This window comes from Pseudorhizobium marinum, assembly GCF_000705355.1.
Lineage (GTDB): Bacteria > Pseudomonadota > Alphaproteobacteria > Rhizobiales > Rhizobiaceae > Neorhizobium > Neorhizobium pelagicum.
Genome location: NZ_JMQK01000027.1, coordinates 1 through 53,827, shown reverse-complemented (window position 1 = coordinate 53,827; position 53,827 = coordinate 1). Strand labels below are relative to the sequence as shown.

The window sequence follows — 53,827 nt, the reverse complement described above, 5'->3', positions numbered from 1 at the left end:
GCACCTGATCCTTGAGCCTGCCGTGGCGGAGGGCCTACGATCTCTCCGCCGAATACCCATGCCTTACGCACCTGCAGTCGATCGGGGGCTAGGCTTCAAGATAGCGGGTCAGTTATTGCGCCCCACCGTCGGGTGAGAGCTCGGCCCGCAATCTGCCTTCGCGCAAAATCAAGCAAGGACACCATATGGGCACGTTCAGCGCCTGGCACTGGTTGATTGTGCTGGCCATTCTCCTGCTGCTCTTCGGGCGCGGAAAGATTCCGCAACTGATGGCGGATCTCGGCCGGGGCATCCGTGAGTTCAAGCAGGGCATGCAAGACACCGGAGATGACAATAACACCGATACCACGGGGAGCGGCGTCAGCTAAAGTCTCCTCAATCGGAGAGAGACCCTGTCAGGTCGACGATCTGGCGGGGTTGACCGCTTGAACCTGCGCAAGGCTGCGGCTTGCTCCGATTACGCTTGACACCACCCGGCAACGACCGTGCGACCGAGGCGATCAAGGATATCGCCGGTCGCACGCTGGTAGAACCTGCGGTCAATGGAGTAGCGCATGACCCCCAAACGAACCAGACTGATGATCATTGCCGGCGGCAGCGGGTTCATTTTCGTTGCGGTACTTCTTGTCGCATTCGCCTTCAGCCAGTCGATCACCTATTTCTTTATGCCGTCTGATCTCGCAACGATCCGAATCGCCTCGGGGACCCGAATCCGCCTCGGCGGTCTGGTGGCGGAGGGTTCGGTCCGGCGAAGCCAAGGATCGCGGGTCGCATTTTCCGTCACTGACGGATCAGGAACGGTCCCGGTCAGCTATACTGGGATCCTGCCGGATCTTTTCCGTGAAGGCCAGGGCGTTGTGACCGAAGGCGCATTCGATGCTGTTTCTCACGCCTTCGTTGCCGATACCGTCCTTGCCAAGCATGACGAGAACTACATGCCCAAAGACGTTGCCGATCGCCTCAAGGAGGAGGGCGTGTGGGAGTATGATGTGGTCGGCAAGGACGCGATCGGAGAATGATCACGAATTGACCGATGAACGTTGTGCCCGACAGGCCTACCCCGGCATAACCGCTTGCCGGGACACAGCCCTCTGGAGGTGCCGGGGCTGCGGCATCCCTCACCCCTGTAGGCCACGCATCAGGTGCTTAACTCAACGGCTTGTCAGCCGCCGGCATCAAGAACCACCGGTCGCGCGGAGCGAGATTTGCCCCGGTGACGGGGCATTCGCCCGCCGGCCAATCCAATCCTAGGGTTGCGCCGCGATAAGATCACGCGGGGACCACCGATCATGCCTGAAGCGCTTCTCCTCTGTCGGCGGCCGCACCTTCCGGAAAACCGAGACCAGCCTTCATCATGTGCTCTCCCCTCTCCGGCTGACGTGCGGCTTCGCCACCACTAGTTGAGGAAGGACTTCTAAGCTCTGCATGTGGATTGAGGAGACTGTTTGCCGCGCCATGGGAAGCGATCACTGGCGACCAAGGCGACACGTCACGGCAGTCGGGCTATCGCTTGCGTCGCCGGCAGCCCGCCTGCGGGAACTTCCTGCTGGCGCGGCATTCGTTTCGGCACAGGACTACGAGGGGATCTGTCGCAGCGACACTCTCCGATGCGCTCGCCAGCGTCCCCCGGGCTTGTTGTGCAGGATTTCTTTGGCGGCAATGGAGGTGGTTGGCGTTGACGGTGACAACCATCAGTTGGCATGGAACTCAGGCGACTGGTTCGAGTTCCCCCTGCATGCGAACAGGGAGAGGTTCAATGCGCGCCGGATTTCGATTGCCCATATCGATGCTAGGGCTTGTGCCTGCCGCCGCTCTGGCACAAGATTTCACAAGCTCTTCGAACGACCTGACTGAGGCAGCCGTTGCGGAGGCTTTAGATGCGCCTTACCTCGTTCGCGTTGCGGCTCCCGGCGCTTGGCGAGCAGGAGACCTTATCGGCAAGCCGCTGTATGATCTCCAGGGTGACAACTTAGGTAAGGTCTCCGATATTCTCATTACAGCAGACCGGTCAGTCACCGCACTGATCGTATCGCTCCGGGATGATCAGGGGGTCGGCATGAAAACCGTAGCCTTGAGGATGAGCGCGTTGACGCTGGCACCTGGGGACCCCCAGGAGCAGGCAGACGAGGTGTCAGAGGCTCATCCCGATGTCGCGCCGGCGCCCGGTGCCGTTGTGTCGGAAGCCTTTGCTGGCGCCGGAGCATCAGAGGAGACGGACTCCCACGGCAATGACGGCGCAATCAAGCTCGAGCCCGATGGATTGCCAGAACGCCTTGTCGCCGATGTGACCCGAGAGCAGATAATGGCAGCCCCGGCCTTGAGTTGGCGGTAGCCGGGCTGCGTGGCCACTGGCCTCTTTTGCCGCTATAGATCTGCGTGGGCCGCTTTCATCGCCTCGCGAAGTTCGTCGATTGCAGAGGCGCTAGGCAGAACCTCCCCTTCCAGCTCCTTCGGCAGCTGCCAGCCTGGCTGAACACCCTGCATGTTTGGGAGTTCGTGAGCGATTCCCTTGTGGCAATCGATGCAGGTGGCGCGGCCGTTGAGCAGATAGCGGCTGTGAATTTCCGCGGCACGCTCCGTCTGCTTCGACAGATCCATCGCAACAGACGAATGACAGTTGCGACACTCCAGGCTGTCATTGGATTTCAGGCGCGCCCACTCGTGCTGAGCAAGGCGCAAGCGTTCATCGAGAAATTTCTCCCGTGTGCTGATCGTCCCAAAGATCTTACCCCAAACCTCCTTGGAGGCCTGCATCTTGCGGGCGATCTTGTCTGTCCATTCATGCGGAACATGGCAGTCGGGACATGATGCGCGCACACCGGAGCGGTTGCTGAAATGCACCGTCCTCGTCAGCTCCTCATAGACGTTTGTTTCCATCTCGTGGCAGCTGATGCAGAAGGTTTCGGTGTTAGTTAGCTCCAGCGCGGTGTTGAAGGCGCCCCAGAAGATCACACCGCCGACAAACCCGCCCAGGGTCAGGAAAGCAAGGCTTAAAGTGGCAGCGGGAGTGCTGAGAACCTTCCAGATCCAGCTCCAGAAGCTCTTGATCTTGTTCATCGTCTAGTGCTCCTGCTCCCCGATGTGCTCAACACCCATTTCGCTCATGTCGCGGAAGGTGTTTTCCACCAGTGGGTTCACGTCCGCCTGCGGCACATGGCAGGCAGTGCAGAAGTAGCGGCGAGGGGAGACGTCTGCGAGCATCTGTCCTTCTCGCGTCATGTAATGGGTGACGCTGATCATGGGCGCGCCTGAGCTTTCGGTGAATTCTCGCTTGTGGCAAGACAGACAGCGGTTGGTATTGACCGATAGCTGGTAGCCCTCGATCGAATGAGGGATCACGGGCGGCTGATCGGGGTATGCCCGCATCTTGCGCACGTCATCGACGATCCATTTCGGCATCGGTTTTGCCGGAACGCTTTCCATTTTCTCGGTTGGCCCGGACAGTTGCGGAACGGTCTGGGCCACCACGATGGTTGTGATGAACAGGGTTGCACAAACTGCAGCGAGCCCGATCGGGCCGCGGCCTAAGCGGCGGGAACGATTTTGACTGCGCATTTTTTGTAATCCGTCTGTTTGGAGATGGGATCTGTAGCGTCAAGCGTCACCTTGTTGATCAGCTGGCTTGCGTCGAACCAAGGTACGAAGATCACCCCGGGCGGCATGCGATTTCGGCCGCGGGTTTCAACCCGGCTGCGAATCTCGCCGCGGCGGGAGATGATCCTTACTTCAGCGCCCTGATTGATGCCGCGCTTGCGTGCATCATCGGCATTCATGAAGCAGCGCGCGCCGGGGAATGCCTTGTAGAGCTCAGGCACTCGCATGGTCATAGAGCCGGAGTGCCAGTGTTCCAGGACCCGTCCCGTGACCAGCCAGACATCATATTCGTCGTCGGGAGATTCAGCAGGCGGCTCGTATGGTACGGCCAGGATGACCGCTCGGCCGTCGGGCCGCCCATAGAAGCGAACGCCCTCTCCCTCCTTCACATAGGGATCATGGCCTTCGCGATACCGCCATTTGGTTTCCTTACCGTCCACCACCGGCCAACGCAGGCCGCGCTCCTGATGATAGACATCATAGGGGGCAAGGTCGTGCCCATGCCCCCGCCCGAACTCGGCATATTCTTCAAACAGACCTTTCTGGATGTAGAAGCCGAACTCTTGCGCTTCTCGATTGGCATACTCCTCGTTCAGCTCCTCCACGGGGAAGCGATTGACCTTGCCGTTCTTGAACAGCACGTCGAACAATGTCTTTCCGCGGTAGGCCGGGTTTTGATCGAGCAACTCGGCCGGCCAGACCTCTTCGGTTGTGAACCGCTTCGAAAACTCCACAAGCTGCCATAGATCCGACTTCGCCTCGCCCGGCGCATCGACCAACTGGTGCCAGACATGCGTACGCCTCTCGGCGTTTCCGTAGGCGCCTTCCTTCTCCACCCACATGGCGGCGGGAAGAATAAGATCGGCCGACATCGCCGTGATGGTCGGATAGGCATCGGAGACAACAATGAAATTGTCGGGATTGCGGTAGCCGAGAAAAGTCTCGTTGGCAGTGTTGGGTGCGGCTTGAACGTTGTTGTTGACCTGCACCCAGTAGAAATTGAGCTTGCTGTCTTTGAGCATCCGGTCCTGCTGAACGGCATGGTAACCGACCTTGTCAGGTAGCAGTCCTGCCGGCAACCGCCAGATCTCTTCTGCATGGTGACGGTGCTCGGGATTGGTCACCACCATATCCGCCGGCAATCGGTGGGCGAAGGTGCCGACTTCGCGCGCAGTGCCACAGGCGGATGGCTGACCGGTAAGCGAGAACGGGCCGTTACCGGGCTCGGAGATCTTTCCCGTCAGCAGATGGATATTGTAGACCATGTGGTTGGCCCAGACACCGCGCGTGTGCTGGTTGAACCCCATGGTCCAAAGAGACATGACCTTCCGGTCCGGGTCTGCATACAGCTCGGCCAGCTGCTCAAGGAAGCCTGGATCCGCCCCGGTTAGCTCTGCGGTCTTCTCCAGCGTGTAATCGGAGACGAACTCCTTGAACGCATCAAAACTGATGGGCTCCATCTTGGTCGGATCGCCGGCATTGGTGGCCTTCAACTCCAGAGGATCCTCCGGCCGCAACCCGTAGCCGATATTGTCCACGCCCTTCATGAACGTCGTGTGGTTTCGAACGAACTCCTCGTTGACACGCCCGGTGGAGATGATGTGGTTGGCGATGTAGTTGAGGATCGCCAGGTCGGTGCTTGGCTTGAAGATGATCGGAACATCGGCCAGATCCATGCTGCGATGCGTGAAGGTGGAAAGGACCGCGACCTTCACGTGCTCGTGCCCGAGCCGGCGATCGGCGAGGCGCGTCCACAGGATCGGATGCATCTCCGCCATGTTGGAACCCCACAGCACGAATGCATCGGCGTGCTCGAAGTCGTCATAGCAGCCCATCGGCTCGTCCATGCCGAAGGTGCGCATGAATGCGTAAGCAGCCGAGGCCATGCAGTGGCGCGCGTTCGGATCAAGATTGTTGGAGCGGAATCCGGCGCGCATCAGCTTGGTGGCAGCATAACCTTCGAAGATCGTCCACTGACCGGAGCCAAACATGCCGACCGCGGTCGGGCCCTTCTCCCGCAGGACCCGCTTGCACTGCTCAGCCATGACGTCGAAGGCTTCATCCCAGCTTACCGGCTCGAATTCGCCCTCCTTGTCATAGTGGCCGTTGCGCTTGCGAAGGAGCGGCTCTGTCAGCCTGTCCTCGCCATACATGATCTTGGACAGGAAGTAGCCCTTGATACAGTTAAGGCCCCGGTTGACCTCTGCCTGCATGTCGCCGTGAGTGGCAACAACCTGGCCTTCCTTCACGCCGACCATCACCCCGCAGCCGGTGCCGCAGAAACGACACGGTGCTTTCGACCACTTGATCTGCAACGAGTCCACGCCGCCGGGGACCGGTTGGGCCGATACAGGAAGGGCGACCCCTGCAGTGGCAGCGGCTATTGCGGCCGCATGCGCTTTCAGCAAGTTACGCCGTGTCAGTTCGGTGGTCATCCGCGTAAGCCTCCTCGTCTTCGGAATGTTCAAAAACCATGTTTGCTGCAACGACGCCGGATATACCCGATATCTCCGCGAGGGTTGTCCCCAGTTCTCCGCTGGTGCGGCCCTCGATGACGAGCACCATCTTGCTGTCCTGGACAGCAAACACTTCTACATTCTGCATCGCCTCGAGTATCTGGCGGACGGCATCGGTGGCGGCGGGCTTTGCCACTATCACAGCGCTCGAGATATAATGGCGGTGTTTTCTCTCAAGCATCCACAAGCTCCTGGCGGGCAGTGACGGAAACGGCACCCACTGGACACACGGCAATGCAGGCGCCGCAGCCATTGCAGGCATCGACGTCGATCTCCGGCTGGAAGGGCCCACCCATGCGCGGCCTGAATCGGATTGCGGTCGTGGGACAGTGGTCCCGACAGGCCTGACAGTCCACGCCCCGATGCGTCAGACAGCCGGCTTCGATCTGAGCGTGGTGGGGGAAGGCGAAGGCGGCTTCGAAAAGATCTCCCGAGTGTGGGCAGGCGGCACGGCACTCCCCGCACAACGTGCATTCCCCTCGGCTAAAATCCACCGCGGGACCTCCCTGCTCGTCGGCAATGAGTATGGAGGTGGGACAGTGGTCAATGCAGAGCGTGCAATTCGAGCAGGCATCTGGTCGGGGTCCCAGGAAACCGGGCGGCAGCACCCGAGGCGCGCTTTGCGTATGACCACGCAGGAAATCCCGTCTGCTGAGGATGCCCATGGGCATCTCAATGACCTGGAGGGCCCGGAGGACCAGCAATGATCTGATACATCCAAACAAGGAAGCCGTAGCCACCGACAACGGCAACTGCAACGATCGGCCAAATGCCAAAGGCAAGAACCAGAAACGTCAGGATCTCCGATCGGCGGGTCGGCTTGCGTGGCTCCTCCCCACGTTGGTCGGCTGAAAGTTCCGCCATCCCTTCCTCTCCTCGCGGTCCCTCTTACAGACAAGCATGCGGCTTATGCCGCGAATGTCAAACCGTTTTGACCGTTCTTGATAAAGGTCAAGTTTGCAGTCGGCTTACGTCACTGGGACGCGAGGGAACCCGATGGACCTATTAATGAGTTCGGGGAGATGGACCTCTCCGCCTGGGCGGTCCAGCATTCCTGCTCCTCACAAGAAGCGCAAGGAGCCCGCGGGCGGGCGAATGGTACGCCGATTCTGCGCCGTCGCAATATCCTCCAACCGGCTACCACAGTAGGCTCGGTCATGCCGAACATAACCGAGCCTACTCGCTGAAGACCGACCTCTTGCCATTCTAAAGGCCGCTAGATAATGCCAAGTGCATCCATGGCCTGCGCGACCTTGACGAAACCGGCGATATTGGCACCAAGTACATAATCACCAGGAGCGCCATACTCATCAGCAGTCTGCGCGCATGTATCGTGGATGTTGCGCATGATGGTCGCTAGCCGAGCCTCCGTCTGCTCAAATGTCCAGCTGTCTCGCGAGGCATTTTGCTGCATCTCAAGAGCGGACGTCGCGACGCCACCAGCATTTGCAGCTTTGCCGGGCGCAAACAGAATACCAGCCTGCTGAAAGATCCGGACCGCTTCCGGAGTGCAGGGCATATTGGCACCTTCGCCTACGGCGATCACACCATTTGAGATCAGCGTCTTGGCGTCTTTCCCCGTGAGCTCGTTTTGTGTAGCAGACGGCATTGCCACCTCGCATGCCACGTCCCAGATCGATCCGGCCTCGGCATCTACAAAGTAGGCGCCCCTGCCCTCACCCTTGGCATGAACGTAATCGGAGATCCGGGCCCGACGAACCTGTTTGATTTCCTTAAGAAGCTCAAGATCAATGCCGCTCTCGTCAACAACGTAGCCAGAACTATCGGAGACAGCCACGACCTTGCCGCCAAACGACTGCACTTTCTCCACTGTGTAGATGGCGACGTTGCCCGAACCGGACACCACAGCCGTTCGCCCCTCGAACTCCTGCTGCCTGGTCGCCAGCATCGATTGCACAAAATAGGTACTGCCATAGCCTGTTGCTTCGGTCCGCGCCCGCGAGCCGCCGTAGAACAGAGCCTTGCCGGTCAGCACGCCTGCCTCGTAGCGATTTGTAAGCCTCTTGTACTGACCAAACATATAGCCGATCTCGCGGCCACCGACACCGATGTCACCGGCTGGAACGTCAGTATGTTCTCCGATATGCCGGTGAAGCTCGGTCATGAACGATTGGCAAAACCGCATGACCTCCCCGTCGGATCTCCCTCGGGGATTGAAGTCGGAGCCACCTTTTCCGCCGCCTATTGGCATCCCTGTCAGGGCGTTCTTGAAGGTTTGTTCAAAACCAAGAAACTTGATGATCCCGACGTTTACCGAAGGGTGGAAGCGAATCCCGCCCTTGTACGGGCCAAGCGCTGAATTGAACTGCACCCTAAAGCCTCGATTGATCTGGACGCGCCCGTGATCGTCAACCCAGGGCACGCGGAAGATGATCTGGCGCTCCGGTTCACACAGCCTCTCTATGAGCGAGCTCTCCAGATAGCGCGGGTGCTTGGCGATCACCCTTCCCAAGCTTTCCAGCACCTCCCGTATCGCCTGGTGAAACTCGTGCTCGCCCGCGTTTCGCCTTAGGACCTCCTGTAAAATCGGCTCAAGCTTCTCATCTACCGTGACCATTCATCGAACTCCCTTCGTGCACGTCGGTTCGTCGGCAGGTCGCATATGATGACCTGCCTCTCTTTTTCTATTTGCGTTTTAGCAAACATTTGCGTGTCTGGCGCGATACAAGGGAACACCTTCGCCGACCCCAGAGATGGCGGCATTTTGGACCTATAGGTAAGGGCCTGATAACATGAATGGCAACCAGAGAGACCACCGCGGCTTGTTCGGTAATAGGTTGAGTGCGATATCCGGTCGGAATTGGTCGCGAGCCCGATCGACCGGGCAAATCTATCTCCTCGACAAGATCCCGCTTCCCTCGAATGGGTCATCGCGTCTCGTCAGCGGTTGCAGCACTACCTGTGTCACTGATTGGAAATGACGGATCCTGGCACGCTCACGATAATCAAGCCACCGCCCGTATCCATTAGCCACCTCACATGAGGACCGCAACCATGCCCTTCAAAGAACGATTGTCTGCGCAGAATCTGGCGGCCTTGGAATTGAACCACAGGGAGCTGCTTGATCTGTGTCTAGCAATAGAGGAGCTCTCTTCGTCGACGTCAGAAGAAGTTCAATCTGCTACTTGTGACGAAGTTGCAGATCGCCTTCTCCCGCTCCTGGCGCGGACGCAGCAGCTGGAGGAGCTCGCACTCTTCCAACAGTTTGAGACAGCTGCTGACTCGACGTTCGGCGAACGGTTCATCCAGGAATTGAAGGCCGAACACCGTTGCGACTTAGCCGCTGCCGTAGTCGCCTTCTCGGAATTGGGAAGGATCAAGGAAGATACCGCCGCTATCGAGACGGCGCGGCATTTCCTGCGGGGTTTCGCCGAAGCGCTGCGCCGGCATATCAACTCCGAAAAGCTGATCATTGAGGCTTTGATATCGTCTGAGGCCGAAAATCGACCAATATTCTCCTAGCGACCACCAAAAATCTCGGCGGGTATCACGCGCCGAACGAAACAGACCAAGCATGCCGTTTCCATCCGAATGCGCTGCGACGTGCATGACGGTCCCAGTCGAGTTGGTGACGTTACCACAACTGACGACCTTCAAAGCCATTCCTGTATAGGCGCAAAAGCCGCTCGCTCCCAACAGCGCCGCCTGAGCCACCGAGCCCGCCTGCCGTGCTGGTACAATGCACGAGCGCTGCCAAAGGGGTCGCGACGAGGAGCTTTCTGGACTTCCAGTTAGATGCTGAGGATCGCTTTGGGCATAGTCTGCCCCCGTCAGCGGATGGTCGAGCCGCTCTAGTACCGACTGACGACCATAACACCTTCGCAGCCAAAGGTGACGTTTATTCTGCGGTAATGAGCCTCATGAACATGAACCAAATCCGCAAGATCGTTGCAAGCGGCCATGAGATCCCTGTCCAACTCGCAACGACACCCGGCAATCATGCGCAGATCGGGTGACGCCTTCTGGTGGCGACGACGCTATCGTTCCAGTTCCTGCATTTGATCGAGGTCAAGGGTTCTGCCGCTGTAATGGCTAGGCTGCCATTTTCATCGGACGGTCGAAGACGAATGGATGCGAGATAGATATTGCGACAATCCAGATGAATAAGAGCCTGAATGTGAGTGACCGTGACAAGATCCTTCTGGCCCGCAGTCCGCTTTTCATGGCATTGAGCAGCGAAGCGCTCCACAAGATGCTGGATGCCGCCACGATCAGCAGCCTGCCGGCCCGCCACGTGGTCTTTCGGGAAGGAACGCCTGCCGATCACTTCTACTGCGTGCTTGGCGGCTACGTGCGCCTCTACCGTCTGAACCGGGACGGGCGCGAGGCCGATATCCGCGTCTGCGGCCCCGGCAACACCTTTGCGGAATGGCAGATCTTTGGCGACGACACCTACCGCTTCAACGCCCAGACCGCCGAGAACACCACCTTTGCCCGTTTCGACACCCGCACAGTCCGGACCCTTGCCGAGCAGGAGCCGGACATCGCCATGGCCATCATGGCCTGCCTGTCGCAGCACCTGCTGACGACCATGGACTGCGTCGCCAACGACCGGCTGCACACGGCACAGCAGCGGGTCGCCGAATACCTGCTGAACAATTGCCCCGTCAGCGGCGGCCCGGCCTCGCTGCGCCTGCCCTTCCAGAAGAATCTGCTGGCCGGCATGTTGGGTCTGGCGCCCGAGGCCCTGTCGCGAGCTTTTTCATCGCTCCGCGACAGAGGTGTCACCGTCCGCGGCCGCGTCGTGCATATCGATGACGTTAAGGCGCTTCGAGTTCTCTAGAGGCCCGGGGCCTCTTCGTTCTCGCGCGGGCAACGGAGCTCGCCGGGGCGATCCGTGGCGTTCAAACAGCCTTACCGCAACTTCAGAACTCTGAAGGCATGCGCATCAGGCCGGTTCGTCGCTTCGCCTGTAGTTGCGATCCAGATTGCACCGATGCTGGATCGACTTCCCGAGCGATGCTAGCTTCAAGCACTTTGTGGGGATCTTAAGCCCGTTCTTGTTGACGGCTTGGGCCACCTCTGGAGTGGCAGGTTCTGGGGCGCACAGATGCAAGCCTGCGCAAAGCGAGCATCGGCAAGCGGAACTGACGCGAGCGGCGACGACGGTCCCGGCTGCACGTGGAACTATTCGATTGGAGACGTGCTTTCGCCGCCGCCCGCTGAATGGGCGAGCGCGAATCCACCAGGAGTGCGTCAAGGGTCAGACTTCCAGGGCAACGGGCCGATTGTCGCGCTGCATCGTCGTCCGGAACTAAGCCTGGAACCTGGGGAAAGCATCCAGCCCCTCTCATGGACGTAGCTTGCAGCGGGCGCCGGAGGACGTGTCGTGCCATCGGGACCTGGGTGCGCTCGAGGGGAGCGCCGACCTCAGCCGGATGTTTGCTCAACCTGTTTGCGGCGGCGCAAAGAAAGATCCCCGCACCTCTTTAGACGAGAGGTTACGGCTCCACATTGGTTGGTCCGGGTCGTTTAAGTAAGAGCAAGGGGGTTCGACCATGAGCGATATCGATACCAATCAGACAGTAGCTACGTTCGCCGCCGGCCTACCCGGCGCAGCAGGTGTCTTTCGTCGTCACGGCGTCAGCTTTTGTTGCGGCGGTCAGCATTCGCTGGCAGAGGCGGCGGCAGCGGCTGGCATTCCCGTTGAGACTTTAATGCATGACTTGCAGGCGCTTGTCGACAGTGCCGGGCAAGATGCACCCCAAGATACAGGTTTGCTTATATCCCATATCCTGGGCCGCTATCATGAGGCACATCGGGCGGAGCTGAATTCACTCATCCCGCTTGCCGAGAAGGTCGAGCGGGTTCATGGGGAGCATCCGGAAGCACCCTTGGGGCTGGCTGACGTCCTCGTGAGGCTGCAGCGAGATCTTGAAGAGCGCATGCGCGAGGAAGAGCAGGTCCTGTTTCCCATGATGCAAAGCGGTGACAGCGAAATGGTACGAGTGCTGTTGACCGGAATGTGCGAAAAACATCAAGCGGAGGCACGCTACACCGGAGAGATTGAGGATGTCACCCATGGGCTTTCGGTGCCCGCCGGGGCCTGCAACTCTTGGCGAGCACTTTACGCGGGCATGCGGAAGTTGTGTGACGATCTCGTCGCCCATGGACACCTGGAGAATACGAAGCTGTTTCCAAGGTTCAGGCAGTGAAGGTCGGGCGACTTCCCCGCAGAGGGGACACTCTGCGCGTAGCCCAGCCGGTCCGTCGCCCTTCTCGTCGTCGCATCCGGTAATCCCGTCTTGGCTCCGCTCGGATTGACGACAGTATGCTGCCCTACGGATACCCCGATGCACATGACGTGGTCTCCGAGCAGCGCTTCCTCTTGATGAACCTCGCCCGTTGGTGGCGCAACGAAGCCTTCAGAGGAAGGCACGCGATGTGAACCCTTTGTTCGATCCGTGAGTCAATTGTTTAAACAATCGTAGAACGATCTATCGGCCTGCATCGATGAGAACCTCGGCTGACAGGCTGCCATGTGTATTGAAAAGCACCCTTCGATCCTGGGCATCCTACGTCATGGCCAGGCGACGCTCCGTCATCACTGCTTGGTAGTTGGAAAACAGAATTATTCCGCCGCCGAGGAATACCCACAGATCTATGGCTTCGGCATAGGCATAGTAGCCGACGATCGCAGCCATCGGCACGCGCAGGAAGTCAATTGGCATGACGACCGAGGCGTCGAGGCGTTTGAGTGCCTGCGCCTGACAGTAATGGGCGGCAAGTGCACCAAGGCCAGCGAGCAGCATCCAGGGAATATCGGTGAGATGGACGGCCCGCCAGTCCGTGAGCGAGGCCAGGAAGCCGAGCGGCAGCTGGATGAGAATCATCCAGACGACAATAGCGCCTGGCGAGACGTGGCGGGTCAGCTGTTTGACGAAGACCAGCGACAGACCGTAACCGGCAGCGGCGACCAGCACCAGACCGGCGGCCGGATCGACCATTCCTATACCGGGGCGGACGATGACAAGGACACCAATGAAACCGGCGACAGTGGCCATCAGGCGCGCCGTCGTCAGTCTCTCTTTGAGCAACAGAAACGCGAAAAATGCGACCCAGATCGGCATTGTAAATTCGAGCGCAAAGACCGATGCGAGCGGCAGCAGGACAACCCCGATTGTCCACAGATACTGGGCAAAGAAGTGCACAATATTGCGAAGGAAATGCAGCCGGATCAGTTTTCTGTCACGCAGCTCCGGCAGGAGCACGCGGCCGAACATCAAGATAACAAAGAGCCCGATGAGTGCGCGGAAGAACAGCACCTGCTGGATCGACAGCGTAGCCGCCAGTTCGCGTGAGCCAACCGACATGCCGACGAATGCCACCATGCTGAGCCCCATCCAGAAGAGGCCGTGAGCGAACGCGGTACAACGCACATCCGGCGCAGGAACGTTATTTGACATGCCAGATCGTCTTTCTTTTTCTGCCGCAGTTGCGCGTCCAGTGCCAGGCGCGCAACTGCACCTTGTAACCGGGCGACTCAGGCAGCCGAGGGACCCGGATCGTCATGACCATCCAGCGCGGCGGACATCGAAGGCTGCGCCTGTCTGGTCCCGCCGGGCACGATTCGAAGCATGGGCTTGTGCTTCAGGGGGACGGTTGACTGACCCAAGGCTTGGCGTTCGCGCCGGGAAGCCTCTGGCTGATATTCCACCTTGTGGAGCAGGATGCGCTCCTGCACGCCGTCGGCATTGGTCCAGACAATCTCCTGTCCTTCGCCAAGACCGAGGAGCGCCAGACCACGCGCGGTCGTGATGGGCAGCAGCATGCCGACCGGAGCGGTTAGCTGACCGGTTGAAAGTACCCGGGTGTCGCTTTCACCGCCGTTGACGCTGAAAGCGACCCGGCTGTTGATGCTGGCAATCTCACGCGGCAGATCGTCCCGAAACACGACGATGGCCCTGTCGATCTTGCGGCGGATGAGCGGCACAAGCAGGTCGTAATGACCGAACGGATCGTCGCACATTGCCTCGAGAATGGTAAAATCCTTGGTTGAAAGGATGAAATTGTCGTTCGACATATCGCAGTTCTCCTTTGCTCCGTTAGGGGAGCATGCACATGAACATGACCGGGAGATCCCCTGCCCGCGCGTGGCGGTGCAGGGGCAATTATCCTGCGATAAGGCAGCCTCCATAAAGCGAGAGCCGGCAAGGCAGCGGACAAGCCATCATGATGCGGACCGAAATTCCGCACCGACCGCATAGGATGCAAAGCTTGCGGCTGGCGCCTCAACGCTTTTCACGGTGAGACGATGGGCGCGGCCGTCTCGGGCGATCCAGTCGATCGACTGGCCGGCCGCAAGGCCGATCAGCGCTGCGCCAATGGGGGTGAGGATTGAAACCTTGCCGGCGGCAATATCGGCCTCGCCGGGGAAGACGAGGGTCACGGTGCGGTCTTCTCCGAGATCGCTGGTAAAACGGAGGGTGGAGCCCATCTGCACCACGCGAACCGCAATCCTGCCATCTTGAACAATACGGGCTCGGTCGAGCTCTGCCAGAAGTTCTTCAGAGACTGCCGGACTGCGCGCAGCATGCGCCTCGGCAAGCCGCGAGAGTCGATCGTGGTCGGATTGAGTGACCGTGATGGCCGGCTTGCGGTGAGATCTTTCTTCGGGAGCCATTACTGGTTTCCTCGCTGAGCGCAGCTGCGCCATAGGCGGCTACGTCGGTCAATTGTGATGTGAGATGACTGTCGCTTCTGTGCCTGCTTCAACCGCGATGCGTAGAGCAAGCCTGCCCCGCGGCCAAGGCGCGACGCGACCTGGCCGGGGTCACATGCCTGCGATAAGGCATGCCCGCTTGGAATTGTTATGGCGCTTGGTCAACATGAGCTGAACATGGCCTCGATAGACGACGAAGTCAAGCAGGGCAAGCTGCGACCAATCTGGCGTCATGGCGTCAGCCGCCGCGCACGAGCGGATCGTCAAGCGCGGGGTTGTAGAAGAGCGAGAGCATCAGGCTCTTGGCGATGCGCTCAGCGGTTGCCATGAACCAGGTTTTGGCTTCCTGGCTCGGAGCAACGGCGTCGAGGGTCTTGGAAAACAGCGCCAGCCATTGATGAAAGAGCTCCGGCGTCATCTGCGCCACACCAAGGTGCGCCTGGACCGGCTTGCCGCCATAGGCGCCGGTGCGCAAGGTCACAGAAGACCAGAAGGCGACCATCTTCTCCATGTGTTGTGGCCAGCGGCCAGCAAGGCGGGCGTCAAAGACGGGGCCGAGCTCGGGGTGGGCACGCACATTTTGATAAAAGGTCTCGACGAGAGTGATAATCAGGGCTTGGTCCACGCCGATCGCCTGCATCTCAGCAGCCGTCTGCTCCTGCAACGCGGCTGAGCGGGCGGCTCTGGCAGAGAGATCAGGATGCATGACGTCAAGCTCCTCGTTCGTTCTGGCCCGGACAGAGCCAATGATGATACTAAAGATGAGAGCGGCAACTGTCACGATTAAAGGTCATTTGATCCCGATCAGGTGGAGGTTTGCCCGCCTCGAAGGCAAGGGTGAACATGCGCGGCAGACGTCAGCCGATTGGCCCGCGAACAAGGGGAAGGCTTTTGTGATACACCTGCGGTCACGTGAAGTTCGTATGCGCATCCGGGCAAGATCCAATAGCAGCGCGTGCAGCATGCGCTAGAAGCCCTCGTAAATCGGAAAAGACATCTCGGCCACCTGCTCCTCGAGAAGAGACCTGATGGTCCTGTAGTTCCAGCCGCCCTTGAGCCTTTTGCGCCGCCAGACGAATTCGAGCCAGAAGAGGCTGTCACCATCGACCACAACCGGATACCACGCGTACCATGGTTCCCATCTGTGTGGCATGTGGGGAGCATACATCATTTCTGCGGCCTCCTGATCAGCCTTTACCTGTCCAAATATATGCCAGAAGAAACCCTGTCGCTGCTACGGACGACGCTGGCTCGGTCCTGTGGTGGGAATATTGAAGCACTGCCGCCAGAAGGCCAGGAATCGAGATCAGGCTACCAAGAAGCGGGCCGTGTTGCCTGTAGGCCAGCGCGATCGCAGCGAGAGCAACAGAGGTGGCAATGGTGGCAGGGATCAAGTGTCGCACCTCCATTTTGATGCCAGGATCAAAAGTGGCTACGAACTGGTTCCAGCTGAAGGAAATTGCACCGATCAGCAACAGTGGTCGTATCAAAAGGAGACCCGCGCCGTCCATCTCATGCCTCACATTTGTGATGCCCGGAGAGGAGGCTGCGGGGCTCTTCTCTCACCATGCTGCTCTGGTCCGTGACGATCAGGTCCATTGGGATGTCATGTGCTTGAGGATGAATGCTCCCAATTCTTTGAAATTCATAGCCAATGCCGATCACCAGCGGCCTTGAGCTAAACGCCGCGAGGGTACGGTCGAAGTAGCCTCCTCCAAAGCCGAGCCTGTAGCAACCGCTGTCAAAGCCAATCACAGGAGCAATGACAATCTCCGGCAAATGCTCTTCCCCTCGCACGGGAACAGGAATGTTGAAAAAGCCTCGCTCCAAGAGGTCTCCCTGCTGCCAGGGGCGGAACACCAGCGGGCAGTTCTTCTGGATGACGACGGGCAGCAGGCAGGTGGCACCCCGGTCGCGCAGTGACGACATCCACGTTCGAAGATCCGGTTCACCCCTCATGGGCCAAAAAAGGCTGATTGTTTTCCGCAAGTCAGGCGGCAGAACATCGTCGAGTCGGCGACAAAGGGCGCGCGTTCGCTCCTCTCGCTCCGCCAAAGGCGTCAGCGCCCTCATTTCCATGAGGCGCCGCCGCTCAACACGTCGCCAAGCACCAATATCGCGGCACTCCGAACCGAGTCCCATATAGGCGGGATCCACTTCATGCATCAGACATGCAGGGGAAGCAAACTCTGGATCTTCATTCTCCAAGTGATCAATCATTGAGAAATCTGTTCCTTTTTTTACGCCGACTTTCGAACACGGGCCTCCCACCAGCCCTTGAGAATTGGATCGAATAAGGAATAATAATGCCTGTTCGTTCCTGATGCGAGAACATAATTTGGATCCGACATTTCTAGAGATCTTTTTAGCCGTTGCGGAACAGGGCAGCGTGACACGTGCCGCCCGTCAGCTAGGGCGGGCGCCGTCGAATGTTTCGACCCGCATCCAGAATTTGGAAGAAGAGCTCGGAGCAAGCCTCTTCAGTCGAGAGGGCAAGAGAATGAACCTGACCCGGGAGGGTGGGCTGTTTCTGCCTTACGCCAAAAGACTGACGGCGCTGGCAAGAGAGGCACGGCTTGCCGTGAAGCCGTTCGCAGAGGCGGGTATCCTGAGAGTGGGAACCATGGAAAGCACAGCTGCCAGCAGGCTGCCTCCAGTTCTCAGGCGGCTCTCTGAAAGCCACCCGGGTGCGCATCTGCCACTGACCATTGCCGCCACTCGTGAGCTGATCGTTTCCGTCTTATCGGACGAGCTCGATTGCGCCTTCGTCGCCAAGCCGCCTGCGGAGATGCAACCGGAGTGGTATAGCACCAATAATCTTGGCGGCCTTTGTGCGACAACGGCGTACGAAGAGCGCCTTCTTCTCGTTTTGCCGGCGAGCCACCCGCCACTCCAGGGCCCGGGGGATGTCCAGGTGCACACCTTGGCGGCGCTGGAGCCGGGTTGCACCTACCGAAATGTGGCGGAGCGATGGCTTGGGCGGGGCGGTTACATTCGTACGTCGGAGATGAGCTCCTACCACTCAATTCTCGCGACCGTGCTTGGCGGCAATGCCATCGGGGTTGTCCCGGAGAGCGTATTGAACATGCTGAACTGGACCTCAGACGTTCGCACCCATGAAATCGCGTGCGTTGAAACGGTGCTGGTCAGAAAACCCGATTACGTCAGTGACCTCTTCACGGCATTCGAGCGGGTTGTTGTCTCGCAATCTTCAGGCGCTCCATCCGGTCACTCTCTTGAGCACTAGTTCCCAAGGCTGTTCATACTGATGCTGTTTTCCGATCCACCGAAGGCGTCTGGGCGCCGTCACAACTGGATGTTCCGGCCGATCCTCCTGGGAGCGACGCTGAGGGATCGGTTGCTCGGATGCCTCGGCGCCCTCACCGCCATCGCGTTGACTGGGATGCTCTCTGGCTTTCTGTTCAGCGACGCTTCTCATCTGCCTTTGCTCGTCGCACCGATGGGCGCCTCGGCGGTGCTGTTGTTTGCAGTTCCGGCCAGCCCGCTGGCGCAGCCCTGGCCCATCATCGGGGGGAACACAATCTCTGCGCTGGTGGGGGTGATCGCGGCCATGGTGATCGACGACCCGGTCCTGGCAACAGGGGCCGGCGTCTCCCTCGCCATTGCGGCCATGTCATTTACACGCTCCCTTCATCCTCCAGGAGGTGCAGCCGCACTGACTGCGGTGCTTGGGGGATCGGCGGTAACAAGTTGGGGCATTCTCTTCCCATTTGTGCCAGTCGCATTGAACTCCTGCATCTTGGTCGGGCTGGGCCTCCTTTTCCACAAGCTTTCCCGTCACAACTACCCGCATGTGGCAGTGCCAGTCGAAAATGCTCATCAAACCCGCGACCTGCCCTCTGATCACCGGCTGGGATTCGACGAAGTGGACATCGACGCCGCCTTGAAGAAAATGAACGAAGCCTTCGACATCGGTCGGGAAGATCTTAGCCGGTTGCTTCGGCAAGTGGAGCTGGAAGCGGTATCTCGCTCCAACAGCGAGGTCCGCTGCATAGATATCATGTCGAAGGACATCGTCTCCATCACAATAGACCGGACAGTCGATCAGGCGCAGTGGTTACTGATCAAGCATAACATCCGAACTCTTCCTGTCGTTGGAACGGATGGGCGGTTGGTGGGAACTGTCGGCCTGCGCGAGATTGCCACGAGAACAGGCACGCTGTCAGAGATCATGACCACTGCCATCACGGCCCAACCCCGGGAACCCGCGCTGAAACTGGCCTCTGCGTTGACGGACGGCCGCCATCACGCGGTCATCGTGGTCGACGAACTGGAACGGGTATTGGGACTTATTTCCCAGACGGATCTGCTCTCTGCTGCGATGAAACACCTTCCGGTACAACGGTCGGGCGATGGGAAGGCAGCTTGAGCAAAACAGAGTTCGGCCTCCACATCAGGGGTGAACTCCATTGATCGGAAGACGCCGCCACCAAGTGGCATCAAGCAAGAGGAGAGCGATCAATGTCGAAAACGAAGTCCCCGCGCACGGTCTCAGTATCTCAAGGAATCGCCCAAGACACGGCCTTCGGTGCGGTGACTCCCCCCGTCTATCTGTCCAGCACCTATACATTTGAAGATTTCGGGCGAGCGCGGCAACACGAGTATTCCCGAACAAGTAACCCGACGCGAGATCAGCTCGCCGAGACGCTTGCATCGCTGGAGGGAGGAGTCTTGGGAATTGTGACCGCATCGGGGATGTCGGCACTGGATCTGGCGCTTTCGATACTCCAGCCCCATGATCTGCTGCTGGCTCCTCACGACTGCTATGGCGGCAGCTACAGACTTATCCAGGGCAGAGCCGAGCGCGGCCACTTCAGGACCCTGTTCGTCGATCAGAACAACAGGACTGCCCTTAGGGAGGCATTTGCGCTCCGTCCCCGGCTGGTGCTTGTCGAAACGCCGTCAAACCCACTGATGCGAGTAGTGGACATTGCTGCCGTGGCCTCCATGGCGAAAAAAGCCGACGCGAAGCTGGCCGTCGACAACACATTTCTTTCACCGGCGCTGCAGAACCCTCTGCGCCTGGGCGCCGACTTCGTCATCCACTCAACCACGAAATATCTCAATGGTCATTCAGATGTCGTTGGCGGTGCATTGGTGACCGCTGATCGCGCGGATGGTGAAGAGCTGGCCGCCTGGGCCAGCCTCACCGGCATTACCGGCTCTCCCTTTGACGCCTATCTCACCCTTCGGGGGCTGCGGACTTTATTCCCTCGCATCGAAGCACAGCAGCGCTCTGCCACGGCCATTGCCGACCTGCTGGTTGCTCATCCCGCAGTACAAAAGGTGTTTTATCCCGGACTTGCCAGGGACCCCGGGCACGCCATCGCTTCCTCTCAGCAGAAGGGATTTGGAGCGATGCTAAGCTTTGAGGCAAACCTTGGCGAGGCAGGTCGTCGAACGTTCATCAGCTCCTTGAAACTATTCACGCTGGCGGAATCACTCGGCGGCGTAGAGAGTCTCATCGCTCACCCCGCCACCATGACGCATCTGGGCATGGGGCCGGCAGCCCGCGCTACCGCGGGAATATCCGATTCACTTCTCAGGCTGTCGGTGGGTTTAGAGGAAACTCAAGATCTCATTGACGACCTCTCCGAAGCCCTTGATGCGGGTCTGGCGCATGAGCGATAGGCGTCAGGCGTGTCACCATATAGGGTGTCCGTGATGAAGTACGCAGCGTACCAGCTCGGGGTGAGGCAAATCATCATCTGCGGGCACTATGGTTGTGGCGGCGTTCGCGCAGCAGTCGGGACGAAGGCGTTGGGCTAGTGAAGCCGGCTGTGGCGTGACGCATTATGGAACAGTGCGACTCGGAACGCTAAAACCAGCGCCCCGATATTCTGGCCGAGATTTTGGTTGCCATAGACTGTGCCGTCAAACGCGGTGTCTCACTCATTCGAGCCCACCTGTCGCTTGATACTGGACAACCACCTGGCCGCGCTGGTGCCGGCCCGGCCGTGACCCCAGTGTCCGCCGCAGTTTGGAATGAATATCGGGATTCCAGCGACATGTCGTATTCGACATGCCGCTTAGGCCTTTGGAAGAATGATACCACGGGGTGGTTTGCTCACCCCTGCCACTCCACGGCAAGCCGTGCGCTGGAGATTTGCAGGAGATCGACCGCTCTGGCAGCAAGGTGGGAAACGACTTCGTCTATTGACGTCGGTTTGCGATAGAAAGCTGGAACCGGCGGCATGACGATCGCGCCTATCTCCGTTACCGATACCATGTTGCGCAAGTGACCGAGATGGAGCGGCGTCTCACGGGCCAGAAGCACCAGACGGCGCCGCTCCTTGAGTTGGACATCGGCGGCCCGCAGCAGCAGATTGTCGGTGAGACCGGAGGCGATCGCCGCCAGCGATCGCATGGAACAAGGAGCCACGATCATGCCGGAGGTGTGGAACGAGCCGCTGGCAATTGAGGCGCCGATGTCGGCTTCCGCATGGAAGCAATCGGCATGGCCGATCAGTCGCCCCAGCGCTTCGGTTCCGGCTTCGTGCGCGATGGTGCGGCGTGCTGCGCTGGTTACGACGACGTGGAGCTCCACATCCTCCATGGCGGACAGGATTCTGCCGATCTCGAGCCCGATCAAGGCTCCAGATGCTCCCGAAATCCCAAGAATGACGCGATTTTTCATTCCGCCCAGCCAATGCCGAGTTCGGCCCAGAGCCGGTCAACGGTCGAACAAACCTCCGGCGTCATCTGAAGCACTCTCCCCCACTCCCGGTCGGTTTCCGGGCCAAGCTTGTTGGTCGCGTCAAGACCAAGCTTGCCGCCCAATCCCGCTTTCGGGGAGGCAAAATCCAGGTAGTCTATGGGTGTGCCGGTGAGGGTCACCATGTCGCGCGAGGCGTCGAAACGCGTCGACAGAGCCCAGACAACATCGCTCCAATTGCGAATATCGACGTCCGGATCGACGACGATAATCAGTTTTGTATAGCTGAATTGCGGCAGCATCGACCACAGCCCCAGCATGACACGCCGGGCCTGGCCCGGATAACGCTTGTCAATCGCGACGACAATGGCACGATAGGAACAGGCTTCGGGTGGCAGCCACAGATCGACGATCTCGGGAAACTGGCGCTTTGCCAGCGGCACGAACAGATCGTTCATCGCCTCTCCCAGAACCGACGGTTCGTCGGGTGGACGGCCGGTGTAGGTCGACAGATAGATCGGGCTCCGGCACATGGTCATGGCACTGAGCGTCATCACCGGAAACGGCTCGACGGAATTGTAGTATCCGGTGTGATCGCCATAGGGGCCTTCGGGGGCGTTCTCAGAAGCCGAGACGGTCCCTTCAAGCACAATTTCGGCGGTTGCCGGGATGTCGATAGGCTGGGTCAGCGCGCGAACGACACGACTTCGCCTTCGCCGCAAGACACCCGCGATGGCAAGCTCGCTCATTGTCTCCGGCAGCGGCATGACTGCAGACAGGATCGTCTGAGGATCGGCACCGATGACGACGGCGATCGGCATGTCTTTGCCCAGCGCCTGCCACTGGCGATGGTGCCGAGCCGCACCTCTATGGGCAAGCCAGCGTGTAATCAAGCGATCGCGACCAAGGACCTGCAGCCGATAGACCCCGACATTCACGTCGTTGGAATCGACTGGCGAACAGGTAATGACCAAAGGCCATGTCACGAGAGGTGCCGGTTCCCCGGGCCAGCACCACTGGATCGGCAACCGAGCAAGATCGATGTCCTCTCCTCGCAGGACGACGTCCTGGCACGGCGCCCACGACACACGCCGACATCCCAGCGACAGTGCAGCCTGCAGCAGGGGCAATTGCCTCATTGCATCGCCCAAAGACGCGGGCGGCCTCGGCTCCTTTAGATCGGCAAGGAGGTTGGCAAGGCTGCCGATCTGGCCGGACCCGATGCCAAAACCCAATTCTATGCGCGCGCGCGTGCCCAAGAGGTTCGCGACTAGCGGCATGCCGGCAGCCGACCCGTCGGGAGCAACCGGATGTTCAAAAAGCAGTGCCGGCCCGCCCTGCTCGATCACCCGTCGATGAACCTCGGTAATCTCGTGCACCAGGCTGACGGGGCGTTTGATGCGGACAAGTTGGCCCCTCTGTTCGAGTTCGTGAAGAAAGGCTTGAAGGCCACCGTAGCGACGAGGCGGTACTTTGTCGGTCATGGTTTGCATATGGCGGCCGAGATCGTCCGCGTCTTTGCGCTGGCGCAATCAGCATCGGTGTTGGCGCGACTAGTCTCCACCTCCCGATACCGATGAAAACACCAGAATGCGATTGACATCCCTGCTCGCCATGCCGCTCGACGCCTTGCCGATCATCCCGGTACAACACGTCACACAACGCCTGTTCCAGCGCCTGCTTGAAGCCCATCCCGACCTGTTTGATCGTCTGGGCGAGTACCGCGGTTGCCGGTTCTCGTTCACGCCAACGGACCTGCCCCTCATCTTCCTTGTCGAACCGGGAGGCCCAAGCCTTTCGCTCAAACGCAAGGGTGCTGTCGTCTCTGCGGATGCCGGTGTCGAGGCTCCTCTCGTCATGCTGCTGGCGCTGCTGGAGGGCCGTTGCGATGCAGATGCACTGTTTTTTTCCCGCGATCTTCAAGTCTCGGGCGATATGGAAGCAATCCTCGCCCTGCGCAACGCGCTCGATGACTGCGACATCGACCTGCCCAGGGATCTCGCGCAGCTCGGTGGCCCCCTCGCTCCACTGTGTGCAAAATTCGCGACAGAAGTTCGACGCAGGGCCCTGAAGGAGATGGCTTGAATGGAACTTATATGTCCTGCCGGTACGCCGGCCGCATTTCGACAGGCCGTCGATGCTGGCGCCGACGCCGTCTATTGCGGCTTTCGCGACGAGACAAATGCACGCAATTTCCCCGGCCTCAACTTTAGCCGCGAGGAATTGCGGGAGGCAATCGCGTATGGGAGACACAACGATTGCCAGACGTTCGTAGCGCTCAATACGTTCATGCGCGCCGGCGACGAGGAGATATGGTACAGCGCCGCATCCGACGCGGTAAATCTTGGTGCCGATGCCCTGATCCTCGCCGATTTCGGCCTGATGGCGCATGTCAGAGAGCGCTATCCCGAGCAGAGGCTGCATGTCTCGGTACAAGCCTCTGCTTCCAATCCGGAAGCCATCAATTTTCTGGTCGAGGCCTTCGACGCCAAACGGGTCGTGCTGCCACGCACCCTGACCATTGCCGATATCGCCCGGATCAAACGCAAAGTCTCGTGCGAAATCGAGATCTTTGTCTTCGGTGGGCTGTGTGTAATGGCGGAAGGACGGTGTTCGCTTTCGTCCTACGCGACGGGCAAATCACCAAACATGAACGGGGTTTGTTCTCCAGCCAGTCACGTGCGCTACCGCAAGGAGGGGACACTGATGTTGTCTGAGCTCGGAGAATTCACCATCAACAAGTTTGGCCCTGGTGAAGCCGCCGGCTATCCGACCCTCTGCAAGGGACGCTTCGACATCGGAGACGCCAGCGGCTACGCCTTCGAAGACCCGATCTCACTCGATGTGATGGGAGAGATCGAAGCCTTGAAGGCAGCTGGCGTTTCCGCTCTGAAAATCGAGGGACGACAGCGCGGCAAGGCCTATGTGGCAGAGGTCGTCTCAACGCTTCGAGAGGCGCTTTCCACCGAACCGGCGGCACGCGGTCCGCTCCTGGCGCGCCTGAAGGCCATGAGCGAAGGACAAAGGACGACAGCCGGCGCCTACGAGAAGCGGTGGAGATGACGATGACCGAATTGACGATGGGGCCGATCTACTATTTATGGGACGGGCCCAAATGGCGCGACTTCTATCTCCGTATCGCCGACGAGGCGCCGGTGGATCGCGTCGTGCTCGGCGAGACCGTCTGCTCAAAACGGCAGCATTTCATCGAGCCACACCTGGTTGAGGTCGTGGAACGACTGGAGCGCGCCGGCAAGACGGTGGTCTTTTCCTCCCTCGCGCTGGTGACATTGGAGCGCGAAAGTCGCATCATACGAGACCTCATTGACAACTCGGATCACCAAATCGAGGTGAATGATCTCTCCGCGATTGGCCTCATCAAGGGGCGCAGGCATCTGATCGGTCCACTCGTCAACGTTTACAACAGCGCCACGGCGCGGCTGCTTGCGCAAAGGGGAGCGGAGCGCATCTGCCTGCCGCCGGAATTGCCATTCACTTCGGTGTCGCAGATCGCGGCAGACGGGACCCCTGTGACCCTGGAGGTCTTTGGCTTCGGGCGAATTCCCTTGGCCATCTCTGCCCGTTGCGCCCATGCACGGTCGAAGGGAAAGACGAAGGACAATTGCCAGTTCGTCTGTGGCGAGGAGCCCGATGGCCTGTCGCTAAAGACCCTCGAGCGGCAGTCCTTTCTGGTCCTGAATGGAGTGCAGACCATGTCGCACACCTGTCAGGCTCTCTTGCTTGAGCTGGAGGAGATCCGCAATGCGGGCATCAGGTCTTTGCGCCTCTCCCCCCAGGACTGCGACATGGTCGGTATTGCGAAGATCTTTCGCGAGGCCCTGGACGGGCTCATCGATCCCCAATCTGCTCTCCATCAGCTGGGTGCCATCTATCCGATGGTGCCATTCTCCAACGGCTTTCACCATGCCAAAGAAGGCGCGGCCTGGATTGCGAGAGCAAAAAGCGCAGCGTTCGCTCGATAGCCTCCATGGAAGAACTGGAACGACGTGGCTGCCGACGCACACAATGACTATGGCAAAGCGGCAGCCATCCGAGCCGATTGCGCCTGAACTGGGTGCGTCGAGCACCAACGCCCTGCGGCGATCAAGCCGACGCCGACGCGGCTATGGCGTCGCGCCAAATCGGGCACTTAACACGGGACGCGGAACCTCGCCGCACAGGGCGTGGCGGAAGTTCCATAGGAACAGCACCCACCCTGTTATCCATAGCACTGTGGCGAGGTAAAGCATGAATGTCCCGCCCCAAGAGCCGCCGACAGACGCCCATAGCCGAACCGCTGCCGCGAGAAACACGAGCGCGAAGGCCAATGCCAGCACCGGCGACACGACCAATCTTGAGCCCTGCCGTGTCATTGCAGCCCGTCCCATAATGGCAATTAACATCGTCCCCATGGCTCCCATCGTCAATGCATGGAGGGCAGTCATCGTGCTCACATGACTGACCGACAATAAGGAGAACCCGACCAGCACGAAACCAAAGGACAACCAAAGCCAAGCCAGATGCAGTAGAAAGAGTGCGGGGTAGCGAAGGGTTTTCCAGCTGCGCCATCGCAGCATGCAGGAAAATTGCGCTAAACCCGATAGAACTGCCAATGATGCAGCGATCGCGTCTTTTTCAAACAGCATCGAAACGATCGCGACGATCAGCGCAGAAACAGCACCTTGCGATATCCAGCGGGTATCCGCGACAAAAGATCGAGACTGACTATGCTCGGCCCAATGGCGGCTGAAAGCCAAAATTGCGCGACCGCCGACAAGGCTGATGAGGAGCGCATAAAACAGCGGCATTGCGCGCATATGCGTCGCTTCGTAGGCTGACGCGGGCCCAGAGCTTGAAAGCAGCTCAAACGCTGCAAGGATTAATGGCGCGACCGCGAGTGGCAGTCTCCGCCAGGCCTTTGCCCTGGCGGCTTGCTGCGAAAGGAAGCTTCCCAGGGCAAGGAAGAAACAGCTTGTCGCGGCCAAAGTGACGGGCGAATGCGGCGCGCTCATAAAAGCGATCCGCCCGACGATCCACAGTGCAACCAGCAGGCGGGTTGTTCCGGGGGAGACCGCTCCATCGTGCGTCCAGGCGGGAAGAGCCGTCAGCAGGTAACCGCCCACTGCCGCCCCGCCCATGCCGAACAGCATTTCATGCCTATGCCAAGACAGCGGCTCTGGGCCAAGCCCCGGTGGAGCAAGCTAGGCCAATGGTACAATCGCGGCCCATAACCCCGCCAGCAAGAAGAAGGGGCGATGGGGCGCCAGCCACAACGGGTGGTGCTTGCGCCAGACCTGCAGCATCAACCGGCGTTGGCCATCTGCGCGGTCCACCAACTCCGGCCGGCACGTCATTTTTGACGCCGCCCAGCCGTTCCACCTTCTGTCCAAGCGGAAGCGGGAATACTGCGCAGCGGCGGCCGGGTTTGCGGTCGCATGTGACGAGATGATCGAGGACACTTAGAGCCATCGGTCCTGGCGCGACAGGCGGATCGCTCACGTGCCTTGAGCTCGGCGAGCAGTGCATCCGGCAAAGGCACGGTGCGCCGTACCGCGCCGTGAATTGGGATGTGCCGGACACGACAGAGATCGGCTCCTCTATGGCGAAACAGACAGGCTATGGGGTGCAGAACTGCTGGAGTTGACGCCATGGTACTGCAAGGGGAAATTGCCGGCATGACGAGCCCTTCAAAGGCGGAGTGGTTCGATCCTCATGCCGCTTATGCCGATAAGGGGGCCACGGTATTTGTGCTATAGCAAAGAAATGCCTATTCGGGCAGAAGGGCGGCTGGGGCTTGAAGTCATCGACGATCTCTGCAGAACGATGGGCTGCGTCCAGCGTGCCCCCGCCTTGACGATGGGCTGCTGGGTGGGAAACAATATTGCACCGCAACATTTGCACCGCCAGCTTCAGTCTTCCGGTTCTTTTCGTGCGGATGCGTTGCGGGGGGTTGAGAGATGTCGCCAGGTCACATCAACCGTGGTCAATCGATCTTCACCGCACCACCTCCTAATGCACGCCTGGTTCAGGCACAGGCTTCACGTCCCGTTTCAGACGGTGCGCGGGCCGGCTTCGTCGCCTCACCAGACATCTGGCATCACCATCGGTCGGAGTGACGGGCCGACGGTGGCGGCAGTGTCCTTCAGATCTTGTGACGAACGGTGGAGACCGTCTCTCTCCGCACGACATCTTCCGCGTCAACTACCGCGCGCCAGAGACGGTTGCCGATCCGTAGGCTAATGCGAAACGATCCCGCATCCTCACCCTCGCCGCGTTCGATGGTACTGGCGACGAGCTTTCGCTGTTGGAAGTCACGAAGGCTTTCGAGCGAGAGGTTGAACTTTTCGGCAATCTCAGTTGATTCCAGAAAAAAGTCGCCGTTTTGATCGCGCTCTATATTCATCGGCTGTTCCTCCATTGATTTGCGTATGGCATCTGCCGAGGCTCAACCAGCGTTCGGTCCATTAGGCGGCGGTGCTATAGGTCCTCGCGGAACCGGCAAGGTAGGCGTCGAAGGCGGCTGCAACGGCTCGAACCACGAACCGATGTTGGTGATCGACCCATACAACCGCGTCGATGCGGCGAACGAGGCCATCGCGCTCCAGAGCTTCCAATGCATTATTCCCCGTCAACAGATACTCGGGGTCAAAACCATGCGCTGCACTCAGCGCCCCGATGTCGGCTTTAAAATCGCACATCAACCGTTCTATGACATCGGCTCGCAGGCGATCTTCAGAAGTTAGACCATAGGTCTTCGAGGTCGGCAGTTCTCCGGCAGCAACCCGGTTGGCATAAAGGCCAGGTGGTACCTCGTTTTGATGATAGCCTTGCCCCAGCTTGCCGATTGCCGACGCTCCCAGGCCGATAAGCGTTTCGCAGGCATCCGTCGTATAACCCTGGAAATTGCGGTGCAGGTGACCCTCACGCTGGGCGATAGCCAGCTCGTCCTCAGGCAGCGCAAAATGGTCGAGACCAATCCGCTGATAGCCTGCCGCAACAAGTCTCTGTGCTATGGCCTCAGCCTGGGCATGACGTTCTCGCGCATTTGGGAGCGCGGACTCGTTGATCAGCCTCTGGTGCTTCTTGAAGCTCGGGATATGAGCATAGCCAAAGACCGAGAAGCGATCTGGACCCATCGCCACAGCTGTTTCGACTGTCTCGATGCACGACTCGACCGTCTGATATGGCAGGCCGTAGATCAGATCGAAGTTGATGGCGTTGACACCGTTCTGGCGCAATCCAGTGACGCACTCCGAGGTCGTTTCCGCGGATTGAATGCGGTTGATCGCCTTTTGCACCTTCGGGTCGAAGCTCTGGACACCAAGGCTTGCTCGGGTCACCCCAGATCGGCCAAGGGCGTCCATCATCTCTGGCTGCAGCCGGCGCGGATCGATCTCGACTGCGGTATTGACCCGGCTTGCGAACCCGAGCGTGCTGCGCAGAGCGTCCATCAAGGTGATAAACTCCCGAGGTTCAATGATTGTCGGGGTTCCACCGCCAAAGTGGATTTCGCCGACATTGAAGTCACCGCCCCTCTCCTTTGCGATCAGGTCAACCTCCCGATGCAGCATCTCCAGATAGTCTAGGATCGGTTTGTCCTTCTCGGTGATCGTGGTGTGGCATCCGCAGTACCAGCACATGGATCGGCAAAAAGGGATGTGGAGATAGAGCGAAGTCCTCTGGGTCGCCGGGATCGACCGAAGCCATCGGCCGTAGGTCCCAGGAATTATCTCAGGACTAAAATGCGGAGCCGTCGGGTAACTCGTGTAGCGAGGCAGGCGCGCCTCCCCGTACTTCTCTATCACTGACTGTTCCATTCCCGCGACCCTTTCATGCAGCACCTGCATACGCTAGCGGCCGACACAGTTTCTCTCTTTGCGCAATGTCAAGTTCACTGAAGAGAACACCTGCTTTGGCTGGACCTCGTGATGGAACACACCACTGCAGAGCAGATCCGCCCCAGGTTCCGGGCTGCAGGTGGTGACACAAGCCCGCACTGTTTTCCGAGCAAGAGTAGATCTTCCGTTATCTCAGCCCGCGACATAGGCGCTCCTGGGACCCGGCCTTCTTGATCCAAACAAGGAGAGACAACCATCGGGACGCTCACCGGAAGCTGAGCGCATGGCTCTTGAACGGCGAACGACGACACCTGAAGGCGTAAGACGTTGTTCGTCGTGCGGGGTGCGTCAATCACAACCATTTAAGTTGGGTGGTTTTCGCGTTAGCGTTCAGGAAACCGGTCAACAACCGGTTCGAAAGGAAACTAGCATGACAGTCTGGCCTCCCCTTCCCCCTATGCATACGGGCCTCCGCGGACGATGCCCTCGCTGCGGCCAGGGTCATATTTTCCAGGGTTTTTTGACCATTCGAGCCGCGTGCGAAGTCTGTGACCTCGACTATTCCTTTGCTGAACCTGCAGATGGGCCGGCCTTCTTCGTGATGACTTTCGCGTGTGTTCCCAGCGTTCTTCTCGCCGTGTGGCTGGAGGTTCAGTTCCAGCCCGCATGGTGGCTGCATCTGCTGATATCGCTACCCGTCATTCTGATCACCTGCATCCCCCCGCTGCGCCCCCTGAAGGGCTGGCTTGTCTCAAGCCAGTACTACCATAAGGCTGAGGAAGGGAAATGGGACCGGTCACCGCCGCACGGCTAAACCGTCGTCTTGTACCCAAGCAACAGGTTGTGAGTCCTGATTGGGCGTCGCCCCATCAACCCAAAGAGCGAAACCTCGGGTCGGCTTGGACGCCAGCCAAGTGCTGTGCGATCCTTTTTCCCGTCGACCAGTGCGCGCCTAAGGGGTTCCCCAGATTGAAACTGCCGTCTGCACCACCAGTTCCAGCTTCCGTTTCTGTTCGTCCTCTGTAAGCGCATTGCCGTGTTCTGTGGACGCAAACCCACATTGGGGAGCGATACCAAGTTGCTCCATATCGACATATTTTGACGCTTTATCAAACTGACGACGCAGGGAATCCATTTTCTCTAGCTTCCCTGTCTTCGTGGTGATGAAGCCCGCCATGACACGCTTGTCGCCTTTCGGCAGGAGCCTTAGCGGCTCAAGCCCTCCAGCACGATCCGTATCGTATTCCATGAAGTAGATATCGACACTGGTCTTGTTGAAAATTGCGTCGGCGGCTGCATCATAGCCCCCGGACGCGGCATGTGTGGAACGGAAATTGCCGCGACACATGTGCATTCCGATCATCATGTCATCAGGTCGTTCTTTGATCGCCTCGTTCAACATCCAGGCGTAGCGATCGATAAGCCAGTCGGGGTCTTGCCTCATCGACAGCCGTTGCGCCCGTTGCTGGGGATCTCCGAGATAGGCGAAGAAAATGTCGTCGAGCTGCAGATACCTGCAGCCGACGGCATAATAGGCTGCGACCGCCTGCCTGTAGGTGGCGGCAATGGCCTCAAACAATGCCTCCGGGTCCTGATATTCGGGAACGCGGACATCATCGGGATCTGTGCGAAAATGGATGCAGGACGGGCCTGGAATCGAGATCTTGGGGCAGACCGTCGTTCGCTCCTGCAAAAACGTGAAGTGCTCCAACATCGGGTGGTTGGCAGGGAACCCAAGCTTGCCGGTGATCACCGGATGGACAGGCGGTATTCTGGTGCCATGAAACTGCACACCCTCGCCCCGCACCTCCATCTCCATGCCGTCCAGCATGCCCATAAAGTCGAAGTGCCAGAACGCCCGACGGGCCTCGCCGTCGGTCACGACCTGCAGGCCCACATCTTCCTGCATCTTGATAAGGTTCGGAATTTCCGCGTCCTCGATGGCGCGCAAAGCTGCCGGGTCGGCATGTGCTGCACGGGCCTCGGCGATCGCGCGAGGACGGAGCAGACTGCCGACATGGTCGGCGCGGAAAGGTGGAGTTGGCATAAGTCCCTCATTTATAAGCTGTGAGAAAAAACATGAACAGGCCATGTTCTTTGTCCTAAACGGGCAGCCTCTCAGACTGCCCCTGATCCGGAGCAACCCCGATCGCGTTCAGCCACTGCAACGGCCGATGTCGTGCGGTTAGTGGTTCGACCCATCCTCCCACACAGTGCCACGACCGTACACGCCCGTCCAGCAGTGCGCTATGACGGGTGTGGGCGATGCCAGAGAGCACGATTGACGTATCACGACCGTCGGCTGCGTCACCCGCTGTGGAGCCGACAGAATGGCTCCGACACCAGGAGCATAGCAATGAACGAAACAGCAATTGCTGCATTGGGCGATCAGCTTGGCTGGTGCCGCCTTCGCTATTGCGGCGATCGTCGCTGATTTAAAGATCCGGATGTTGGGCAAGGGCACGAAAGACGCCACGGTTTTAAGCCCAGCGCGTTGAAGTTGTGGCGGGAGACACGGCTACCTTCGCGCCGACAGACAAGTCGCAACATGCCGAAACCATATCCGGCTTGCTGGCCGAAAGCGCAAAGCCATTCAGGGCGAAGAGCAACGAAACGCTCAAGGTCACCTTCGACACGACTGGCGACAAAGCCAATACGTACAACCCGCCTTCGGCATGGATATGGTGGCACTGATTTTCGTTGGCGATGACGCGAGAAACCTCGACGCGATGAAGATAACGACTTGGTTGCGCATCAACAAAGACGCTGCGCCCTATCCGGCTACTGTGGATGATGCTTGGAAGCGGTGAGACAAACTCCTGCGGCCGCGGCTCAACCTCCGCTGACTGCGGTCGCCGCTGGCCGCTGAAGTCTGACGGGTTCGCCGGCTGATGATTGGATCGTACCGAATGAGGACGTTTGCTTGATGGCTGTTAAAAATGCTCTGCGTCAAACGGTGTCGGACCTGGGAAGAGCCTCCGGGTTTCCTGATGATATCCAGGCACGAAGACAAAGCGCGCAGCGCGATGACCTGCAACGGGACGCGCATGAATGTGCTGCGACGGCATGTCCGCCAGAATTATTTTCGTTTGTGGTGGAGCAACTGACGCGCCTGCAGGAGAAGCAATCTTTTTAGCGCCAATGAGATGGATGATGCCGTTGCGCGCCCAGTGCCGGCGGAGCCTCGTGGCCATTGCAACGCGAAACACAGCAGGTGAGAAACCGGCGGATGGTGGTGAAGGCCTGGGCGGGCGACGCTTATCCCGTGACAGCGCCTTCGTTCGCCGGACGAACCAACGTGGCAAACTTTGCCAGTACACCTCTTGTATAACGCGGTTCCGGCTGCCGCCATAGCGCCCTTCGCCTGACAAGCTCGGACTCGTCTACGTGCAAATGCAGGAGCTGCGCGGCCGCATCAATTGTGATCGTGTCACCTTCTTCGACGAGTGCAATATTGCCGCCTTCATAGGCTTCAGGAGTGACATGCCCCACGACCATGCCCCAGGTCCCCCCGGAAAAACGTCCATCGGTTATCAGCCCGACACTGTCTCCCAAACCTCTTCCAACGATGGCCGAGGTTGGAGCCAGCATCTCGGGCATGCCAGGGCCGCCCTTCGGTCCCAGATATCGTAATACCAAAATGTCGCCTGGGTTGATCTGATCGGCAAGAATTGCGTCCATCGCTGACTGTTCGTTGTCGAAGACGCGCGCTGGGCCGGTGATGATCGTCGTCTTCAAACCGGTGATCTTGGCAACGGCGCCACCCTCAGCCAAATTTCCTGTCAGAATGGCCAGGTGCCCCTCACGGTAAAGGGCCTGTTCGATCGGTCGAATGACGTCCTGCCCGCCGGCTGGATGGTCTGGCACCGCGGCCAGCTCCTCTCCCAAGGTCCTACCGGTGATCGTGAGACAGTCGGGGTACAGGAGACCGGCATTCAGCAGGAGTTTGAGGACCTGCGGAACACCGCCTGCCCGGTGCAGATCGACCGCCATATAGCGGCCAGAGGGCTTCAAGTCGCACAGGACCGGAACCTTGCGTCTGACCCGCTCGAAATCTTCGAGGTTCCATTCGACCTCCGCTGCATGGGCGATGGCAAGGTAGTGCAGCACCGCATTTGTCGATCCTCCGGTCGCCATGATCAAGGCGACAGCATTCTCAATGGAATGGCGGGTAACGATCTCGCGGGGGCGGAGGCCCTTCTTGACTGCCTCGACCAAGATCCTTGCCGACTCGGCGGCACTTTCCGTCTTCTCATGATCCGGATTGGCCATATTGGCCGATCCGAGCAGAGACATTCCAAGCGCTTCAAACGACGAGCTCATGGTGTTGGCGGTGTACATGCCGCCGCAAGAGCCGGTGGTGGGGCAAGCATTCTGCTCAATCCCTTCAAAGTCCTCCTGACTCATTGTTCCCGCCATGAATGCACCGACGGCTTCAAAAGCCGAAACGATCGAAAGGTCCTCGCCTTTCCAGAACCCAGGCTTGATCGTGCCTCCGTAAACATAGATGGCAGGCACATTGGCGCGCAGGATGCCGATCATCCCCCCCGGCATGTTCTTGTCACAGCCGCCGAGAACGAGAACCCCATCCATCCACTGCCCCTGCACCGATAGCTCGACACAGTCAGCAATCACCTCTCTTGAGACCAATGAGTATTTCATACCCTCAGTACCCATTGCCATACCGTCTGATATGGTGGGGGTGCCGAACACCTGGGGGTTGGCGCCAGCAGCTCGGACCGCGGCAATTGCTGCGTCAGCAAGAGGTTGGAGCCCTGCATTGCACGGCGTGATCGTTGAGTAGCCGTTCGCAATCCCGATCATCGGCTTGTCGAAGTCGGCTTTCTCATATCCCAGCGCATAATACATTGCCCGGTTAGGGGATCGCGCAACACCTTCTGTGATGTTTTTCGAGCGTTGATTGTACGGCATTACGTTCCCTTTGTTCAAAAGAGCAGAATGCGACGGACTGAACTGTTGCTCGCGTCCCCGTGTTATCCTGGAGCGCTTTCTGCGGCTGGCGGGGGCGCAGAAGCGCCTCCCATCTGCTGTAAGGTCGCGGCAACTGCCGCCGGATCTTGCTGCTCGCGGACGGCCACGAGCGTTGCACCCGCCCTTAGACCTTCCGTGTAAAAGTGCGCGTCCTCCTCCGAGGAGCCACTGGTGCGCAGGACGTCGAAAACACTGGCAACGGTCGCACCAGCGACGACGCCAACGGAGGCGCCGGCGAGAGCTGTCGCCAGCCAGCCAAGGATGCCGACGACGCCCAAACCGCCCACCGGCGTCAACACCAACCCAGCAATCAGTCCCACCGCGCCTCCGCCTGCTGCGCCAACGCCCGCCCCCACCGTGGTGCTTTCAACCGGATCAACATCTGTCGTCAGGTGGCCACTCTGGTTCGAGATGATACTGATGTCATCATCTGCGACCCCCATCGCAACGAGTTCGGCCGCCGCCATTCGAGCGGCCTCAAGATCCTTGAACAAAGCAGCGACTGCGGGCATTGGGTGGTCCTCCGGTCTTGATCGACCTTACATGTCGCGATAGCAGCCCGCTTCAAGCAATTCGTTGGATTACTCGTCGTCATCCGTAAGGATGCGCTCAGCTGCCCCATCCAGGTCATCATACTGGCCATTGTTGAGCGACCAGAGAAAAGCCACAAGCCCTACTGCCCCCATGGCGAGACCAATGGGTACGAGCACGAGGATATAGTTCATGGTTCCACCGCAGCTGCGCGGAACCCTGTGGCCGCTCGCTCTTCCCTGAACAACCGCCTCTGCTGAGCCCCGCGGCTCAGCCGCAAAGCGTTGGCAATGACGGCAATCGATGAAAGTGACATGGCGATGGCCGCTAACAGCGGGGTCACCAGGCCGGCAACGGCAATGGGAACGCATACAGCATTATAGACAAGCGCCATTGCCAGGTTCTGGCGCACCACCACACGGGTTGCCTTGGCTATGGATACCGCCTCCCCTAAAATGCGAAGATCGTCTCCCATGAAGACGAAATCAGCCTGCTTGCGTCCGACCTCCGCGGCACTCGCCGGGGCCATGGAAACGTAAGCCGCAGCCAGTGCCGGAGCATCATTGAGACCGTCGCCGACCATCAAGACCCGCTCGCCGCGATCGCGAGCCGCACGTAGCTGCTCCACCTTTTCTGCGGGCGAAAGATCGGCCAGAAATTCGACGATGCCAAGTTTGGCAGCGACGGTGGATACGGCGCCCAGTCTATCGCCCGAGAGGATCCTCAGCCGATAACCCTGCTGGCGTAGCTTGGTGGCAAGCTGGGCAGCTCCGGGACGTAGCGAGTCCGTCAGCTCAAAACGGACCAAGCACGTCCCGTTCTTTGAAAGCACCGCGCTGGATGCGGCTACATCTGCCACTGCCGGCGTTTGGTCCTCCTCAAGCGCCCAGTCCGGGCGGCCCAGGCGATAGACATCTGCTCCCACGACGGCCTCGACACCATATCCTACAACCTCCTCAGCGTGCTCAACGGCAAAGCCTCCATCGGGCGATCCGCGCTGGGCAATCGCGACGGAGACGGGATGACGGGAGTGCCTGGCCAGCTCAGCGGCAATCGCAACTATCTGCGATGGGGTGTTCCCAGGCACAGTCAATTGATAGCGTCCAAGTGTCAGCGTGCCGGTTTTATCAAACACGACCGATTGCGCTTCAGCCAGCCGCTCGAGCGCTGCGCCATCCTTCATCACCACCCCGCGCTGGAACAGTCGCCGCGCCGCCACCACTTGCGCGATCGGCACGGCCAAGCCCAGGGCGCAAGGACAGGTTATGATAAGGACTGAGATTGCGATCGTCAGCGACAGATGCCAATCACCGGTGTGCTGGTACCAGGCCACAAGCGCAAGAACGGCGACCGTATGTATCACTGGCGAATAGAGACGTGCAGCTCGTTCTGCAAGACCGCGATACCGCGGCCCGGCTTGTTCGGCAGCTTGCATGAGATCGATCATTTGCGCCAGGAACGAAGTCGCAGCCGTCGCCGTCGCTTCGATGACGATGCGGCCGGATCGGTTGAGCACGCCCGCCTGGACCAAAGTCCCGGGACCGCATGGCGCCCAATGACTTTCGCCGGTGATCAAGGAAGCATCCAGATCTGAGACACCCTCCTTGACGATGCCGTCAACGGGCACCCTGTGACCCACACTGACAACAACCCGCATCGTCGGCTTGATGTCGCGCAGCGGCAGATAGGTCGGCTGGCCTTCTGCACCGACGACGTGAGCGCCCGCCGGCTCAAGCCGAGAAAGAGCGGAAACGGCTGATCGTGATCGCTCTCGCATCAACAATTCAAGGGTGCGGCCGATCAACAGAAAGAAAATCAGGGACGTCGCCGCGTCGAAATACGCGTGCGGCGCCTCTTGAGAGACGTCATACAGGCTAAGACCGAAAGCGAGCACCAGACCGACGGAGATGGGCACGTCCATGTTGGTGCGCCCAGCGCGTATCGCCGACCATGCAGAAACAAAAAAGATGCGGCCGGAGTAGAGCAAGGCCGGCAGGGCCAGCGCGGCAGAAACAAGATGGAAACCCTGGCGCACTCCCCCGTCTGCACCGGACCAGACAGAGACCGACAGGAGCATGATATTCATTGCGCTGAAGCCCGCGACCGCGAGCGCCTTGAACAAACGCGTGACTTCCTCGTCCCGCCCCCGCTCCTCCGGCGTCAGCGTCGCAGGATATCCGATGGCCCGAAGCGTAGAGAAAATCGCTGGCGGATGATCGCGTTGGCCGGTCCAAGTCACCGCGGCCCGACGCGTTGAAAGATTGACCCTTGCTGCCAGCACACCGGGCTGCGCCGCCAGTGCTTGCTCCACGGCGACGATGCAACTGCCGCAGCGCAACGCCGGAATGCTCACGACGGTTCTGTAGGTGTTTTCTCCAAGCGGCTGGCTTGCCCATGCAATTTCCTCGCAAGGGGGCGAGTAGTCCTCAGCCGCGGCTCCCGGATCTTGGGTGGCGAAGGAGGTGCAGCAGGTCAAGCTGCGGGTCCCTCCATCGCCCGATAGGCATGCCAGGTCGCGTGCCCGAGCAGTGGAAAAACGATGATCAGTCCCACCAGCGCCGTCGCAGCACAAACGGCAACCAGGGCCAGCACGATCCCGCCCCACGTCAGCATCGGCAGCAGATTGTTCCACACCAGCGCGGTGCTTGTCCCCATGGCGGTCAGAGCATCTACACGCTTGTCGAGCATCATGGGGATGGAAAAGACGCTGATGGCGAAGGCAAAGCCGGCAAACAAGGAACCAATAAAGCTCCCCACCAGCAGCATGGCCCAGCCGGTGGGGGTGGTCAGCAGCATCTGGGTTATCTGTGAGAAACCGGGAAAGGCACTGACGCCAAAGAACAGCGCATAGACGAGAACGGCGGCACGCATCCACAAGAGCATCAACAGCACGAGCAAAAGGCCGGTAAAGAAGATATGCGTCCCGGTTTCGGAGCGGACCCGAAACATCCGCCTGCCGCTGACAGGCTCGCCAGCCTCAAGGGCTCGGCTCTTGGCGTAAAGGCCCGCGGCCAACAGTGGCGCGACGATCATGAAACCCGCCATGGCGGGAAACACGTAGTAGTCGCGACCGCCGGCAAACAGGAGCCATATAAACAAGGCAGATAACAGGAATACGCCGGCCCCATACACCAGACTGGGTCCGGGCTGCGTCCAAAGATCGTCCCACCCGCGCGCCAGCCATGCAAGCGGCGCCGCAGGGGATAGATTTCTCTTGTAGAAGGGGTTGCGCGTTTCCTCCACGGTGGAGGTTTCGCTCAACAACCCGTAGGTCCTCCCTGGCGTCTTCATCCGTCCACTCCCTTTCCACCAATCAGCATGCAGATTTTGCCGCTCGATACTCTCCTGGATCTGTCCCCGGGCTCTTCAGGTGATCCACGCACCCCGGCTGGCTGGTGACGGCAACATATACGAGATGGCCGTTGGCACCGACGAACAGGCAGACGGCCGCACCGACGGCAATCCAGATGGTCCATCGCGCTCGTCTTGTCACGGTTTTTCCACACCCAGATCATTCACATAGAGCGCCAGCGTCTTGATCTCGCTGGGGCTGAGGCGTTCGTCCCAGGTCGGCATATGGCCCTGCCGACCGCCATGGATCGAAGTCACAAGGGTCTGGATATCGCCACCATAGACCCAGTAGTCGTCGGTAAGGTTGGGGGCCCCGACGTCGCGGCTGCCGGTGGCATCTTCACCATGGCAGGCGGCGCAATTGGTCAGAAAGACTTCCCGTCCCGCCTGCAGAGCCTCAGCATTGTCCGCCGTTGACGTTTCAGGATGGCTCAGGGAGCGGACATAAAGGGCAACCTGCCGAACCTGGGCGCGCTCCAGCATCTGGTCACGGCCGAAGGCAGGCATTTGCGCAACACGGGTTTCCTCATGCGGCGAATTGATGCCCACGCGTAGCGTCTCGGCAATATTCTCTGGTCCTCCGCCCCACAACCAATCGTCATCGGTCAGATCCGGATAGTTGGCAGCTCCCCTGGCATCCATACCGTGACAGGCAGCGCAGTTGTCGCCAAACAACTGCCGCCCGGAGCCCCGGACGAACGCCATAAGGTTCTCGTCGGCGATGATCTCGTCGAAGCTCATTGTCTCGATGGCGGTCGTCCACGGGGCCCGCGCCGCTTGGCTTTGCGCCATGTCCTCTTCGACCCTTTGCCACTGATCGGTGCCAAGCACACCCTTGGTGTAGGTTGTTCCAAGCGGCCAGGTTGGCATCAGAACCCACCAGAGCAGCGCAAACAGGTGAGTTACCACCAGAAAGATCAAGACGCCGCGCGGCACGGGCGTGTCGAGTTCCTTGATGCCGTTCCACTCATGGCCGGTGGTCTTGCGGCCGCTGATCGGGTCGACTTCCTCTACGTCCATGGCTTGTCTTCCTTGTCCAGTATATCCTTTTTGGCCTGTTCGAAGCGCTTCTTGTTCGATGGCCAGAAGGTGTAGATGATTACCCCGATCGAAAAGGCGATGAGATAAAACAGCCCCCAGCTCTTTGCGAAGGCAACCACTGTGCCGTGATCAAAATCCACGATCCGTCCATCCCAGGCGTTAGTTGTTAGGGTTTGGCACCTGTTCTTCGGCAACAGTCCCGCGATAAGCAGCATCGGTCAAGCGTCCGAGGATCTGCAGATAGGAGACCAGCGCATCCATCTCCGTCACCTGGGTGGTAACGCCATCGAAACTGCTGATCTGGGTCGCATCTCCATATCGCTCGGATACGCCATCGGCAAAGGCAGAGTCCGGCGAAGCCTGCCCTATGGCGTCGCGTGCGGCATTGGCCACCATCTCGTCGCTATAGGGAACTCCCAGCGTTTGCTGGGCCTGCAAATGAAGGCCAAGATCGTCCACGTCGAGGGCGTTGCGCGCAAGCCAGGGATAACCGGGCATGTTCGACTGAGGCACGACGTCGCGTGGATTTGTCAGATGCGCAACATGCCAGAAGTCGGAGTACTTCCCGCCGACGCGCGCCAGATCAGGACCGGTGCGCTTCGACCCCCACAGCATAGGACGGTCGTATTTCGACTCCACGGCCAGTGAATACGGTCCGTATCTTTCCACGTCGTCGCGCAGCGTGCGGATCATCTGGCTGTGACAAGCATAGCAGCCTTCGCGGATATAGATGTTGCGACCTGCCAGTTCCAGGGGCGTGTAGAGGCGCATGTCCGGCGCCTCCTCGACCGTTTCATCGATGGTGAAAAGCGGCGCGATCTCGACAATCCCGCCCACACTTGCCGCAGCGATAATTGCAAAGACAAACCCGAGTGCCGAGCGTTCCAGCTTGCGGTGAAAGAGTTCTCTCATATCATCACTCCGCTGGTGCTGTGGCTGGATCGTCGACGACCGGCAGGTCTTGTTCCGAGCGTGACAGGGGCAAGGCACGCGCCGTCATCCAGATGTTGTAAGAACCGACGATGGCACCGATCAGAAACAACAGCCCTCCCAGGGTGCGCGCGATGTAGTAGGGATACATCGCCACCAAGGAATCGACGAAGGAATAGGCGAGCGTGTCCTGCGCCGTATAGGTGCGCCACATCAGCCCCTGGATAACGCCAGAGTTCCACATTGCGAAAATATAGATCAGCGTCCCGGCCAGCGCGAGCCAGAAATGCACCTCCACGAGAACATTAGAGTACATCCGTTCGCGTCGCCACAGAGTTGGAACAAGCGTGTACAAAGCACCGAAGGTGATCATTGCAACCCATCCCAAGGCACCGGCGTGCACGTGACCGACAGTCCAATCCGTATAATGCGATAGCGAATTGACCGGCCGGATGGCGAGGAAAGAGCCCTCAAATGTCGATATGCCGTAGAAGATCGCTGCGACGAACATGAAGCGCAAGGTGGCGTCGTCACGCACCTTATGCCACGCACCGTTCAGGGTCAGAAGTGCATTGCCGGCCGAAGCCCAGGACGGCACCAGCAGCATCACAGAAAACGTCATCCCGAGATTTTGCACCCAATGCGGCAATGCCGTGTAGTGCAGATGGTGTGACCCCGCCCACATATAGAAGAACGTGATACCCCAGAAGCTCAGGATTGACAGCCGGTAGGAGAAGATCGGACGCTCCGCCCGTTTCGGCAGATAATAATAGAGCATCGCCAGGAAGCCCGCGGTCAGGAAGAACGCCACCGCGTTGTGTCCATACCACCACTGGACCATGGCATCCTGGACGCCGGGCCATACAGTGTAGCTTTTCGCGTGGGCCAGCGAAATCGGCAAGGCGATGTTGTTGACGATGTGAAGTATGGCCACCACCAGAATGAAGGCCATATAGTACCAGTTGGCGACATAGATATGCGGCTCCTTGCGGCGGGCAAGCGTGCGGATGTAAAGCACGAAATAGGTTACCCAGACCACCACCAGCCACAGATCGGCGTACCACTCGGGCTCGGCATATTCCTTGGACTGCGTCAGGCCCATGAAGTAGCCGGTCACGGCCAGGAGACAGAAGAGATTATAGCCAAAGATGACGAACCATGGGCTGAACTGGTCGGCCAGCCGCGCCCGCGACGTACGCTGAACGACGTGAAACGAGGTGGCGATGAGGGCGTTGCCGCCAAACCCGAATATCACGCCTGTCGTATGGGCGGGGCGAATTCGGCCAAAGCTTGCCCATGCGGTGTCGAAGTTCAACGACGGCCAGGCCAGCTGCGCGGCGGCCCAAACGCCGATGAACATCCCGAACACCGCCCAGATCATGGTCAAGGCAACCCCGACCTTAATGGGGTCGTCGTAGTAGCGCGACAGTCGTTCAGGGTGTGGCTCGCGCTCAAACAGCGATGACAGAACCACCGCGAGCAGCACGCCGCTGTAGAGCAGAACAAGCAAGCCGTGGACCCCCAATGGGTCGGCTCGGCCCGCCGCTGCCATTGCTATTCCGATGACCGCCATCACAGCCAAGACAATAGCAGCAAGCTGTCGCTCGCCTGAGGTCAATTGTCCGATCAAACCGCCTCTCCCTCTCCTGCTTTCGTCAGGCGCCACCGGCGCCTGCCTTCAATGACATAGAACGATGCATCCGGAGTGACAACCGATGGGACAGATTTGGATCGGAATCGCTGGCAAAATGCTCGTTTTGTGAGCAATCCGTCAGCGACGTCCCCCAAGAAACCTGGCAATCGTCAAGAATGGTGGGACATGCTCGGCGATCCGCATATGATTCGTCTGACGGTATCGTCGACAAGACAGGCAAGGGGTGAGGCTAGGGCGCGCTCAGGTGTTCGGCGGCTACAGCCTCACAATCGCGAACCTGCTTTGGAAACCGGCACGGGAGTTTTTGTCGCCCCGGGGTTCCACAGTACAGTTGGAGCCGGGGTATGCATGTCCAAAACAGCAGCGCGACCGCGCAAGGATGCTTGCTCACTCGCTTCCACGGCAAGGTTTTGAGACCGTCGTCCCGTCAGCCTTCACCAGGCGGGCGCAACCGGCGCCGTGGGTGAATGGCTGGCCGCGCCTGCGGGGCGCGACTTTAACTGGCGCGTTTCTTGCGTGGAACCGAGAGCAGCAAGAGCGAAAGGAGCAGCCAGATGAAGTCCATCGACCCGACGGTCTTTCTGGTATTGGCTGTCGCGCTGACACTGCCTTCATTCATGTTGCTCCTTCGCGAGCACACCACAGTCGTCGGCCGCCGTCCAGGCATCTCGATCATGATGGCCAGTGCAATTTGTCCGGTGGCGATCACCTTGAGCTTTGTCGGGCGACCCTTCAGCACAGGAGTTGGTCTGACTGCGGTTGCCATTGCACTCTCGTTTGCCGCTGCAAAGGTCGGAGCCGGCCGGCAGACAGTGGCACTTGGCGTTGTCAGCATGGCTTTCTACCTTCATTGGGGATGGCCGCCGGCTTAGCCCTCTCCTGGACACAGGAGGTGAGGAACCCAGCGCCTGCCGCCGCACTACCTCTGAAGAAGACTGCGTGGCTCAAGCCACGGGCAGATGAGACCGGATGGTGTCCAGAACAAAATTAGCACGTTGGAAAGGCAGTAGTATCCTGTGATCTTGATCAATGTGCGGGATTTCTCGACCTGCTTTTGATGCTCCGAAAAAGGAGGTGCATCATGTCATCCTATTCATCGTATCTCAAAGAGCAGATTGCCGTACACCAAGCGATCATTGAAGAACTGGGACGCGACGGGTCTGACAAGAGCCAGGATAGGTTGGAGACGGCGCGCCTAAAGGAGATAAGGAACCACGAGCGATCTTTAGAGGCGCTGCGTGCGACGCTTATGATCGAGGATGGTGCTTCGCGCTGATCCAACAGCAGCTGACAGACCACTTGAAATGCATTCGGCTCTCTCTGACGCGTTCCTAGCGCGGCGTCAGGAACACCAGAGGATCGGCCCCAAACAGAGCCGCATGCCCACCCGAGAGGAGCCAGATCATTGCTATTGCGTCCACCGCCAGGGCGAGCGTCATTGCTGCGTCGAAGCCGAAGCGGGCACGCCCCGTGACCAAGGCTGCGCATGGTATGAAGGAAGTCGCCTGGGTCCGCTGCCGCCACTCCGCTGCAAATCTCTTGCGACTTCTCTTCTCGATCAGCATCATGCTGCCTGCAGTGAATGCAGCAAATCCACCAAAGAGAACCAGCGAGCGAAGATCGCCATTTGGGGGAATATGTCCGACGGACCAGATGAGGAAGCCCCACAGCACAGGGTGGCGAGTAATTGCCACGATCGCCCCGGGGTTGCTTGAGCCTCGGCGCGCAGTGGTGGAAAAAGGGTTGCGGCTGAGAAGCCCCGCCAGAACGAAGAACAGCCCCACAGGCGCCGCAGCCAAGGTGACCCATCCCTGCCAAGCGGCAGTGGCCCACAGCTCGATATAGTCGAGCGCAAATGCGGCATAGAAAAGCCAGCTGAGGGCCAGAAGTGAGACGGCCGAATACAGACCGATATAGAGCGCATGTCCAAGGCGCGCCACCAGGCGCTCGCGGACACCGGGCGTGGCGGGGATCGAATGCAAGGCGACGAAGACAGTGAATGCGGTCAGAAGCTGCGTCATCTCTCGGCTCTCATCTGGATGCCCGCCAGCTACTGCTGCAGGAACAGAACGGCGGCAATGGCAACCGAGATCACGACGGCCGACATTGCGCTGTAGCCCTGCAACACCCCCATCTTCCTGAGTGCGATAGCGAAGGCGACGATAATGGGCGCGGCAAGCGCGAGGCCGACTTGGGCATCAGTCATGTTGAAGCTTCCTTTCCTTTCCCACTGTAGTGCCCAATCCCTCCTCGTCTTTGCGTTTTGGCAAAGAGCAGCCATCTCCTGTCCTGCATTCTCGCTATCAACGATTTGGAGATGACGAATGGCGGATGTTGCGGCTTCACAAGTGGAGGCACAGGACGAGGGAGGAGATCTTCTCCTGTGGATCCTGGTGTGGAGCGAGCTTGCCACCTTCGGGGTCCTGTTCTGCGCATTTTTGACGGTGTCGCTCTTTCAGCCTGCTGAATTTGCCCTCGGCAAGCTCCAGCTGTCGCCGCGGATCGCTGGCTTCAACACCGTTGTTTTGATCGCCAGCAGCTGGACGGCGGCGCTGGCCGTGCAAGCCGGTGCCGCGAGGCGCCTGCAACAAATCTGCCTGACTGCAACCGCAAGCCTCGGGCTCGGCTTCGTTGCCGTCAAACTGTTGGAATACGGTCAAGAGATCTCGAAAGCGGCCGATCCGGCCTTCGGCTCGTTCTTTGAACTCTATTTTCTCATCACCGGGTTTCACCTGGCACATGTTGCTTTCCTGGCTTTGATTTTGATCCTCCTTGCCTGCCGGCCGCGCCAGTCGGACGTCGTCATGGCCACCACCATCTGGCACGTCGTCGACCTGATCTGGCTGGTGATGTTCCCCCTTCTTTATCTCGGATGATCGATATGACCCCAAAGCGTAGGTCTTCCCGTCTCTTCGTCAGTGCCAGTTGGGTCCTGATGCTGGCGATCCTTGGCGCTCTTACCGCTGCGCAGTGGAAGCATCAGCCGGTGCCTGTGACGGTTGTCGGGTTGCTCCTCGTGTTGACCGTGATCAAGGCCCGGCTGATCGTTCTCGATGTGATGGGCCTTCGCGGTGTCCGCCCCGCCACCGCTGCCGCCCTCTTGGCCTGGCCGGGCTTCTTTGCGATCGCCGGCCTCGGCCGCGCTCTCGGCGCCATCTGGATCGGCTGACAGCCTTGTGCAGCACCAGCAGCAACCGCTCCGTTGTTTGCCAAAACACAAAGAAGCGGCGCGCCAAAACCCGCAAGTACATCACGCCCACGGGATCGAAATCACATCGCATCGGTGGCACGACGCAACATGCCTGCTGGAAGAACCCGGCGGGTGGAACGAAAGGACCTCGGCATGTCAGAACGCCTGACAAAGACCGGAGCACGCAATGTCTTCTACGGCGGCTCCGCCTTCTTCTTTGCGATATTCCTCGGGCTGACGGCGCACAGCCACTACTACATGCGCACGGTCTCCACTGATGAGTCCACCCTCACCGTGGCCGTCGCCCGGGGAAAGCATGTGTGGGAAAAAAACGCCTGTATCAACTGCCACTCGATCCTGGGTGAAGGTGCGTATTTCGCACCCGAGCTTGGCAATGTCTGGGTCCGCTACGGCGGTCGCGACGATCCCGACGGCGCGCGAGAGACGCTGAAGGCGTGGATGGCCGCCATGCCGACGGGCATCGAGGGACGCCGACAGATGCCGCAGTTCAATCTGACCGACCAGGAACTCGATGACCTGGCCGATTTTCTGGAATGGACGAGCCGCATCAAGACGCAGAAGTGGCCACCCAACGACGCCGGCTGACCTTTAGGCAAGGAAAAGACAATGAAATATCAAACTCAAAAGGTCGCGATGCTGTATTTCTACGGCGCCCTCGGCCTCTTCTTCGCTCAGGTCCTCTTCGGCGTTCTCGCCGGAACGATCTACGTGCTGCCCAACACGCTCTCCGAGCTCCTGCCGTTCAACATCGTGCGAATGATCCATACCAATGCGCTGATCGTCTGGCTGCTGATCGGCTTCATGGGCTCCACCTTCTATCTTCTGCCGGAGGAGGCGGAGACGGAACTCTACAGTCCCAAGCTTGCCATTGCGCAGTTCTGGATCTTTCTTGTCGCCGCCGCGGTCGCCGTCGTCGGTTACATGTTCAAGATCCACGAAGGCCGCGAATTTCTCGAGCAACCCTTCATCATCAAGGTCGGCATCGTCGTTGTCTGCCTGATGTTCCTGTTCAACATCACCATGACTGTCTTGAAGGGTCGCAAGACGGTCGTCACCAACATCCTGATCTTCGGGCTTTGGGGCGTGGCGATCTTTTTCCTGTTCGCCTTCTACAACCCGGCAAATCTCGCGCTCGACAAAATGTACTGGTGGTATGTGGTCCATCTGTGGGTCGAAGGCGTCTGGGAGCTGATCATGGCGTCTATCCTCGCCTACCTGATGATCAAGCTGAACGGCATCGACCGGGAAGTTGTCGAGAAGTGGCTCTATGTGATCGTCGGTCTTGCGCTCTTCTCTGGCATTCTTGGCACCGGTCATCACTTCTACTGGATCGGCGCACCGGGATACTGGCAGTGGATCGGGTCGCTGTTTTCCACACTTGAGGTGGCACCGTTCTTCACCATGGTGATCTTCACATTCGTGATGACCTGGAAGGCAGGCCGCAAGCATCCGAACCGGGCAGCGCTCCTGTGGTCGATCGGCTGCTCGGTCATGGCCTTCTTCGGCGCCGGTGTCTGGGGCTTCCTGCATACGCTGTCGTCGGTGAACTACTACACCCACGGCACCCAGCTTACGGCAGCGCACGGCCACCTCGCCTTCTTCGGTGCCTACGTCATGTTGAACCTTGCGGTGATGGCCTATGCCGTGCCGGAAATCCGCGGCCGCGCGCCTTACAACCAGATGCTCTCAATGGTCAGCTTCTGGATGATGTGCACGGCCATGTCGGTGATGACCTTTGCGCTGACCTTCGCAGGCGTGCTGCAGGTCCATCTGCAGCGGGTCCTTGGCGAGAGCTTCATGGACGTTCAGGACCAGCTTGCACTCTTCTACTGGGTTCGGCTCGGATCAGGGGTGTTCGTCCTGATCTCGGCTCTGATCTTCCTCTGGGCGCTGTTCGTTCCAGGTCGAGAGCGCGTTCCCGCCGCCTTCACGACCATTCCGGCCGAATGAGCGATGTGGCCCCGGATGTCCCGGGGCCACACGCCTTTCAAAAAACAAGGATTGGAAAAAATGACTTTCCCTTTGTCTCCCAATGTCACCAGCCAGACGCTCGTGCCGCACTACATCGCAGCCGGGAATGAGTGTGAGCTTTTCGAGATGGCCTGGACGCGCAAGCTGCCGCTCTTGCTCAAGGGCCCGACGGGCTGCGGCAAGACGCGCTTTGTCAGCCACATGGCAGCACGGCTCGACCTGCCGCTATCGACGGTCTCATGCCACGACGACCTGGCCGCTGCCGACCTCACCGGGCGCTATCTCCTGAAGGGTGGCGATACTGTCTGGATCGATGGACCGCTGACGCGCGCCGTTCGCAATGGCGGGATCTGCTATCTCGATGAGATCGTCGAAGCGCGCAAGGACGTCGCCGTCGTTCTGCACCCGTTGACGGACGACCGCCGGATCCTGCCCCTGGAGCGCACAGGCGAGACCCTGCAGGCGCCGCCCGAGTTCATGCTCGTGGTGTCCTACAATCCAGGCTACCAGAGCATCCTGAAGGCGCTGAAGCCTTCCACGAAGCAACGTTTCATCGCGATTGAATTCGATTTCCTGCCCAAGGACCAGGAAATCGCGATCGTTGCCGCCGAAAGCGGGCTCGAACCGCGGCATGTTGCGCCGCTCGTCAACCTCGCCCACCGGTTGCGCGCAATGAAAGGCCATGATCTCGAGGAAGGTGTTTCCACGCGTTTGATGGTCTACTGCGCAACATTGATCGGCAGCGGCTTGAACCCGCAGGACGCGATTGCTGCGGCGATGATCGAGCCGCTGACGGATGATCCCGATGTCCGTCAGGCCCTGTGTGAGGTTGCCAAAGCCGTTTATCCTTGAGGGCATGACATGTTCGAGTTCCTGGAACTGGAAGAAACCGTCGGCAAGACATGGCATCGCCTTGTCGGGCAAACCCGCAGCATGCCGCGCTACCCTGGACATGCCGTCGCGCTCGACGACGTCTCGGCCGTCCTGGCGTCGTGCTTTCGCGGCTTTGGCGGCGAAAGCACGTGCCAGTTGGTTCCGGCAGCGCAGAAGACATCTGGCCACCGGCTGAAGCTGCGCCAGCTCGTTGGACTTGGCGAAGAACGGGTGGCCCGGGTCGGGCGAGACTTTGCCCGCATCATGTTGCCTGCCGAAATCGACTTGTTTCCAGACCGCGACCTCAACCGCAAGCTCTATGTCTGGCTCGCCGCTTATCTCGCGGTGGCACCGGCGCGCGCGATTGACGGGGACGATCCTCTGGCGGTTGATCGTCGCCGGCTGGATCGGGCCGAGGAAACGGTTCGCGAGGTGCTAAAAGCATTCCCTGGCTTACAGAACAGCTATCGGCGTCTTTGCGGCGCAGTGCTGGCGCAGCGTCGGCGGGGAAGGCTTCCGCCTGTAGAGCAACTGATCGAGAACCGGATCCTCAGCGTTCTGCGTCAAGCCGCGGGGCTGCAAGATCCGCTTCCCACGTCGATCTTCCCGCGCCGGTCGCCACCTGGCTACCAGCCGATGATGGACGTGCCGCTCTGGCCGGAGTTCTTCAATACGGGTGAGACCGCACCTGCCGATGCCGATACCGACGGGCCGCTTGGCGATGCCAGCACCCCGGCTGGCGGCAAGCGCTTCGTTGCGCAGCGGGAGGCGGTGGACGACAGGCGCGACCAACGCAGCCCCTTCATCCTGAACCGCTTTGAGAAGATTCTGGCGATGGCCGAGATGGTCAATGTCGACCGCCCCACCGATGACAAGGACGACGAGGATGGCAAGGCAGCCGACGACCTCGACGACTTGGTCCTTGGGCGCCGCCGTGAACGACCCTCCTCCCGCTTCCGCTTCGATCTCGATCTTCCGCCGGAAATGCTCGACACGAACCGCATTGATGCGGAACTGAGCTATCCAGAATGGGACTATAGAAAGGCAGCCTATCTCAAGAGCTACTGCCGGGTGCTTGCTGCACCGGCCTCCGAAACCGGGGATGTTCTGGAGGCGAGCGAAGACACGCGCCAGCTGGTAAAGAAGGTGCGCCGCCAGTTCGAACTCCTGCGTCCGCGCCACGAGCTCCTGAAGGCGCAGCTGGACGGCGCCGAACTGGACATGGATGCAGTGGTCCGCGCCCGAACCGATCTGGTGGCAGGCGGCCAGGGATCCGACCGCATCCATCTGACGAGCCGGCCGCAGACACAGGACCTTGCGGTGACGATCCTCGTCGATGTTTCGCTATCAACGGATGCCTGGGTCGACAACCGGCGGGTGCTCGATGTCGAGAAGGAGGCACTTCTGGTCCTGGCGCAAGGACTTTCCGCATGTGCTACCGATTACTCCATCCTCACCTTCACATCGCGCCGCCGCTCATGGGTCCGTGTGGAAACGGTCAAGGGGTTCGACGAAACCATGGGAGCGGGGGTGGAGAGACGGATCGGAGCCCTGAAACCCGGCTATTATACGCGGCTTGGCGCCGCGTTGCGCCATGCATCGGCGGAGTTGCAGAAGCGGCCGAACCGCAGCAAGTTGCTGCTCGTGCTGACGGATGGCAAACCGAACGACATCGACCACTACGAGGGTCGCTTTGCGCTTGAAGACAGCCGGCGTGCCGTTCAGGAGGCGCGAAGGCAAGGCACCCATGTCTTTGCCGTAACCGTCGATCGCGACGCCCAGTCCTACCTTCCCATCATGTTCGGCCGCAATGGCTTTGCCCTGGTGGGCGACATCTCCAGACTGCCGGCCGCCTTGCCGGCCATCTATCGCGGCCTGACGACGTAGGGGAGGCATGGCCGCGAGGAGGGCCTGGCAGGATATCCCCCTGCCGGGCCCTTTTGCCATGCCGCAGAGGATCCGGCAAAAATGTCCATGACAGTGCAGAAGGTCGCTAACCGGAAGGCGGACACCAGTGAATCACGTCGTTGTTTGTTGTGCCGCAACGTCTCAGATCAAGGCATGAGCCTATGGTAACTCTGGAAAGATACGGCCGGCTTTCCGTCGTGATCAACCAGGCCTTGGAAGAAGACATGTCAGATATACAGATCCCGCTTATCGACGTCCGCATTATCCCACCGGCAGAACGCCATCCTCGCATCTTCGACCTTCTGACGTCACTGGCACCAGGTGGAGTCATGCACGTTGCAAGCGATCACGATCCACGTCCCCTGCACTACCAGATTGCAAGCCGCTACCCGGAACAGTTTGACTGGGCTTACCTCGAAGCGGGACCCGACACCTGGCGGGTGGAGATCACCCGCGCCCAGGCTTCCGGCTGCGACTGCTGCTGCGGACACTGACGGAGAGCGTACGATGGCCGGTGCCTCCATCTCGCGGTGGACGATGTCCTATTTTGCGGCCTCCCTTGTCTTTCTGGTGGTGGGGCAAGCACTGCTGGCCGGGGGCTTCGGCTACCCGGTTCTGCCGGTTGAGGCACCGGAAACTCTGGTGATCGTTCATATTCTGGCGGTCGGCTGGCTGGCGCTGCTGTTTTGCGGCGCTCTCTTGCAGTTCGTGCCGGTTCTGGCAGCCGCGCCCCTGTTTTTGCCCGGGCTTGCAGCGCCTGCCCTGGTTCTGTTGGTCATTGGTCTCGCGCTCCTCAACTGTGGCTTCCTCAACCTCGCAGGCTATGTCGACCACGGACTGGTCCTCCTGCCGATCGGCGCGGCATTGCTGGCGACTGGTTTTGGATTGATCGTAACGATGATCGGAGGAACGCTTGCCCGGACAGGCTCCTTGTCGCTCCCGGCGCAATTTGTCGCCCTCGGGCTCCTCGCACTGACCGCAGCAGCAGGCCTCGGCGTTGCCTTTGCGCTTGAGCTTTCGGGACTGGTCGATGTCGAGACCCTTCATGGGCTCCTCCCGGCGGGCGTCTCTCTGCATGCCTATTTCGGCATGGTTGGTTGGATGAGTGCCAGCGCCTTCGGCGTCAGCTATCGCCTCCTGACAATGTTCCTTCTGTCTCCAGAAACTGAGCGTGCTACGACGTGTTCAGCCCTTGCACTTGTTGTCCTGAGCGTCGCCGTCGCCAGTATTACGTTGATCGCACTCGCGCTTGGGAGCTCCCGAGCGGAACCGGTTTACCTACCCTTTGTGCTCGCCGCCGGTGCCGGCCTGATCTTCGGCTACGACGTCTTGACGATTTTCCGCGCACGCAAACGCAAGGCGCTCGAACTCAACAGCATCACCAGCGCTCTGGCTGTGGCTTTCTTGATGCTTGCCATATTGCTCTACCTGCTCCTGCTATTTACCGGTCAGATTGAAGATCGGATCGGAGCGCTGGTCTATCTTGTCTGTTTCGGCTGGCTTTCACTTCTGGGCCTTGGCCAACTCTATAAAATCATCGCCTTCTTGACCTGGTTGGAATGTTACGGTCCGGTTCTGGGACGGACACCGGTTCCAAGGGTGCAGGAACTTGTCTGCGACGGTCGGGCGTCGAACTGGTTCTACCTCTACGCCGCCGCTGTCTGTGTGGCAGTGGTGGCACTTCTGCTGGAGGGTTCCTTTGTCTTTCGCGGTGCTGTCCTTGCCCAGACGGTGGCGGTGATCGGCCTGACGGTGGAATTTGTCCGGACCCGCCGGCTGTTTTATGTTTCTGTACAAGAAAGCAAGCTGGATGCGCAGCGACACCCGTCGCTTTTTCTGCCAAACTCAATCGAAAGGAGCTGACCCCGATGGGAGAGTACAAGACATTGGACGTCCGACCGATCCTCAGCTCAGGTGGGGAACCCTTCCAGGCGATCATGAGTGCAGTCGCGGATCTCGCGCCTGGCGAAGGTCTAAAACTGATCGCACCGTTTCAACCCCAGCCCTTGTTTTCCGTGATGGACCGACGTGGCTTTACGTACGAACTGGAGGAATTGCCCGGTGGCGCATTCGAGGTTCGATTTACACCGAAGTGCGTGGCTCCTCCCATTGATGTGTCTCCGCATGCCGCTTCGCCCGATCTATGGCCAGATCCCTCTGTCGACCTTGATCTAACCGATCTCGACCCACCGGAGCCCATGGTGCAACTGCTGGCGGAGGCCGAGCGGCTGGATGCCGGGGAGGTCATCTTTGCCATCCTGTCGCGCGAACCGATTTTTCTCTATCCCGAGCTTTCCCAAAGGGGACATCAGTGGGTCGGAAATTTCGATGCCAGCGGCGCATTCTACCGCATCATGATACGCGTTGGGTCGAAGGTCCCCTTGCCATGAGCAGCAAAGCAGCAACGCTCGTCGAGCGTATAAGAACCAGATTGAAGGACGTCATCGACCCGGAATTGGGTCGCGACGTCGTCAGCCTTGGCCTGATCTATGAAGTGGACGCGACCGATGCAGGCGTCGTGCACATCAGCATGACCACGACGACCATCGGCTGCCCTGCCGCCGTCTTTCTCGTCGGCGCGGTTCGCTTTGCCACCGCGTCCGTTACGGACGTGCAACACGTCGAGGTGCACCTCACCCATGAGCCGCGATGGACACCGGAGATGATGTCCGTCTGAGGCCTCACCGGTGCAGGCTGAGCAACAGAATGAAGGCCGCCCTCACAGGCGGCTTCGGATGCATTGTCGATATTGTTGATACGGTGCCTGCCGCTGGCACTGAGATCAGACCATCTTTCGTCGGACCATGGCCAGCATCGGGCCGTACTCCAGCAGATAGAGGCCGAAGGCAGTCAACCAGGCGAGACCGGAGGCGGCATAGAGGGTTTGTGCATGATCCGGCAATATATCTGCCGCCGGTCGCAGCAAGGCAGCCAGCACGATTGCCGCGTAGACCGCCGTTGTGGTGCGCGAAGCAGTCAAGACGCGGCCGGTATGTCCGCGCGTTGCTCGCGTCATCACCGCCAGCATCATTGAAGCAATGGTGCCGACAGTCAGAACATGCAGGGCGGCCATCGGCGACAGGAGCCCGAGAGCTGCGAAGGCGATGCCGAGGAAACCGAGCGGCACAAAAAGATATGCAATGTGCAGGATCGTAATCAGGTGCTCAGACAGCGTCGTCCACCCCCGCCAGCGTGTCAGCCGCATCAGGTGCAGGAGAAAGGCTGCTGTCGCCAGCGTCGCCACGACAGGTCCCTCCGAAAGCAGTCCCCAGGCTGCCAATGCTGAGATCCCTGCTGTGATAGCGATGGTATCCATGCGCCCGTAGGAGGCGGGGAAATCGGTCCGTCCCATCTTGTTGATCCAGTTGCGGGTAAAGCTTGGAATGATCCGCCCACCGATGATGGTCACAAGTGCCACATAGGCTGAGACTGCAAGCCTGATCGCCAGGTCCGGATCGCCACCGAGCACGACCTGCAAGTGGAACAGGATATTGCCCAGCGACAGTGCAACAAGCCCGCCAATCACCTTCAGGTCCTTCCACTTGCGTCCGGCCACCACCTCCCGCACGCAGATGGCAAGCAGCACAGGCAGGAAGAGGCTGTCGACAACGGCGGCGGCTTCTGCTCCGATCACACCTGGAACGAGGAAGACCAGTCTTCCCGCAACCCAGATGCAAAACAGAAAGAACAGCGGCCAGCCGGAGACCGGTAGTCGTCCTGTCCAGTTGGGAACCGCGGTCAGCAGGAAGCCGGCCAGCACAGCCGATGAATATCCGAACAGCATTTCATGAGCGTGCCAATATGCCGGCCCATAGTCCGTGGCGACCGCTATCGCTCCGCCAAGGCTCAAAAGCCAGAGCAGCATGGCAACCACCGCCCAGATTGCAGCGGCGAGGAAGAAGGGGCGGAAGCCATAGGAGAACAGCACCGGGGCGGTCTGCGACAGGCCGCGCGGAACACCGCCCTTCCTCGCATGCCGAATGGAGTCAAAGGTCATATGCTTGGTCCTTCTGTTTGACCGTCGTCTAAACCAGCGCCCTTCGTGTCTCTTTGTCATT

59 protein-coding genes are annotated in these 53,827 nt (G+C 59.6%); 27 read left to right on the top strand and 32 right to left on the bottom strand.

The features are described 5' to 3' along the window. Positions 1 to 185 precede the first annotated feature (185 nt). The 3 genes from EO99_RS26035 to EO99_RS0122715 all read left to right on the top strand — a co-directional run bounded on the left by EO99_RS26035 (position 186) and on the right by EO99_RS0122715 (position 2,332). A complete protein-coding gene (locus tag EO99_RS26035; protein WP_037112738.1) occupies positions 186 to 368 on the top strand; it encodes a twin-arginine translocase TatA/TatE family subunit in 183 nt (60 codons plus the stop codon). A gap of 186 nt (positions 369 to 554) precedes the next feature. Beyond that, the gene (gene ccmE, locus EO99_RS0122720) at positions 555 to 1,019 is read left to right on the top strand and encodes a cytochrome c maturation protein CcmE (RefSeq protein WP_029620861.1); all 465 of its coding nucleotides are present in this window, start codon (positions 555 to 557) and stop codon (positions 1,017 to 1,019) included. 737 nt (positions 1,020 to 1,756) lie between these two features. Continuing rightward, positions 1,757 to 2,332: a PRC-barrel domain-containing protein gene (locus tag EO99_RS0122715; RefSeq protein ID WP_029620860.1), complete on the top strand. Its 576-nt coding sequence runs from the start codon at positions 1,757 to 1,759 to the stop codon at positions 2,330 to 2,332. 32 nt (positions 2,333 to 2,364) lie between these two features. On the opposite strand, the gene EO99_RS0122710 is transcribed toward EO99_RS0122715, so the two are convergent. From EO99_RS0122710 to gdhA, 7 genes are all read right to left on the bottom strand, one after another. After that, complete coding sequence (locus EO99_RS0122710) at positions 2,365 to 3,057, bottom strand: NapC/NirT family cytochrome c (RefSeq protein ID WP_029620859.1); 693 nt, start codon at positions 3,055 to 3,057, stop codon at positions 2,365 to 2,367. 3 nt (positions 3,058 to 3,060) lie between these two features. Beyond that, on the bottom strand, positions 3,061 to 3,555 hold the full coding sequence (locus tag EO99_RS0122705; protein WP_037112735.1) for a nitrate reductase cytochrome c-type subunit: 495 nt from the start codon (positions 3,553 to 3,555) through the stop codon (positions 3,061 to 3,063). Then, positions 3,525 to 6,029 carry a periplasmic nitrate reductase subunit alpha gene (gene napA, locus EO99_RS0122700; protein ID WP_029620857.1) on the bottom strand — a complete coding sequence of 835 codons (2,505 nt, stop codon included), beginning with the start codon at positions 6,027 to 6,029 and terminating at the stop codon, positions 3,525 to 3,527. The genes EO99_RS0122705 and napA overlap by 31 nt, the downstream gene beginning before the upstream one ends. Next, positions 6,004 to 6,291: a chaperone NapD gene (locus EO99_RS0122695; RefSeq protein WP_029620856.1), complete on the bottom strand. Its 288-nt coding sequence runs from the start codon at positions 6,289 to 6,291 to the stop codon at positions 6,004 to 6,006. The genes napA and EO99_RS0122695 overlap by 26 nt, the downstream gene beginning before the upstream one ends. After that, positions 6,284 to 6,775, bottom strand: coding sequence for a ferredoxin-type protein NapF (locus EO99_RS0122690; protein WP_037112733.1), 492 nt, complete (start codon positions 6,773 to 6,775; stop codon positions 6,284 to 6,286). The genes EO99_RS0122695 and EO99_RS0122690 overlap by 8 nt, the downstream gene beginning before the upstream one ends. A gap of 7 nt (positions 6,776 to 6,782) precedes the next feature. Next, positions 6,783 to 6,974 carry a periplasmic nitrate reductase, NapE protein gene (napE, locus tag EO99_RS0122685; protein ID WP_029620854.1) on the bottom strand — a complete coding sequence of 64 codons (192 nt, stop codon included), beginning with the start codon at positions 6,972 to 6,974 and terminating at the stop codon, positions 6,783 to 6,785. A 352-nt stretch (positions 6,975 to 7,326) separates the two neighbouring features. Beyond that, positions 7,327 to 8,688 (bottom strand): NADP-specific glutamate dehydrogenase, encoded by a 1,362-nt coding sequence (gdhA, locus tag EO99_RS0122680; protein WP_029620853.1) that lies wholly within the window; start codon positions 8,686 to 8,688, stop codon positions 7,327 to 7,329. A 437-nt stretch (positions 8,689 to 9,125) separates the two neighbouring features. On the opposite strand from gdhA, the gene EO99_RS0122675 reads away from it, so the two are divergent. From EO99_RS0122675 to EO99_RS0122660, 3 genes are all read left to right on the top strand, one after another. After that, a complete protein-coding gene (locus EO99_RS0122675) occupies positions 9,126 to 9,593 on the top strand; it encodes a hemerythrin domain-containing protein (protein ID WP_051680030.1) in 468 nt (155 codons plus the stop codon). 637 nt (positions 9,594 to 10,230) lie between these two features. Next, positions 10,231 to 10,914 carry a Crp/Fnr family transcriptional regulator gene (locus EO99_RS0122665; protein ID WP_029620851.1) on the top strand — a complete coding sequence of 228 codons (684 nt, stop codon included), beginning with the start codon at positions 10,231 to 10,233 and terminating at the stop codon, positions 10,912 to 10,914. A gap of 715 nt (positions 10,915 to 11,629) precedes the next feature. Then, the gene (locus tag EO99_RS0122660; protein WP_029620850.1) at positions 11,630 to 12,286 is read left to right on the top strand and encodes a DUF542 domain-containing protein; all 657 of its coding nucleotides are present in this window, start codon (positions 11,630 to 11,632) and stop codon (positions 12,284 to 12,286) included. A 360-nt stretch (positions 12,287 to 12,646) separates the two neighbouring features. On the opposite strand, the gene EO99_RS0122655 is transcribed toward EO99_RS0122660, so the two are convergent. The 7 genes from EO99_RS0122655 to EO99_RS0122625 all read right to left on the bottom strand — a co-directional run bounded on the left by EO99_RS0122655 (position 12,647) and on the right by EO99_RS0122625 (position 17,013). Next, positions 12,647 to 13,474: a DMT family transporter gene (locus EO99_RS0122655; RefSeq protein WP_081852170.1), complete on the bottom strand. Its 828-nt coding sequence runs from the start codon at positions 13,472 to 13,474 to the stop codon at positions 12,647 to 12,649. A gap of 140 nt (positions 13,475 to 13,614) precedes the next feature. Beyond that, positions 13,615 to 14,154, bottom strand: coding sequence for a hypothetical protein (locus EO99_RS0122650; RefSeq protein WP_037112729.1), 540 nt, complete (start codon positions 14,152 to 14,154; stop codon positions 13,615 to 13,617). Positions 14,155 to 14,301: 147 nt separating this feature from the next. Next, positions 14,302 to 14,754, bottom strand: a complete 453-nt coding sequence (gene rnk / locus EO99_RS0122645) for a nucleoside diphosphate kinase regulator (protein ID WP_051680029.1) — start codon at positions 14,752 to 14,754, stop codon at positions 14,302 to 14,304. Between the two features lie 277 nt (positions 14,755 to 15,031). After that, complete coding sequence (locus tag EO99_RS0122640) at positions 15,032 to 15,499, bottom strand: group III truncated hemoglobin (protein WP_029620846.1); 468 nt, start codon at positions 15,497 to 15,499, stop codon at positions 15,032 to 15,034. Positions 15,500 to 15,760: 261 nt separating this feature from the next. After that, positions 15,761 to 15,964: a hypothetical protein gene (locus EO99_RS0122635; RefSeq protein ID WP_051680028.1), complete on the bottom strand. Its 204-nt coding sequence runs from the start codon at positions 15,962 to 15,964 to the stop codon at positions 15,761 to 15,763. A 16-nt stretch (positions 15,965 to 15,980) separates the two neighbouring features. Next, a complete protein-coding gene (locus EO99_RS0122630; protein WP_029620844.1) occupies positions 15,981 to 16,304 on the bottom strand; it encodes a hypothetical protein in 324 nt (107 codons plus the stop codon). Position 16,305: 1 nt separating this feature from the next. After that, a complete protein-coding gene (locus tag EO99_RS0122625; RefSeq protein WP_077067153.1) occupies positions 16,306 to 17,013 on the bottom strand; it encodes a 5-formyltetrahydrofolate cyclo-ligase in 708 nt (235 codons plus the stop codon). Between the two features lie 118 nt (positions 17,014 to 17,131). Between EO99_RS0122625 and EO99_RS0122620 the strand changes: the two genes are divergently transcribed. The 4 genes from EO99_RS0122620 to EO99_RS27010 all read left to right on the top strand — a co-directional run bounded on the left by EO99_RS0122620 (position 17,132) and on the right by EO99_RS27010 (position 20,583). Beyond that, positions 17,132 to 18,040 carry a LysR family transcriptional regulator gene (locus EO99_RS0122620; protein ID WP_029620842.1) on the top strand — a complete coding sequence of 303 codons (909 nt, stop codon included), beginning with the start codon at positions 17,132 to 17,134 and terminating at the stop codon, positions 18,038 to 18,040. Between the two features lie 21 nt (positions 18,041 to 18,061). Further along, positions 18,062 to 19,183, top strand: coding sequence for an HPP family protein (locus EO99_RS0122615; protein ID WP_029620841.1), 1,122 nt, complete (start codon positions 18,062 to 18,064; stop codon positions 19,181 to 19,183). A 92-nt stretch (positions 19,184 to 19,275) separates the two neighbouring features. Beyond that, on the top strand, positions 19,276 to 20,445 hold the full coding sequence (gene metB, locus EO99_RS0122610) for a cystathionine gamma-synthase (RefSeq protein WP_029620840.1): 1,170 nt from the start codon (positions 19,276 to 19,278) through the stop codon (positions 20,443 to 20,445). Between the two features lie 33 nt (positions 20,446 to 20,478). After that, positions 20,479 to 20,583, top strand: a complete 105-nt coding sequence (locus EO99_RS27010) for a carbonic anhydrase (protein WP_081852169.1) — start codon at positions 20,479 to 20,481, stop codon at positions 20,581 to 20,583. Between the two features lie 298 nt (positions 20,584 to 20,881). Here the strand turns inward: EO99_RS27010 and EO99_RS0122605 are convergent, their stop codons facing one another. Together EO99_RS0122605 and EO99_RS0122600 are read right to left on the bottom strand one after the other, a co-directional pair. Further along, entirely contained in the window at positions 20,882 to 21,451 is a 570-nt protein-coding gene (locus EO99_RS0122605) for a UbiX family flavin prenyltransferase (protein WP_029620839.1), read from the bottom strand. Next, a complete protein-coding gene (locus tag EO99_RS0122600) occupies positions 21,448 to 22,953 on the bottom strand; it encodes a UbiD family decarboxylase (RefSeq protein WP_029620838.1) in 1,506 nt (501 codons plus the stop codon). The genes EO99_RS0122605 and EO99_RS0122600 overlap by 4 nt, the downstream gene beginning before the upstream one ends. Positions 22,954 to 23,059: 106 nt before the next feature. Between EO99_RS0122600 and ubiT the strand changes: the two genes are divergently transcribed. The 3 genes from ubiT to ubiV are packed head-to-tail and all read left to right on the top strand — an operon-like array spanning position 23,060 to position 25,452. Then, a complete protein-coding gene (gene ubiT, locus EO99_RS0122595) occupies positions 23,060 to 23,554 on the top strand; it encodes a ubiquinone anaerobic biosynthesis accessory factor UbiT (protein WP_029620837.1) in 495 nt (164 codons plus the stop codon). Next, positions 23,555 to 24,532 carry a ubiquinone anaerobic biosynthesis protein UbiU gene (ubiU, locus tag EO99_RS0122590; RefSeq protein ID WP_029620836.1) on the top strand — a complete coding sequence of 326 codons (978 nt, stop codon included), beginning with the start codon at positions 23,555 to 23,557 and terminating at the stop codon, positions 24,530 to 24,532. Next, positions 24,529 to 25,452, top strand: coding sequence for a ubiquinone anaerobic biosynthesis protein UbiV (ubiV, locus tag EO99_RS0122585; protein ID WP_029620835.1), 924 nt, complete (start codon positions 24,529 to 24,531; stop codon positions 25,450 to 25,452). The genes ubiU and ubiV overlap by 4 nt, the downstream gene beginning before the upstream one ends. A 141-nt stretch (positions 25,453 to 25,593) precedes the next feature. On the opposite strand, the gene EO99_RS26030 is transcribed toward ubiV, so the two are convergent. The 3 genes from EO99_RS26030 to hemN form a co-directional block, all read right to left on the bottom strand. Next, positions 25,594 to 26,640 (bottom strand): NnrS family protein, encoded by a 1,047-nt coding sequence (locus EO99_RS26030; RefSeq protein ID WP_268871318.1) that lies wholly within the window; start codon positions 26,638 to 26,640, stop codon positions 25,594 to 25,596. Positions 26,641 to 27,611: 971 nt separating this feature from the next. Continuing rightward, complete coding sequence (locus EO99_RS0122575) at positions 27,612 to 27,872, bottom strand: DUF6522 family protein (RefSeq protein WP_029620834.1); 261 nt, start codon at positions 27,870 to 27,872, stop codon at positions 27,612 to 27,614. 61 nt (positions 27,873 to 27,933) lie between these two features. Continuing rightward, complete coding sequence (hemN, locus tag EO99_RS0122570; RefSeq protein ID WP_029620833.1) at positions 27,934 to 29,286, bottom strand: oxygen-independent coproporphyrinogen III oxidase; 1,353 nt, start codon at positions 29,284 to 29,286, stop codon at positions 27,934 to 27,936. Positions 29,287 to 29,737: 451 nt separating this feature from the next. Between hemN and EO99_RS0122565 the strand changes: the two genes are divergently transcribed. Continuing rightward, positions 29,738 to 30,121 carry a DUF983 domain-containing protein gene (locus EO99_RS0122565; RefSeq protein WP_029620832.1) on the top strand — a complete coding sequence of 128 codons (384 nt, stop codon included), beginning with the start codon at positions 29,738 to 29,740 and terminating at the stop codon, positions 30,119 to 30,121. A 138-nt stretch (positions 30,122 to 30,259) separates the two neighbouring features. Here the strand turns inward: EO99_RS0122565 and EO99_RS0122560 are convergent, their stop codons facing one another. After that, a complete protein-coding gene (locus EO99_RS0122560) occupies positions 30,260 to 31,354 on the bottom strand; it encodes a 5-methyltetrahydropteroyltriglutamate--homocysteine S-methyltransferase (protein ID WP_029620831.1) in 1,095 nt (364 codons plus the stop codon). An 879-nt stretch (positions 31,355 to 32,233) separates the two neighbouring features. Between EO99_RS0122560 and EO99_RS27690 the strand changes: the two genes are divergently transcribed. Continuing rightward, positions 32,234 to 32,443 carry a hypothetical protein gene (locus tag EO99_RS27690; protein WP_156034958.1) on the top strand — a complete coding sequence of 70 codons (210 nt, stop codon included), beginning with the start codon at positions 32,234 to 32,236 and terminating at the stop codon, positions 32,441 to 32,443. Positions 32,444 to 32,565: 122 nt separating this feature from the next. On the opposite strand, the gene ilvD is transcribed toward EO99_RS27690, so the two are convergent. The 9 genes from ilvD to ccoN all read right to left on the bottom strand — a co-directional run bounded on the left by ilvD (position 32,566) and on the right by ccoN (position 41,779). Then, positions 32,566 to 34,239, bottom strand: a complete 1,674-nt coding sequence (gene ilvD, locus EO99_RS0122545) for a dihydroxy-acid dehydratase (RefSeq protein WP_029620830.1) — start codon at positions 34,237 to 34,239, stop codon at positions 32,566 to 32,568. Positions 34,240 to 34,301: 62 nt separating this feature from the next. Next, the gene (locus tag EO99_RS0122540; RefSeq protein WP_051680026.1) at positions 34,302 to 34,811 is read right to left on the bottom strand and encodes a hypothetical protein; all 510 of its coding nucleotides are present in this window, start codon (positions 34,809 to 34,811) and stop codon (positions 34,302 to 34,304) included. Between the two features lie 69 nt (positions 34,812 to 34,880). Then, positions 34,881 to 35,024: a cbb3-type cytochrome oxidase assembly protein CcoS gene (gene ccoS / locus EO99_RS0122535; protein ID WP_029620828.1), complete on the bottom strand. Its 144-nt coding sequence runs from the start codon at positions 35,022 to 35,024 to the stop codon at positions 34,881 to 34,883. Further along, positions 35,021 to 37,306 (bottom strand): heavy metal translocating P-type ATPase, encoded by a 2,286-nt coding sequence (locus EO99_RS0122530; protein ID WP_051680025.1) that lies wholly within the window; start codon positions 37,304 to 37,306, stop codon positions 35,021 to 35,023. The genes ccoS and EO99_RS0122530 overlap by 4 nt, the downstream gene beginning before the upstream one ends. Beyond that, positions 37,303 to 38,121 (bottom strand): DUF2189 domain-containing protein, encoded by an 819-nt coding sequence (locus EO99_RS0122525; protein WP_029620826.1) that lies wholly within the window; start codon positions 38,119 to 38,121, stop codon positions 37,303 to 37,305. The genes EO99_RS0122530 and EO99_RS0122525 overlap by 4 nt, the downstream gene beginning before the upstream one ends. A gap of 198 nt (positions 38,122 to 38,319) precedes the next feature. Next, positions 38,320 to 39,201 carry a cytochrome-c oxidase, cbb3-type subunit III gene (gene ccoP, locus EO99_RS0122520; protein ID WP_029620825.1) on the bottom strand — a complete coding sequence of 294 codons (882 nt, stop codon included), beginning with the start codon at positions 39,199 to 39,201 and terminating at the stop codon, positions 38,320 to 38,322. Continuing rightward, on the bottom strand, positions 39,192 to 39,362 hold the full coding sequence (locus tag EO99_RS0122515; protein WP_029620824.1) for a CcoQ/FixQ family Cbb3-type cytochrome c oxidase assembly chaperone: 171 nt from the start codon (positions 39,360 to 39,362) through the stop codon (positions 39,192 to 39,194). The genes ccoP and EO99_RS0122515 overlap by 10 nt, the downstream gene beginning before the upstream one ends. A 19-nt stretch (positions 39,363 to 39,381) precedes the next feature. After that, on the bottom strand, positions 39,382 to 40,134 hold the full coding sequence (gene ccoO / locus EO99_RS0122510; RefSeq protein WP_029620823.1) for a cytochrome-c oxidase, cbb3-type subunit II: 753 nt from the start codon (positions 40,132 to 40,134) through the stop codon (positions 39,382 to 39,384). A 4-nt stretch (positions 40,135 to 40,138) separates the two neighbouring features. Beyond that, positions 40,139 to 41,779, bottom strand: a complete 1,641-nt coding sequence (gene ccoN, locus EO99_RS0122505) for a cytochrome-c oxidase, cbb3-type subunit I (RefSeq protein ID WP_029620822.1) — start codon at positions 41,777 to 41,779, stop codon at positions 40,139 to 40,141. Between the two features lie 581 nt (positions 41,780 to 42,360). Here ccoN and EO99_RS27685 point away from each other — a divergent pair. Both EO99_RS27685 and EO99_RS0122495 read left to right on the top strand, forming a co-directional pair. Next, positions 42,361 to 42,678, top strand: coding sequence for a hypothetical protein (locus tag EO99_RS27685; RefSeq protein WP_156034954.1), 318 nt, complete (start codon positions 42,361 to 42,363; stop codon positions 42,676 to 42,678). Positions 42,679 to 42,887: 209 nt separating this feature from the next. Then, on the top strand, positions 42,888 to 43,082 hold the full coding sequence (locus EO99_RS0122495; RefSeq protein ID WP_029620820.1) for a hypothetical protein: 195 nt from the start codon (positions 42,888 to 42,890) through the stop codon (positions 43,080 to 43,082). Between the two features lie 55 nt (positions 43,083 to 43,137). Here the strand turns inward: EO99_RS0122495 and EO99_RS0122490 are convergent, their stop codons facing one another. Together EO99_RS0122490 and EO99_RS28040 are read right to left on the bottom strand one after the other, a co-directional pair. Beyond that, positions 43,138 to 43,827, bottom strand: a complete 690-nt coding sequence (locus EO99_RS0122490; protein ID WP_029620819.1) for an NnrU family protein — start codon at positions 43,825 to 43,827, stop codon at positions 43,138 to 43,140. Between the two features lie 29 nt (positions 43,828 to 43,856). Beyond that, a complete protein-coding gene (locus EO99_RS28040; RefSeq protein WP_173425159.1) occupies positions 43,857 to 44,012 on the bottom strand; it encodes a hypothetical protein in 156 nt (51 codons plus the stop codon). A gap of 118 nt (positions 44,013 to 44,130) precedes the next feature. Between EO99_RS28040 and EO99_RS0122480 the strand changes: the two genes are divergently transcribed. The 10 genes from EO99_RS0122480 to EO99_RS0122435 all read left to right on the top strand — a co-directional run bounded on the left by EO99_RS0122480 (position 44,131) and on the right by EO99_RS0122435 (position 52,446). Beyond that, positions 44,131 to 44,682, top strand: coding sequence for a cytochrome c oxidase subunit 3 (locus EO99_RS0122480; RefSeq protein WP_029620818.1), 552 nt, complete (start codon positions 44,131 to 44,133; stop codon positions 44,680 to 44,682). Positions 44,683 to 44,687: 5 nt separating this feature from the next. Next, positions 44,688 to 44,975 carry a hypothetical protein gene (locus EO99_RS0122475; RefSeq protein ID WP_077067155.1) on the top strand — a complete coding sequence of 96 codons (288 nt, stop codon included), beginning with the start codon at positions 44,688 to 44,690 and terminating at the stop codon, positions 44,973 to 44,975. A gap of 174 nt (positions 44,976 to 45,149) precedes the next feature. After that, entirely contained in the window at positions 45,150 to 45,602 is a 453-nt protein-coding gene (locus tag EO99_RS0122470; protein WP_029620816.1) for a c-type cytochrome, read from the top strand. 21 nt (positions 45,603 to 45,623) lie between these two features. Then, the gene (locus tag EO99_RS0122465) at positions 45,624 to 46,967 is read left to right on the top strand and encodes a cbb3-type cytochrome c oxidase subunit I (RefSeq protein ID WP_029620815.1); all 1,344 of its coding nucleotides are present in this window, start codon (positions 45,624 to 45,626) and stop codon (positions 46,965 to 46,967) included. Positions 46,968 to 47,027: 60 nt separating this feature from the next. Further along, positions 47,028 to 47,840 (top strand): CbbQ/NirQ/NorQ/GpvN family protein, encoded by an 813-nt coding sequence (locus EO99_RS0122460; RefSeq protein ID WP_029620814.1) that lies wholly within the window; start codon positions 47,028 to 47,030, stop codon positions 47,838 to 47,840. Between the two features lie 9 nt (positions 47,841 to 47,849). Next, the gene (locus tag EO99_RS0122455) at positions 47,850 to 49,748 is read left to right on the top strand and encodes a nitric oxide reductase activation protein NorD (RefSeq protein ID WP_029620813.1); all 1,899 of its coding nucleotides are present in this window, start codon (positions 47,850 to 47,852) and stop codon (positions 49,746 to 49,748) included. 245 nt (positions 49,749 to 49,993) lie between these two features. Beyond that, positions 49,994 to 50,263, top strand: coding sequence for a DUF2249 domain-containing protein (locus EO99_RS0122450; protein WP_029620812.1), 270 nt, complete (start codon positions 49,994 to 49,996; stop codon positions 50,261 to 50,263). A gap of 13 nt (positions 50,264 to 50,276) precedes the next feature. Beyond that, on the top strand, positions 50,277 to 51,632 hold the full coding sequence (locus EO99_RS0122445) for a hypothetical protein (RefSeq protein ID WP_029620811.1): 1,356 nt from the start codon (positions 50,277 to 50,279) through the stop codon (positions 51,630 to 51,632). A gap of 5 nt (positions 51,633 to 51,637) precedes the next feature. Next, complete coding sequence (locus EO99_RS0122440; protein ID WP_029620810.1) at positions 51,638 to 52,159, top strand: DUF2249 domain-containing protein; 522 nt, start codon at positions 51,638 to 51,640, stop codon at positions 52,157 to 52,159. Then, on the top strand, positions 52,156 to 52,446 hold the full coding sequence (locus EO99_RS0122435) for a metal-sulfur cluster assembly factor (protein ID WP_029620809.1): 291 nt from the start codon (positions 52,156 to 52,158) through the stop codon (positions 52,444 to 52,446). The genes EO99_RS0122440 and EO99_RS0122435 overlap by 4 nt, the downstream gene beginning before the upstream one ends. Positions 52,447 to 52,551: 105 nt before the next feature. Here EO99_RS0122435 and EO99_RS0122430 read toward each other — a convergent pair whose 3' ends face one another. Then, on the bottom strand, positions 52,552 to 53,766 hold the full coding sequence (locus tag EO99_RS0122430) for an NnrS family protein (protein WP_029620808.1): 1,215 nt from the start codon (positions 53,764 to 53,766) through the stop codon (positions 52,552 to 52,554). Between the last annotated feature and the right edge of the window lie 61 nt (positions 53,767 to 53,827).

Excerpts from the sequence above, each read along its gene's own strand:
- EO99_RS26035 (WP_037112738.1), top strand. The coding sequence starts at position 186 with ATGGGCACGTTCAGCGCCTGGCACTGGTTGATTGTGCTGGCCATTCTC.
- ccmE (WP_029620861.1), top strand. The coding sequence starts at position 555 with ATGACCCCCAAACGAACCAGACTGATGATCATTGCCGGCGGCAGCGGG.
- EO99_RS0122715 (WP_029620860.1), top strand. The coding sequence starts at position 1,757 with ATGCGCGCCGGATTTCGATTGCCCATATCGATGCTAGGGCTTGTGCCT.
- EO99_RS0122710 (WP_029620859.1), bottom strand. The coding sequence starts at position 3,057 with ATGAACAAGATCAAGAGCTTCTGGAGCTGGATCTGGAAGGTTCTCAGC.
- EO99_RS0122705 (WP_037112735.1), bottom strand. The coding sequence starts at position 3,555 with ATGCGCAGTCAAAATCGTTCCCGCCGCTTAGGCCGCGGCCCGATCGGG.
- napA (WP_029620857.1), bottom strand. The coding sequence starts at position 6,029 with ATGACCACCGAACTGACACGGCGTAACTTGCTGAAAGCGCATGCGGCC.
- EO99_RS0122695 (WP_029620856.1), bottom strand. The coding sequence starts at position 6,291 with ATGCTTGAGAGAAAACACCGCCATTATATCTCGAGCGCTGTGATAGTG.
- EO99_RS0122690 (WP_037112733.1), bottom strand. The coding sequence starts at position 6,775 with ATGGGCATCCTCAGCAGACGGGATTTCCTGCGTGGTCATACGCAAAGC.
- napE (WP_029620854.1), bottom strand. The coding sequence starts at position 6,974 with ATGGCGGAACTTTCAGCCGACCAACGTGGGGAGGAGCCACGCAAGCCG.
- gdhA (WP_029620853.1), bottom strand. The coding sequence starts at position 8,688 with ATGGTCACGGTAGATGAGAAGCTTGAGCCGATTTTACAGGAGGTCCTA.
- EO99_RS0122675 (WP_051680030.1), top strand. The coding sequence starts at position 9,126 with ATGCCCTTCAAAGAACGATTGTCTGCGCAGAATCTGGCGGCCTTGGAA.
- EO99_RS0122665 (WP_029620851.1), top strand. The coding sequence starts at position 10,231 with ATGAATAAGAGCCTGAATGTGAGTGACCGTGACAAGATCCTTCTGGCC.
- EO99_RS0122660 (WP_029620850.1), top strand. The coding sequence starts at position 11,630 with ATGAGCGATATCGATACCAATCAGACAGTAGCTACGTTCGCCGCCGGC.
- EO99_RS0122655 (WP_081852170.1), bottom strand. The coding sequence starts at position 13,474 with ATGGGGCTCAGCATGGTGGCATTCGTCGGCATGTCGGTTGGCTCACGC.
- EO99_RS0122650 (WP_037112729.1), bottom strand. The coding sequence starts at position 14,154 with ATGTCGAACGACAATTTCATCCTTTCAACCAAGGATTTTACCATTCTC.
- rnk (WP_051680029.1), bottom strand. The coding sequence starts at position 14,754 with ATGGCTCCCGAAGAAAGATCTCACCGCAAGCCGGCCATCACGGTCACT.
- EO99_RS0122640 (WP_029620846.1), bottom strand. The coding sequence starts at position 15,499 with ATGCATCCTGATCTCTCTGCCAGAGCCGCCCGCTCAGCCGCGTTGCAG.
- EO99_RS0122635 (WP_051680028.1), bottom strand. The coding sequence starts at position 15,964 with ATGATGTATGCTCCCCACATGCCACACAGATGGGAACCATGGTACGCG.
- EO99_RS0122630 (WP_029620844.1), bottom strand. The coding sequence starts at position 16,304 with ATGGACGGCGCGGGTCTCCTTTTGATACGACCACTGTTGCTGATCGGT.
- EO99_RS0122625 (WP_077067153.1), bottom strand. The coding sequence starts at position 17,013 with ATGATTGATCACTTGGAGAATGAAGATCCAGAGTTTGCTTCCCCTGCA.
- EO99_RS0122615 (WP_029620841.1), top strand. The coding sequence starts at position 18,062 with ATGCTGTTTTCCGATCCACCGAAGGCGTCTGGGCGCCGTCACAACTGG.
- metB (WP_029620840.1), top strand. The coding sequence starts at position 19,276 with ATGTCGAAAACGAAGTCCCCGCGCACGGTCTCAGTATCTCAAGGAATC.
- EO99_RS27010 (WP_081852169.1), top strand. The coding sequence starts at position 20,479 with ATGAAGTACGCAGCGTACCAGCTCGGGGTGAGGCAAATCATCATCTGC.
- EO99_RS0122605 (WP_029620839.1), bottom strand. The coding sequence starts at position 21,451 with ATGAAAAATCGCGTCATTCTTGGGATTTCGGGAGCATCTGGAGCCTTG.
- EO99_RS0122600 (WP_029620838.1), bottom strand. The coding sequence starts at position 22,953 with ATGACCGACAAAGTACCGCCTCGTCGCTACGGTGGCCTTCAAGCCTTT.
- ubiT (WP_029620837.1), top strand. The coding sequence starts at position 23,060 with ATGCGATTGACATCCCTGCTCGCCATGCCGCTCGACGCCTTGCCGATC.
- ubiU (WP_029620836.1), top strand. The coding sequence starts at position 23,555 with ATGGAACTTATATGTCCTGCCGGTACGCCGGCCGCATTTCGACAGGCC.
- ubiV (WP_029620835.1), top strand. The coding sequence starts at position 24,529 with ATGACGATGACCGAATTGACGATGGGGCCGATCTACTATTTATGGGAC.
- EO99_RS0122575 (WP_029620834.1), bottom strand. The coding sequence starts at position 27,872 with ATGAATATAGAGCGCGATCAAAACGGCGACTTTTTTCTGGAATCAACT.
- hemN (WP_029620833.1), bottom strand. The coding sequence starts at position 29,286 with ATGGAACAGTCAGTGATAGAGAAGTACGGGGAGGCGCGCCTGCCTCGC.
- EO99_RS0122565 (WP_029620832.1), top strand. The coding sequence starts at position 29,738 with ATGACAGTCTGGCCTCCCCTTCCCCCTATGCATACGGGCCTCCGCGGA.
- EO99_RS0122560 (WP_029620831.1), bottom strand. The coding sequence starts at position 31,354 with ATGCCAACTCCACCTTTCCGCGCCGACCATGTCGGCAGTCTGCTCCGT.
- EO99_RS27690 (WP_156034958.1), top strand. The coding sequence starts at position 32,234 with ATGGCTGTTAAAAATGCTCTGCGTCAAACGGTGTCGGACCTGGGAAGA.
- ilvD (WP_029620830.1), bottom strand. The coding sequence starts at position 34,239 with ATGCCGTACAATCAACGCTCGAAAAACATCACAGAAGGTGTTGCGCGA.
- EO99_RS0122540 (WP_051680026.1), bottom strand. The coding sequence starts at position 34,811 with ATGCCCGCAGTCGCTGCTTTGTTCAAGGATCTTGAGGCCGCTCGAATG.
- ccoS (WP_029620828.1), bottom strand. The coding sequence starts at position 35,024 with ATGAACTATATCCTCGTGCTCGTACCCATTGGTCTCGCCATGGGGGCA.
- EO99_RS0122525 (WP_029620826.1), bottom strand. The coding sequence starts at position 38,121 with ATGAAGACGCCAGGGAGGACCTACGGGTTGTTGAGCGAAACCTCCACC.
- ccoP (WP_029620825.1), bottom strand. The coding sequence starts at position 39,201 with ATGGACGTAGAGGAAGTCGACCCGATCAGCGGCCGCAAGACCACCGGC.
- ccoO (WP_029620823.1), bottom strand. The coding sequence starts at position 40,134 with ATGAGAGAACTCTTTCACCGCAAGCTGGAACGCTCGGCACTCGGGTTT.
- EO99_RS27685 (WP_156034954.1), top strand. The coding sequence starts at position 42,361 with ATGAAGTCCATCGACCCGACGGTCTTTCTGGTATTGGCTGTCGCGCTG.
- EO99_RS0122495 (WP_029620820.1), top strand. The coding sequence starts at position 42,888 with ATGTCATCCTATTCATCGTATCTCAAAGAGCAGATTGCCGTACACCAA.
- EO99_RS0122490 (WP_029620819.1), bottom strand. The coding sequence starts at position 43,827 with ATGACGCAGCTTCTGACCGCATTCACTGTCTTCGTCGCCTTGCATTCG.
- EO99_RS28040 (WP_173425159.1), bottom strand. The coding sequence starts at position 44,012 with ATGACTGATGCCCAAGTCGGCCTCGCGCTTGCCGCGCCCATTATCGTC.
- EO99_RS0122480 (WP_029620818.1), top strand. The coding sequence starts at position 44,131 with ATGGCGGATGTTGCGGCTTCACAAGTGGAGGCACAGGACGAGGGAGGA.
- EO99_RS0122475 (WP_077067155.1), top strand. The coding sequence starts at position 44,688 with ATGACCCCAAAGCGTAGGTCTTCCCGTCTCTTCGTCAGTGCCAGTTGG.
- EO99_RS0122470 (WP_029620816.1), top strand. The coding sequence starts at position 45,150 with ATGTCAGAACGCCTGACAAAGACCGGAGCACGCAATGTCTTCTACGGC.
- EO99_RS0122465 (WP_029620815.1), top strand. The coding sequence starts at position 45,624 with ATGAAATATCAAACTCAAAAGGTCGCGATGCTGTATTTCTACGGCGCC.
- EO99_RS0122460 (WP_029620814.1), top strand. The coding sequence starts at position 47,028 with ATGACTTTCCCTTTGTCTCCCAATGTCACCAGCCAGACGCTCGTGCCG.
- EO99_RS0122455 (WP_029620813.1), top strand. The coding sequence starts at position 47,850 with ATGTTCGAGTTCCTGGAACTGGAAGAAACCGTCGGCAAGACATGGCAT.
- EO99_RS0122450 (WP_029620812.1), top strand. The coding sequence starts at position 49,994 with ATGTCAGATATACAGATCCCGCTTATCGACGTCCGCATTATCCCACCG.
- EO99_RS0122445 (WP_029620811.1), top strand. The coding sequence starts at position 50,277 with ATGGCCGGTGCCTCCATCTCGCGGTGGACGATGTCCTATTTTGCGGCC.
- EO99_RS0122440 (WP_029620810.1), top strand. The coding sequence starts at position 51,638 with ATGGGAGAGTACAAGACATTGGACGTCCGACCGATCCTCAGCTCAGGT.
- EO99_RS0122435 (WP_029620809.1), top strand. The coding sequence starts at position 52,156 with ATGAGCAGCAAAGCAGCAACGCTCGTCGAGCGTATAAGAACCAGATTG.
- EO99_RS0122430 (WP_029620808.1), bottom strand. The coding sequence starts at position 53,766 with ATGACCTTTGACTCCATTCGGCATGCGAGGAAGGGCGGTGTTCCGCGC.